The sequence below is a fragment of the Acinetobacter sp. AS5 genome (assembly GCF_048957595.1).
Lineage (GTDB): Bacteria > Pseudomonadota > Gammaproteobacteria > Pseudomonadales > Moraxellaceae > Acinetobacter.
Genome location: NZ_JARDAL010000014.1, coordinates 1 through 57,671 on the forward strand (window position 1 = coordinate 1; position 57,671 = coordinate 57,671).

Genomic DNA, 57,671 nt, shown 5'->3' on the forward strand with positions numbered 1-57,671 from the left:
GCGATCGCGCTTAAAGAAGGCGTGGAAATGGTTATGCCTGGTGACAACGTTGAGATGTCAGTAGAGCTAATCCACCCAATCGCAATGGACCCAGGTCTACGTTTTGCGATCCGTGAAGGCGGTCGTACAGTGGGTGCTGGTGTAGTTGCTAAAGTAACTGCATAATCATAGAATAAGACAAGCAGGTTGGAGCTTAGGCTCCAACTTGTTGTTTTGCAGGTCAGTAGTTCAATTGGTAGAGCGTCGGTCTCCAAAACCGAATGTTGGGGGTTCGAGTCCCTCCTGACCTGCCAAGTTTCTAAAAAGACGCTTGATGTCGGCAAAATTGGTCATATAATAAGTCGCGAAACCTACGACGAGTACAAAAATGTCGAATGAAAAATCACGCGACGCATTAGGCGAAGCGGCAATTCCTCAAAGAAATAATCCTGCAGTAGATGTAAGTTCTGGTTCTCCATTAGACATGGTTCTATGGGTTATCGCCTTGATTTTATTGGTTGGTGCAATGATGGTAAACCAATATTTACCAGCGTACTGGGCACCTGCGAATGATATTTGGGTGCGCGTTGGGGTGATTTTGGCTTGTATCGTTGCAGCATTCGGTTTATTATACGCCACCCATCAAGGCAAAGGCTTTATTCGTCTGCTGAAAGATGCACGAATTGAGTTGCGTCGAGTGACCTGGCCTACCAAGCAAGAGACGATGTCCACATCTTGGCAAGTTCTTGTTGTAGTCGTAATTGCATCCATCTTATTGTGGTGTTTTGACTATATTTTAGGCTGGTTAATGAAGTTTATTATCGGGTAAGAGAGCTATGAAACGTTGGTACATTATTCATGCCTATTCAGGTTATGAAAAACAAGTGATGCGTTCGCTTAATGATCGAATCCAGCGTAGCGCTGTTGCCGATAGCTTTGGTGAAGTCCTTGTTCCTACCGAAGAAGTGGTAGAAATGAAGGATGGCAAGAAGCGTAAATCAGAGCGTAAGTTCTTTCCTGGCTATGTCCTAGTCGAAATGGAAATGAACGATGATACTTGGCACATTGTTAAAGAATGTCCAAAAGTTTTAGGTTTTATTGGTGGTACGGCTGAAAAACCGGCACCGATTACGCAAAAAGAAGCAGATGCGATTCTTGCGCGTGTACGCAATACTGGCGAAGCACCTCGTCCTAAGACGATGTTTGAACCAGGCGAAGAATTACTCGTGGTTGACGGGCCATTCACCGACTTTAAAGGTGTGGTGGAAGAAGTTCAGTACGAAAAGTCGCGTTTAACGCTGACCATTAATGTATTTAACCGACCAACTCAAGTTGAATTGGAATTTCGTCAAGTCGAAAAATCAGTCTAATTTGTATGGGTTGAAAACGCCTGACTTATTTATAAGTCAGGCATTGTTGTTGTAACGGTATCGTTACTTGAAATCATTGGGGAGCCTTCACCGGCGTTTGCACCCAGAGGTAATTTGAAATGGCTAAGAAGATTGACGGCTATATCAAGCTGCAAGTTCCAGCTGGTAAAGCGAATCCATCTCCACCGATTGGTCCTGCACTAGGTCAACGTGGTGTGAACATCATGGCATTCTGTAAAGAATTCAATGCTGCTACACAAAAAGTTGAAGCTGGTCTGCCAATTCCAGTCGTGATCACTGTGTACAACGACAAGTCGTTCACATTCATCATGAAAACTCCACCTGCTGCTGTTCTTCTTAAGAAAGCTGCTGGTATCCAGAAGGGTTCAGCTGTACCTAACAAAACTAAAGTTGGTAAGTTGACTCGTGCTCAAATCGAAGAAATCGCGACTACTAAAGAACCAGATTTGACTGGTGCTGATTTAGACGCACGTGTACGTACCATTGCTGGTTCTGCGCGTTCTATGGGCTTGGAAGTGGAGCTTTAAGACATGGCTAAATTAACTAAACGTCAAAAAGCGATTGTAGCTGCTGTAGAAGCACACAAAGTTTACACGCTAGAAGAAGCTGTTGCAGTTTTAGAGAGCCTTCCAGCTCCTAAATTCAAAGAATCTCTAGATATCGCGGTAAACCTAGGTGTTGATCCTCGTAAATCTGACCAGGTTGTTCGTGGCGCGACTACACTTCCTGCAGGTACTGGTAAAACTGTACGTGTAGCTGTATTCGCTCAAGGCGCTGCTGCTGAAGCTGCTAAAGCTGAAGGTGCAGACGTTGTTGGTTTCGACGATCTTGCTGAAAGCATCCAAGCGGGTAACCTTGACTTTGACGTAGTAATTGCTGCTCCAGATGCAATGCGCGTTGTAGGTAAACTTGGTACGATCCTTGGTCCACGTGGCTTAATGCCAAACCCTAAAGTGGGTACTGTAACTCCTGACGTTGCTACTGCAGTTAAAAATGCAAAAGCTGGTCAAGCACGTTACCGCGTAGATAAAGCTGGTATTATCCATGCTGCGATCGGTCAAGTAGGTTTTGAAGCTGCTGCTGTTCGTCAAAACGTTGAAGCACTTGTTGCTGACTTGAAGCGTTTGAAACCTGCTACGTCTAAAGGCGTATACATTCAAAAGATCACTTTGAGCTCAACTATGGGCCCTGGTTTGATCGTTGATGTAGCAAACGTTTCTAAATAAGTCTCGACTTATTACAGAATTTTAAAGCCCTGAAGATGTCTCCTTCTCCCTCTGGGAGAAGGTCGGGAAGAGGGTTAAACCTCTCCCTAGCCATCTCCTAAAAGGAGAGGGGATAATTTAGGCAAACTTTGAATTGATAAATGAAAATTTATCAGCGTCAAAGACCGCGGGCGAGGGGAGTTTTGTGCTTCTCTCTTAATAGCCCAGCCTGCGTAGACGCGGTGGTGTGATTTGTTCATCCTCCGCGTGTGAGTCCAGTGATGGTCTTGCGAATTGGGAGTGTACTTCGCGTAAGTACATAAATCACCGTTAGGAGGTTTTACAATGGCTCTTCTTATCGAAGGCAAAAAACAGATCGTAGCTGAAGTTGCTGAAGTTGCTTCTACTGCATTTGCTGCTGTTGTTGCTGACTATCAAGGTTTGACTGTAGAGCAGTTAACTACTCTACGTGTTGAAGCGCGTAAACTTGGTGTTACTACACGTATCGTTCGTAACACTTTGGCTAAACGTGCTCTTCAAGATACTCAATTCAATATCTTGAACGACAACCTTGTTGGCCCAACAATCTTAGCTTTCTCGAATTCTGAAGACGACATGGGTGCTGCTGCACGTTTGTTCGAAGAATTCGCTAAAACTAATAAAGCATTTGAACTTAAAGCTGCTGCATTTGATGGCAAACTTTATCAAGGTGCAGAAGTTAGCGTAATCGCGAATCTTCCGAACCAAGAGAAAGCGCTTACTATGCTTGCAAACGTTCTTCAAGCTCCTATTTCGAAATTGGGCCGCTTACTTACAGCGCTTCAAGAGAAAAACGAGTCAGAAGCTGCTTAAGCTCAAACTTAAACACACATCATTCAATACCCATTTGGAGTTAATCTCATGGCTTTAACAAACGAAGAAATCCTAAACGCAGTTGCTGAAAAAACTGTTCTTGAACTTGTTGAACTTATCTCTGCTTTCGAAGAGAAATTCAATGTATCTGCTGCTGCTGTAGCTGTTGCTGCTGGCCCTGCTGCTGCTGCTGCTGAAGAACAAACTGAATTCAATGTTGAATTGACTTCTTTCGGCGCGAACAAAGTTGCTGTAATTAAAGCAGTTCGTGAAGCGACTGGCCTTGGCTTGAAAGAAGCTAAAGACATGGTTGAAGGCGCTCCTGCAGTTCTTAAAGAAGGCGTTTCTAAAGAAGAAGGCGAAGAGCTTAAGAAGAAACTTGAAGAAGCTGGTGCTACAGTTACTCTTAAGTAATTTCTTAAGGGAGCCGGTTTTTTTATAATCGGCTCCAAAAATTGGCTGATGGCTCTTGGGTCATCAGCCTTTTTGCGTTACAATAATCGGCTCGATTTTTGTTTGCATGATATAAAAATCATACAAATTGAAAATAAACATAATGAACAAACGTTTACCAATATTTTTCATTAAAAAATATTGATAAGCGTTTTAATACCACTAAAAATTGCAGCATTTGTAAAGAGTGGTGGCCATATCGGCCAGCGTAATTCCTTCTGAGCCCGTTCTGCAGGCGGGCTTGGTTTACACTTTCCGAGGACTCCAGATGGCATACTCATATACCGAAAAGAAACGGATCCGTAAGAATTTTGGTAAATTGCCTAGCGTCATGGATGCTCCGTACTTGCTCGCGATTCAAGTCGACTCGTACAGAACATTCTTACAAGATGGCAAATCACCAAAAAACCGCGAAGATATCGGTCTCCAAGCCGCATTTCGTTCAGTTTTTCCTATTGAAAGTTATTCTGGCAATGCTGCTTTAGAATTTGTTGAGTATAGTCTTGGTAAGCCTGAGTTTGATGTACGCGAATGTATCCTTCGTGGCTCAACTTATGCAGCACCAATGCGTGTAAAAATTCGTTTGATCTTGAAAGATCGTGAAACGAAGTCAATTAAAGACGTACGTGAACAAGAAGTCTATATGGGCGAAATGCCATTAATGACGGATAACGGTACCTTTGTAATTAACGGTACCGAGCGTGTGATCGTGTCACAATTACACCGTTCACCAGGCGTATTCTTTGACCACGATAAAGGCAAGACTCACTCAAGTGGTAAAGTCCTTTATTCAGCGCGTATCATTCCTTACCGTGGTTCATGGTTAGACTTTGAATTCGATGCCAAAGACCTCGTCTATGTACGTATTGACCGTCGTCGTAAATTGCTTGCGACTGTGGTGCTTCGTGCCTTGGGTTATAGCAACGAAAACATTCTCGACATGTTCTACGAGAAAGTACCTGTGTATCTTGACATGGGTAGCTACCAGATCGACCTGGTGCCTGAACGTCTGCGTGGCGAAATGGCACAGTTTGACATCCTGGACAAGGATGGCAAGGCAATTGTTGAGCAAGGTAAACGTATCAATGCGCGTCATGTACGTCAAATGGAAGCTTCAGGTCTTGAAAAACTTGCAGTGCCAGATGAGTACCTATATGAGCGTATCACTGCTGAAGACATCCCATTAAAAGATGGTGATGTGATTGCAGCCAATACTGTATTAAGCCATGAAATCATGGTGAAAATTGCAGAAGGCGGCGTGAAACAGTTCAATATTCTGTTCACTAATGATATCGACCGCGGTTCATTCGTTGCAGATTCTCTACGTGCAGATACAACGAGCAATCGTGAAGAAGCATTGGTAGAAATCTACAAAGTGATGCGTCCGGGCGAACCACCAACAAAAGAAGCTGCTGAAAACTTATTCAACAACTTGTTCTTCTCTTCTGAACGTTATGACTTGTCTCCAGTGGGTCGTATGAAGTTCAACCGTCGTTTGGGTCGTCCTTACGAAGTGGGTACAGACCAGAAATCACGTGAAGTTGAAGGCATTCTCTCGAACGAAGATATCACTGATGTATTAAAAACATTAGTTGAAATCCGTAACGGTAAAGGTGAAGTCGACGATATCGATCACTTGGGTAACCGTCGTGTTCGTTCTGTTGGTGAAATGACAGAAAACCAATTCCGTGTAGGTCTGGTTCGTGTAGAACGTGCTGTTAAAGAGCGTTTATCACAAGCTGAAACTGACAACCTGTCTCCACAAGATTTGATCAATGCGAAGCCTGTTGCTGCTGCAATCAAAGAATTCTTTGGTTCAAGCCAGTTGTCTCAGTTTATGGACCAAAACAACCCGTTATCTGAGATTACGCACAAACGTCGTGTTTCTGCGCTTGGTCCCGGCGGTTTGACGCGTGAACGTGCAGGCTTTGAAGTACGTGACGTACATCAAACTCACTACGGTCGTGTATGTCCAATTGAAACACCGGAAGGTCCAAACATTGGTTTGATCAACTCGCTTTCTGTTTATGCGAAATGTAATAACTTCGGTTTCCTGGAAACCCCATACCGTAAGGTTGTTGATGGTCGTGTAACAGATGAAGTTGAATACCTGTCTGCGATTGAAGAAGTAGGCACTGTCATTGCACAGGCCGATTCTGCAATGGATAAAGACGGTAACTTAACAGAAGAGTTTGTATCTGTTCGTCATCAAGGTGACTTCGTACGTATTCCTCCTGAAAAAGTAACGCATATGGATGTATCTGCTCAGCAGGTCGTATCTGTAGCAGCGTCACTGATTCCATTCCTAGAACACGATGATGCCAACCGTGCATTAATGGGTTCGAACATGCAACGTCAGGCAGTTCCGACGTTGATCGCTGACAAGCCGCTTGTTGGTACCGGTATGGAAGCGAACGTAGCACATGACTCAGGTGTATGTGTGATCGCTCAGCGTGGTGGTCGTATCGAGTTTGTTGATGCGTCTCGTGTGGTTATTCGTGTGAATGAAGACGAAATGATCGCAGGTGAAGCAGGTGTAGATATCTACAACCTGATCAAATACACCCGTTCGAACCAGAACACTTGTATCAACCAGAAAGTTCTTGTGAACCTGGGCGATAAAGTAGGTCGTGGTGATGTACTGGCTGATGGTCCATCAACAGATGGCGGTGAGCTGGCATTGGGTCAAAACATGCGCGTTGCGTTTATGACCTGGAATGGTTACAACTACGAAGACTCGATCTTACTTTCTGAACGTGTACTTCAAGAAGACCGTTTAACGTCTATTCATATCCAGGAATTGTCATGTGTTGCACGTGATACCAAACTGGGTGCGGAAGAAATCACTGCTGATATTCCGAACGTAGGTGAAGCTGCTCTGTCTAAACTGGACGAGTCAGGTATCGTTTACATCGGTGCTGAAGTAACTGCTGGCGATATCCTTGTTGGTAAAGTAACCCCTAAAGGTGAAACACAGCTTACTCCGGAAGAAAAATTGCTACGTGCAATCTTCGGTGAAAAAGCGGCTGACGTAAAAGACTCATCTTTACGTGTTCCATCAGGTACTAAAGGTACTGTGATTGACGTTCAAGTGTTTACACGTGACGGTCTTGAAAAAGACGAACGTGCTCAAGCAATTGAAAAAGCGCAATTGGATGCATACCGTAAAGACTTGAAAGAAGAATTCAAAATCTTCGAAGAAGCTGCACGTGAACGTGTAATCCGCCTACTGAATGGCCAAGAGTCGAATGGTGGCGGTACAACTAAACGTGGCGACAAACTGTCTGAAGACGTGTTGTCTGGTTTAGAGCTTGTTGATCTTCTTGAAATTCAACCAGTTGACGAAGCAATTGCTGAACGTTTAACTCAAATTCAAGTGTTCTTGAAAGAGAAGAGCTTCGAAATTGATGAGAAATTTGCTGAGAAAAAACGCAAACTTTCTACAGGCGATGAACTGACGACTGGCGTATTGAAAGTAGTTAAAGTTTATCTTGCTGTGAAACGTCGCATCCAGCCTGGTGATAAGATGGCGGGTCGTCACGGTAACAAAGGTGTTGTATCAAACATCTTGCCAGTAGAAGACATGCCACATGATGCCAACGGTGTACCTGTTGATATCGTATTGAACCCGCTGGGCGTACCATCGCGTATGAACGTGGGTCAGATTCTTGAAACTCACTTGGGTATGGCGGCGAAAGGTCTTGGCGATCAAATCGACAAGATGATGAAAGAGCAACGTACTGTACTTGAGCTTCGTGATTTCCTAGACAAGATTTACAACAAAGTTGGTGGCGAGCAAGAAGATCTTGATAGCTTGACTGATGAAGAAATCTTGAAACTTTCTGGCAACTTGCGTGCTGGTGTACCTTTGGCTACTCCTGTATTCGATGGTGCTGAAGAAGGTCAGATCAAAGAGTTGTTACAACTTGCAGGCCTGTCTAGTACTGGTCAGACCGTATTATATGATGGTCGTACTGGTGAGCGTTTCGACCGTCCGGTAACTGTTGGTTACATGTACATGCTGAAACTGAACCACTTGGTGGATGACAAGATGCATGCGCGTTCAACTGGTTCTTACTCTCTAGTTACGCAACAGCCGCTTGGTGGTAAAGCACAATTCGGTGGTCAGCGTTTCGGTGAGATGGAAGTCTGGGCACTAGAAGCTTACGGTGCAGCATATACGCTACAAGAAATGCTGACTGTGAAATCGGATGACGTTGAAGGCCGTACCCGTATCTACAAGAACATTGTAGATGGCAACCATTATATGGACCCGGGCATGCCTGAATCGTTCAACGTATTGACCAAAGAGATCCGTTCTTTAGGTATCAACATTGAACTGAAAAATGGTGACTAAGAATCTCCATTAAATCTCCCCAAACCCCTCTTTGATAAAGAGGGGCTTCCCCCCTTAACAAAGGGGGATTGAGGGGGATTCTTGGGATTCCCAATTCAGTTAAAAAACAATATTTGTGACCCAGTTGTTGAGTGAAAATCTCCACAACACACGGAGAAAAAAATTGAAAGACTTGCTCGATATCATGCGCAAAAAGACGGATTCAGACGGTCATGCTCCAGTAGAGTTTGACCGCATCCGTATTGGTCTTGCGTCACCAGAAATGATTAAGTCATGGTCTCACGGTGAAGTTAAAAAGCCAGAAACCATTAACTATCGTACGTTCAAGCCTGAACGTGATGGTTTGTTCTGTGCCAAAATCTTTGGTCCAGTGAAAGATTACGAATGCTTGTGTGGTAAATACAAGCGTATGAAATACAAAGGCGTCATTTGTGAAAAATGTGGCGTTGAAGTAACAACTGCGAAAGTTCGTCGTGAACGTATGGGTCACATCGAGCTAGCATCTCCAGTTGCACACATCTGGTTCTTGAAATCATTGCCTAGCCGTATCGGTCTATTATTAGACATGACGCTACGTGATATTGAACGTGTATTGTATTTCGAATCTTATGTAGTGACCGATCCGGGTATGACTCCATTTGAGAAATACCAGCTTCTAAACGATGAAGAATACTTCAATGCATTAGAAGAACACGGTGATGAATTCACAGCGAAAATGGGTGCTGAAGCGGTTCAAGACTTGTTGAAAGACATCGATCTTGAAGCTGAAATTGCGCGTCTTCGTGAAGAAATTCCTGTTACAACTTCAGAAACCAAGCTGAAAAAAGCGTCTAAGCGTTTGAAGTTGATGGAAGCATTCAACGATTCGAACAACAAGCCAGAATGGATGGTGTTAACTGTACTTCCAGTTCTTCCACCAGATCTACGTCCGCTTGTACCACTTGAAGGTGGTCGTTTCGCGACTTCTGACCTGAACGATCTTTATCGTCGTGTGATCAACCGTAACAACCGTTTGAAGCGTCTTCTTGACCTTGCAGCGCCAGACATCATCGTACGTAACGAAAAACGTATGTTACAAGAGTCTGTAGATGCATTGCTGGATAACGGTCGTCGTGGTCGTGCAATTACCGGTTCGAACAAGCGTCCGCTTAAATCTTTGGCAGACATGATCAAAGGTAAGCAAGGTCGTTTCCGTCAAAACTTACTTGGTAAGCGTGTTGACTACTCTGGTCGTTCGGTAATTACTGTTGGTCCAAACCTGCGTTTGCATCAATGTGGTCTTCCGAAGAAAATGGCACTTGAACTGTTCAAGCCATTCATTTTCGCGAAACTACAAGCTTCTGGTCAAGCAACTACCATTAAAGCTGCGAAGAAAATGGTTGAGCGTGAAACCCCAGAAGTTTGGGACGTTCTTGCTCACGTGATTCGTCAACATCCAGTAATGTTGAACCGTGCGCCAACACTTCACCGTCTGGGTCTTCAAGCATTTGAACCGATCCTGATCGAAGGTAAAGCGATCCGTCTACACCCACTCGTATGTGCTGCGTTTAACGCCGACTTCGATGGTGACCAAATGGCGGTACACGTACCATTAACACTTGAAGCTCAGCTTGAAGCTCGTGCGTTAATGATGTCGACGAATAACATCTTGTCTCCAGCGAATGGTGAGCCAATCATCGTACCGTCTCAGGACGTTGTCTTGGGCTTGTATTACATCACGCGTGATGCAATCAATGCCAAAGGTGAAGGCATGGTGTTCGCGGATACTCACGAAGTAAACCGTGCACTGGCAACAGGTCAGGTTGATCTACACGCTCGCGTTAAAGCACGTGTACACCAGACTGTCATCGACGAAGACGGTAACCGTGAACAGCAAACCATTATTGTAGATACGACGCCTGGTCGCTGCCTGCTTTGGGAAGTTGTACCTGAAGGGATGGATTTCCAGCAAATTAACGTTGAGATGACCAAGAAAAACATCTCGAAGTTAATTAACTCTTGCTACCGTAAATTGGGTCTGAAAGATACTGTTATCTTCGCTGACCAATTGATGTACTTGGGCTTCCGTCAGGCGACGCGTTCAGGTGTATCTGTCGGTATGGAAGACATGGTTATTCCACCGCAAAAACAAGCAATTATTGGTAAAGCGGAAGCTGAAGTTCGTGAAATCGAACAACAGTTCGAACAAGGTTTCGTAACTGCCGGCGAACGTTATAACAAAGTGGTCGATATTTGGGCACGTACCAATGACCAGGTTGCTAAAGCGATGATGGACAACTTGTCTTTCACTACTGTGAAGAACAAACAGGGTGAAGACGAGAAGCAAAAATCATTCAACTCGATCTACATGATGTCTGACTCGGGTGCCCGTGGTTCGGCAGCTCAGATTCGTCAGTTGGCGGGTATGCGTGGTTTGATGGCGAAGCCGGATGGCTCGATCATTGAAACCCCAATTAAAGCGAACTTCCGTGAAGGTTTGACCGTACTTCAGTACTTCATCTCGACACACGGTGCGCGTAAAGGTTTGGCCGATACAGCACTGAAAACTGCGAACTCGGGTTACTTGACTCGTCGTTTGGTAGACGTTGCGCAGGACTTGGTTATTACCGAGCCAGATTGTGGTACTTATGACGGTCTGGTAATGACTCCGTTCATTCAAGGTGGCGATGTCATCGAAAACCTGGGTGCACGAGTATTGGGTCGTGTGGTTGCTGAAGATGTGAAACGTGTAGGTACAGACGAAGTTCTGCTTCCACGTAATACGTTAATTGACGAGAAACTGGCAACGTTTATCGAAAGCCAAGGTGTCGACGAAATTAAAGTACGTTCAGTCGTGAACTGTGCGTCTACCTTCGGTGTATGTGCGAAATGTTACGGTCGTGACCTAGCACGCGGTCACCAGGTGAACCCGGGTGAGTCTGTTGGTGTAATGGCAGCTCAATCGATTGGTGAGCCAGGTACACAGTTAACAATGCGTACCTTCCACGTCGGTGGTGCTGCGAGCCGAACTTCTGCTGCAAACAGTGTACAAGTTCGTAACCAAGGTACAGTACGTTTCCACAACGTGAAAACAGTACAACATGCCAAAGGTCATTTGGTGTCGACTTCACGTTCAGGTGAAATCGGTATTGCGGATGATTTAGGTCGTGAGCGCGAGCGCTATAAACTGCCTTACGGTGCGTCTATCTTGCTGAAAGATGGCGAAGCTGTAGAAGCAGGCGGTATTGTGGCGACTTGGGATCCGCATACACATCCATTGGTAACAGAAGTTGCTGGTAAAGTACGTTTCAGCCAGATTGCTGATGGCGTGACGGTTACTTCTAAAACTGATGATGCAACAGGTATGTCAACCATCGAAATCTTGCCAGTGACTTCACGTCCTGCGTCAGGTAAAGATTTGCGTCCTGCTGTTGTGTTAGACACAGTAGATGGTGGTGAACAGTTCTACTTCCTGCCACAGAATACGATTCTTTCTGTTCGCGATGGCGAAACGATTGGTGTCGGTGATGTCATCGGTCGTGTACCACAAGAAACTTCACGTACCCGTGATATTACCGGTGGTCTGCCGCGTGTAGCTGACTTGTTCGAAGCACGTAAGCCGAAAGAGCATGCAATCCTTGCAGAAGTGTCGGGTGTTGTAAGCTTTGGTAAAGAGACCAAAGGTAAGAACCGTCTGGTGATTACGCCGGATGATGGCTCTGAGATTTATGAAGAGCTGATTCCGAAATGGCGTACCATTAACGTGTTCGAAGGCGAACATGTGAACCGTGGTGAAACTATTTCTGATGGTCCACAGAACCCGCACGATATCTTACGTTTGAAAGGCGAAGTTGCGCTTACAAACTACATCGTGAACGAAGTTCAGGACGTATACCGTCTGCAAGGTGTAAAAATCAACGACAAGCATATTGAAGTCATCGTACGTCAAATGCTGCGTAAAGTTGATATCACTGATGGTGGCGATACCAGCTTCATCAAAGGCGAACAAGTGGATTACATCCGCGTTGTTCAAGAAAACCAAGCAGTTCTTGCACAAAACAAGTTCCCTGCGAAGTTTGAACGTCAATTGATGGGTATTACCAAAGCATCGCTTTCTACTGACTCGTTCATCTCTGCTGCATCGTTCCAGGAAACCACGCGTGTGTTAACTGAAGCGGCTGTAACAGGTAAAGAAGATGATTTACGCGGTTTGAAAGAGAATGTGGTTGTAGGTCGTCTGATCCCAGCGGGTACAGGTTTGGCTTACCACCTGGAGCGTCGTCGTCAAGAAGCAGAAGCTGCAGAATTTGAACTGCACAATGACTTCTCTGATGTAGACCAAGCTCTAAGCCAAGCATTTAACGAAGAATTCTAATTCGAGTTAAAGTTGAGAAAAGAGACGCCTTCGGGCGTCTTTTTTTTTATCTGAAATTTATAAATAGGACATCTTGAACAGAAGAATAATCCATTGATATTTACAAAACTCAGCAGGAATACCGAGAGAAGTAACACGCTACAGATTTTAGTTTCATAAAATGAAGATAAGCTTAATTAAAGCAAGACAGGAAGGCCAAGGTCATGAAAAAATTAATGGGTGTTATGGCAGTTGCCACTCTTTCCACCTTTATGTTGGCGGGTTGTGAAAGTATGTCTGCCAATGAGCAACGGATCGGTGCTGCGGCCCTTGGTGGTGCAGTCGGTGGTGGTGTTGGTAATAAAGTCGGCGGTGGCGTTGGTGCAGCTGTAGGTGGTGGTGCCGGTGCTGCAGTGGGTAGTAAATCCCAAGGCGGTTCAAACCGTAATGCGACCTATAGTGGTGTAGGTGGTGCTGTTGGTTCCGCAGTGGGTAAAAGCATCTTCGGTGGTAATGCGGGTGCTGCAATCGGTGGCGCAATCGGTGGTGGTGCCGGTGCTGCGATTGAACAGGATAACCGTCGTCGTTAAGTCGAAAGTCACTTCAGATTCATCTAGATTTAAAAGCGCCAATGTGGCGCTTTTATCTTATTTAGGAGAGTTAATTTTCCCTTTGCTCTGTTTACGCCGGATATATACTGTTTTTTCTACTTCGGCAATTCTGACCCCGGCTTCATCATAAATATTCAGCTGATAATGTCGATACACTGGCGCATTATCGGCTGCCAGATTGATAATCGTGGCAATTTCTTCAGCAGAAATCCGAATGTCCGCCACCACTGTGCCGCGACCCGGTGCCAAAAACTGAATGCTGGCGCCTTTATCCCAGACCAGGTATTTCGGTCCCAAATGATGCATCAGCAATAACATATAAAAGGGATCGACCATTGAATACAGGCTGCCACCAAAATGCACACCGACAATATTCTGGTTCTTACGGGTCAGCGGCATTTTGACCCGAACGTGATAATTATTAAAATCAATCTTATCAATTTCAATGCCTGCACCACGATAAGGGGCATAGCGGTTCAGAATAAATTTTGAAACCAGAGGCAGTTTTTGAATTTTCTGGAATAGGCTCATACTGACATTCTTTTTGCGGCTGTGATTATGCATACTAGAGCAACAAAAATGCGCTGGCATTGATCAATCATGCCGATTTATAAACTAAGTGGTCAATAACAAAAACAGGATCAAAAGATGGAAATGCACATGCAATGGGTCGATACCACGGATCAGCAGCGTCTTTGTGTCAAAACTTATGGACAATCCGAACAACCGGCATTGGTGCTGGTTCACGGCTATCCCGATCATCAGGCAGTTTGGGAGCCAGCCATTGCTCATTTGAGTCAGGATTACTTTGTTGTGACTTATGATGTCCGTGGTGCAGGTGAGTCCAGTATTCCCAAAAAAATCTCCGATTACCGCTTGGCCCGTTTAAGTCAGGATCTGGAAGAGGTGGTGAACGAAATATTGCCGAATCGTGCTTTTCATCTGGCCGCGCATGACTGGGGTTCAATTCAGTCCTGGGAATCCGTCACCGGTCCACGCTTTAAAGGACGAATTCTGTCTTATAGCACCTTGTCTGGGCCATGTCTGGATCATGCCGCTTTCTGGATGCGTGAACAGTTCCAGCAAAACAAAGCAAAATTCTTAAAGCAAATGAGTAAGTCTTGGTATATCGCGATGTTTCAGTTGCCTTTAGTGGCGCCATTGGCCTGGAATTTTTTTAATCCGCAGCGTTGGGCCAAGATCGTGCAGCAAATAGAAAGACGGGATGATCTGCCACTCAACCCGCATATTGTCAAAGATGGAAAATATGGTGTGAACCTGTATCGGGCCAATTTTTTGCCACGTTTGACTCAACCACGGCAGCGTTTCGCCATCTGTCCGGTACAGGCGATTGTGCTGAAATATGACCAGTTTGTCGGGCCAGATCTGGTTGATGAAATGTCAAAATGGGTGGATGATTTCTCGAAAGTAGAACTGGCTGCCAATCACTGGGCGATCCTGAGTCAACCGGAGCAAGTGGCTCAATTGATTGATGAGTTTATTCAGCGTAAATCTGCTGACATTCATTGACAGGCCACTCCGCGAAACATGACCCGACCAGAAAAAAGTGGCGGAATTTTTATCCGTATTTTCTGATAAAATAGCCGCTTTCTCTCTATTCCGATTCATTATGTTCGCAATTCTTGCTGCTATTGGAGTCATGTTCGGACTCTCGTTGGCACGTGTACCTGTGGTTTTTGCCCTGGTCATTGGTGCTGTTACAGGTGGTTTATTGGCAGGTCTAGGCCTGCAGGGAACCTTGGACGCGTTTAACAATGGCTTGGGTGGTGGTGCTAAAATTGCCTTGGCTTATGGTATTTTAGGTGCATTTGCTTTGGCTCTGGCACGTTCGGGTTTACCGGATTTGCTAGCCTATAAAATGATCAGTACCTTAAAAGGTGAGGCCGATTTTAAAGCGCAAAACCGGGTGAAATATCTGATCTTTTTCACAGTCGCCATTGCTGCCGTGTTCTCGCAGAACGTTATTCCCGTGCATATTGCCTTTATTCCGGTACTGATTCCGCCACTATTGGCTGTATTTAACCACTTAAAGCTCGACCGTCGTTTGATTGCCTGTTTGCTGACCTTTGGTCTGGTAGGCACCTATATGCTGATTCCGGTCGGTTTTGGTGCCATCTTCCTGAATGACATTCTGGGTCATAACATCAATACCTTTGGTAAACCATACGGATTTGAAATTAGCTATGACCAGATTCCATCTGCGATGGCAATTCCAGTATTCGGGATGTTTGTAGGCTTATTGGTGGCGATCTTTATTAGCTATCGCAAACCACGTCAATATCAAGATATTCATGTCCAGGAACAGCAAAGTATTTCTGCTGAATTGGGTGTGGCTGAGCAGGTTAAACCGCAGATTGCCAAATTTACCATCTGGATGGCAGGTCTTGCAGTTATTGCCACATTGGCGGTACAGCTTTATTCAGATTCGATGATTCTGGCCGGTCTGGTCGGTGTCGCGATCCTGAGTTGTGCCGGCATTTTCAAATGGAAAGAAGCCGATGATGTGATCATTACTGGTATGCGCATGATGGCGCTGGTTGGCTTTATCATGATTGCAGCACAAGGCTTTGCCGCGGTGATTGAAGCGACTAATCAGGTACCAACCTTGGTTGAAGCATCAGTGAACTGGATTGGTGATAGTCAGGCACTGGCCGCATTTCTGATGCTGTTGATTGGTTTGCTAATTACCCTAGGCATTGGTTCGTCTTTCTCAACCATTCCCATTCTAGCGATTATTTATGTACCGCTGTGTATCCAGTTCGGTTTTAGCCCTGCGGCGACCATTGCGATTATCGGAACTGCAGCAGCTTTGGGTGATGCCGGTTCTCCAGCTTCGGATTCAACTTTAGGCCCAACTTCTGGTCTGAATATGGATGGTCAGCATGATCATATGAAGGATAGTGTGATTCCAACCTTCATTCACTTTAATATTCCGTTAATGATTTTTGGCTGGATTGCAGCCATGGTTCTGTAAGTCAATTTCAATCTGCTCTGATATCTATTGGAGCAGATTCATCTGGATTTAAAATAAATAATAAGATGTATTTAAAATATATGTTTAAATAAAAATTAATATAAACCTGATTATTTTACTCTGAATAAAGCCATATTTATCTGATTAATATACTTGGTATTTAAAACCAACCAATTCAGTAAATTTAAAATAAATAACTTTTTAAATCAATATTTTAAATAATAATTTAAAATTAGTTTTATAATCCTTATTGCATATTATTTTCCCTCGTGTTTATTATTAATTAAGATTTATTTTCTTAATAATTATTCTTCCTGTGGGGTATTTTAAAATGTTAAAGCAAGCTGCTCTAATTGCATTAATGGGTCTTTCTGCATCTGCGATGGCAGGTCAATGGCAGGTGAAAGTTGGTGCCAGTTCTTTAGCACCATCAAGTGACACTGAAATTGCACCAGGTTTAGTCGTAGAAGCGGATCAAGAATATGGTTTTACGCCATCGGTTGAATACTTTTTTAATGACAATATCTCTGCAGAACTTTTATTAGCTACGCCATTTAATCACGACATTTCTGCTCAGGGTCTAGGGAAAATTGCCAAGATTAAGCATCTTCCACCCACAATTACCGCTAAATATAACTTTAAAAATGCAACACGTTTTACGCCATATATTGGTGTAGGTGGCACAGCTTTTATTGCTTGGGATGAAGAAGGTCTGGCTAAAGATGTGAAAGAGGAATTTGGTTTGGCAGGTCAGGTTGGCTTTAATTATCAGCCAGCCGATGCCAAAAACTGGGGAGTATTTGCTGACGTGCGCTATGCAGATTTGAGTCCTGAAGTGACTTTAGATGATGCTGATAATACTAAATTCGACTTGAATATTGATCCTTGGGTTTACACGATCGGTTATAGCTACAAGTTCTAAATTCTAGTCTTGCTTAATAAAAAAGCCTCATCTTGAATGAGGCTTTTTTTTTCAAAATAACAACGATTTATAACTTATTGAAATTGAGCAGATCGGCAATGTTCAACTATATTAAAATGAATAAAGTAAATATTAATTGAATACGACTTAATAATTGAATAATAAGGAAGATCAGCATGAAGTTTTTAAGCCAAGGTATTGTGATCTTCTTCAGCCTGCTGGTAGGGTCTACCTATGCGGCAAGTTTTGATTGTCAGAAAGCTGAAACCGTGACAGAGAAAGCGATTTGTGAACATCGCCTGCTCAATGATGCCGATGTCAAGATGAGTACCAGCTATCATATTTTACGTCGTATGGTGCCTATGGGAACCCGCTCGGTGATCCAGCGCGATCAGGTGAAATGGCTACAGTTTCGTGACCGCTGTCAGGAATCTGTGTCCTGTCTGAGTCAAGTCTATAATATGCGCCAGCAGCAAATAGACCTGCAATTTCAACGTATTTATAAGCTTGGGCCTTATTAAGGCTTAAACTTAAGCCTTTACAAATGCAAGCCAGATCAGATCAAGCGATCCTTTATAAAATATCTTGAGAAAAAATATACAACTGGCTATTGAAAATTTAGTAACTCACTCCATTCATATAGGCAACAGTATTGACCTGTATTTAAAATAAAAGGAGTGATTAATGAGCGAGTCTAGCGCACAAAAACATAGTTTCCAGGCTGAAGTGGCTCAGTTACTACATCTCGTGACCCATTCGCTTTATTCAAACCCTGAAATTTTCCTGCGCGAATTGATCTCGAATGCCTCAGATGCATGTGACAAATTACGTTTTGAAGGGATTAACCATCCTGAATTTTATGAAAATGATCCTGATCTGCGCGTTCGTGTCAGTCTGGATGCAGACAATAAAACCATTACCATTTCAGACAACGGGATTGGCTTAAGCGAGCAGGAAGCTATTGATAATTTAGGGACTATTGCCAAATCAGGCACCAAAGACTTTATGTCCAAACTGACCGGCGATCAAAAAGCCGATGCTCAATTGATTGGCCAGTTTGGTGTCGGTTTCTATTCCGGCTTTATTGTGGCTGACAAGATTACGGTAGAATCGCGTCGTGCCGGCACAGATGTCTCTGAAGGCGTACGCTGGATTAGTGGAGGAACCGGTGAGTTCGAAGTTGAACAGATCACGAAACAAGGACGTGGTACTGATATTATTCTGCATCTGCGTGACGATGCGCTGGATTATCTGCAAAGCTATAAAGTGAAGCAGATTATCAATAAATATTCAGACCACATCAGCCTGCCAATCCAGATGCAAAAAGAAGTCTGGCAGGAAGAAGAAGCGGCTGAAGGCGAAACCTCTAAAGGCGGCCAGTATGTCAAAACTGATGAGTGGGAAGTCATTAACTCGGCCAGCGCATTATGGACTCGTAACAAGTCTGAAATCACTGAAGAGCAGTATGTCGAGTTCTACAAGAACTTGAGCCATGATTTCGCAGCGCCATTGGCTTGGGCGCATAACCGGGTTGAAGGCAGCACTGAATATACCCAGTTATTATATATTCCAAGTAAAGCGCCACATGATATTTTCACCCGTGAATCCAAAGCGGGTATCAAACTGTATGTGAAACGTGTGTTCATTATGGATGATGCGGATAACCTGATTCCAAACTACCTGCGCTTTGTGCAAGGTGTGGTGGACAGTGCCGATCTGCCATTGAACGTGAGCCGTGAATTACTGCAAGAAAGCCGTGATGTAAAAACCATCCGTGAAGGCAATACCCGCCGTATCCTGACCATTTTGGATAATCTGGCTAAATCTGAAGATGAAAAAGATCAGGCAAATTTCAAGACCTTCTATCAGGAATTTGCTTCAGTATTGAAAGAAGGTCTGGGCGAAGATTTCAGTAACCGTGAACGTATCTTAAAACTGCTGCGTTATGCGACGTCGACCAATGATGAAGTCAGCACATCATTGGCAGACTATAAAGCACGTATGAAAGATGGGCAGAAAGCCATTTATTATGTGACTGCAGATAGTCTGAATGCTGCGAAAAATTCACCACAACTGGAACTGTTCAAGAAAAAAGGCATTGAAGTTCTGTTGATGACCGAACGCGTGGATGAATGGGCGATGAACTTCGTGAATGAGTTCGATGGTACGCCTTTGCAAAACGTGTCTAAGGGTGCGGTTGACTTAGGTGACCTTCAGGATGCAGAAGAGAAGAAAGCCCTTGAAGAAGCCGCAGCCCAGTTTAAACCGGTGGTGGATAAGTTGACGGATTCATTAAAAGACAAGACCAAAGAAGTGCGGGTGACGACGCGTCTGGTCGATTCTCCGGCTTGTCTGGTGACTGGCGAAGGTGAATTGTCTCCACAGCTGATTCGTATGCTGAAAGATGCGGGTCAACCTGTGCCAGATATCAAGCCGATTCTGGAAATTAACCCGGGACATCCGTTGGTGAAAAAACTGGATGGCTCAGCGCAGTTTGATGATCTGGCCAATGTGATCTTCGACCAAGCGGTGATTGCAGAAGGTGGATTACCAGAAAATCCTGCTGAATATGTCAAGCGCATTAATAGTTTGCTGCTTGCTTAAGTGCTGATATATTGAATGAGAAAATCCCTCTTCGGAGGGATTTTTTATGCCTGCTTCATTTTTCATTTCTAGAAATGATCTGGAAAAACGATAGTGAAGATAAAAAAATCCCTGCGGATTTTAAATCTGAATTTTAAATTAATACTGGTTTTTTGATTTATAATTACGATCATTAAGTAAGGAGAGAGAATGTTATGAAATCTAAGCTGATGATCAGTATGGGCGCTGTAATCCTGATGTCGATGAGCCAAGTTAGTCTAGCGGCACCTGCTGCAGAAAAAATGGTACGCACAGATCGAATCAGTTTTTATAAAGTTGCGAAAGTAGAGGCAGCAAAACTACAACGTGTGCAACATAGCGATCGTATTCGCTTCAATATGCCAGTGATGGAGCAACCTTCATTACAGCAAAAACGAGTGCTACGCAGTGATCGTATTATCTTGAATAAAACCAGCTAATACTTACCGCGCTGATTGCCTCAGTAATATTGAAAAAAGCCCATGAATGATGGGCTTTTATATTTTCTACCATCATTCAGTTTAAAATAACGCTTCTAAACGTACCAAAGCCCCAACATAGTGATCACGATCCTCGCGATGATCATTCAAATAGTTCAGGTCAGTCTGGACAAAAAACCATTCACGTAAAAAAGGTTGTCTCCAGGACACATAAGGGCCCCAGCGATTAAGACGCAGATCCTTGTCATTCAGATAACCACCGGTATAAATGCCGTAACTAAAACGGTTGTCTTGAAAAAACTGATGTTGCCTAAAGGTGTAGTTGTCCCAAGTGAGATCATCGTCTTGATCATCGGCATAAGTCAGACTGAGCTGATTAGAGAAAAAGGCCTGATTGGGACGGGCATGAATCAGTTCCAGGTTGGTCCGTAAATAGTTTTCGCTTTGAATACCATAGCGATAAATCTGTTCGGCATGAAAAGAGTAGTCATTTTCTAGTGTCCAATCTTTACTGGCTTTGACGCGTAGGTAAATATCATCTCCAGAACGTAAGCCCAGATCCAGATCGGTTTCAAAAGGAATACGATCTGACCATTCAGACCAACGTAAGGCAAAAGAGCTGTTATCTTCACGGGCACGTTTAGTATCCAGACGCTTATTTCCGGAAGTGGCAGGATTTTCATTGGTAATCGCGACATTGCTGTCTAATTCATTGTCCAGACTGTCATCACCAAACACCACACTCAGCTTTTGTTCCAAGGTCGGAAGCTTGATCTTGCCGCGGATTCGGGGCTTAATCTCATAGCCTTCATATTCATCCCAGCGATTATCTAGAATGATCCGTAATGTAGCTGCAGCTGGCTGATCCGGATCGCTTTCACCAAACCAGTTATCAATTTTATGCGCAGTACGATCGGCCCATTCGCGGATGCCTTTCTGCTTTTGATCCGCCCATGAATAATTTTCTGTCTCTAGCGTGGATGGAACAATGGCGACATTTGATTGCTCCGGCAGAACCGTGGGTGTTGCATCGATCAAACGTGGAATCTGATCCAGCAAGCCTGATCGGCTTGGCTCTATATTCGTTGGACTGGCAGGAGCAGTTGTGACTGAATTGGCCCAAGACATGCTACCACTCATTCCTAAGCCCAGAGAGAGCAGTAAAATTTGAGTAACCCTGTTTATTTGCATGAGATATTTGTTGCTCTTGTATTCTTATATTCAGCTGTAGTTTTCTAAAAAACGGCCTTAAAAAGCAAGTTAAAGCTACAAAATAACAGCAATTATTCAATCATTTGAGCCTGAATTTCCCGATAAAGCTCTAATACCCGAATGGGTTGTGGCATTGTTAAAATAATATTGTGAATATTCTGCCAATTTAGCTGTTTGTCGCGTTGCAGCAAGATGTATGGATAGGCCAGCTCATCCTCTGCGAGAGAGATGCGTTTTTCACCATGAATCACTCGGATTTTTTGATGTTCCTGTAGCAAAAGCACTGGGGTAGAAAAATCCGCAGCAGCTTCTTTAAACGAGATAAATTTCTGCTTTTGAATGGACTGTGCGGGTATAAATGGATGGTAATCTGGCTGTGTCCAGACTGTTTCAGCCTGCTGCAAGTAAGCCGTTGAAAAAAACTCGAGTTGCATGAACCTGGTGCTTATAACAGACCACGCCAGTGATTTAATCGCAGCAGCCTGATGTTGATGATGGCTCAGCCAATGTTGAATACAATAGTGAGCCTGCAACTGACTCGGTACCCCTAAGAGCATCAGATATTTAACAAACTGACCTTGCAGATTCAATTGCTCAACCAAATAAACCTGACGTGCCTGCCAGTTATCTTCTGCCGCATAATATAAGACAATATCCAGATAAACAGGGTGTTGTTCGACATCGGATTCTAGTTCTAAAGCACAGAGCCGCTGGATATTAGTTTCTTCTAAACCTAAAGGGTGTACATGAGCGTTTAGTTTGCCCAGTTGGATCTGTACAGGGAATTGAATCAATTCGGAGGTTGTGATTTGTTCTTGCTGAATTGTTGTTTCAGCTTTGAGCCGAGGACCTAGTTCCTTGGGTTCAGTCAGTATCTGATTGGTTGACTCATCTGAGCGATTTAATTCTAGTGCATGTATTCTCGCGCGCGGCCGTCCCCGATGATACTTGGTTGTTTCCACAGCTTTTAAGCTGGTTTCAGCTTCGGTTAAGGATAAGGCAGGAACGATCAAGGGGGGACCCTGTTTCAGACAAGAAAACCGCTGCTGTTGTTGCAACAGCCAGAGATAACAGTGTTGCAGTTCAGCCCATTGGCTGTGCAGGGCAGGAGATTGGGGAGCTGGAATCAGCCAAATTTGCCAGCCACGTTCAGGATGATGTAAAACTGCCCAGCCTGAATCCGGATGGGCATACAATGCTTGTTCCAGCGCCAAGATTTCGGTGAAATAGCCACGAAAGCTTAGATGATAAGACGTGTTAGCAGAAAATTGGTAGGCGACAAGTTCAGGCTGAGTGCGAACTTTAAATGCTGAAATCTGGGTTTTGAAAATAGGCTCATCACACAGATTAAAAATATCGCGTATTCTTTTTTTAGAACGGGCAATTTCGTACAAAGGCAGGACTTTATGCTCCAGTTGCTGCGCCAGTCCATGTAATTCTTTAATTAAGTGTGCTTTTTCTAAAGCATTCATTGTTTGATCTCTAGAGATGTTTCAGTGCTTTATCTAGGGTTTGTGCCAGTACGATGTTGACCGCTAGCTCGACCAGTCTGTATTCAGCAGAATTTGAGTCTGTATAGCTTTCTGCCATTTCAATTAAATAATCAATAGAAACCGACTGAGGCGGAATTTTGCCTTGTACCAATGCCTGAAGTTCATGCATAAAAAATTTTCTTATCATTGATCTATTTATATTGCTGCAATTATAAGCAGAGATCACATAAAATAGTGATCTATTTTGAGTATTTTATAAACGAATTTTTTTAATTAAAAGTGATAAAAATCAATAGAAAAAATTAGAGTAGGAAATAGTCGATATTTTTTAGAGTCGTGCATCTTTCACACTGAATGTGGTCAAAAAAACAGGCTGAATCAATCAGCCTGTTTTAATGAAAAACAGCTTTGCATTAAGCTGTTTTTTCAGTTGCTACAGTCGCAGCATCTGCATTTACTGTTTCAGCAGGTGCTTTAGTCGCTGGAAAGTCTGGCAGATGAACCACTTGCGCCATTTGTGCAGACGCTTGAACAGAAAAAGCCATAACGGTTGCTGCGAAAGCAAATTTAAGAGCATTCATAGGATGACCTTTAATATCAGAGTGTTCAATGACTTGAACAGAGGAGAATATTTAAACTTAATTCGAGTGAAATAATAGCAAATAAGACTTAATAGAAAATGATAGATTCGGCAAATTTAGATAGTAAATTTTAGATAAATTACTCTACAAAACAATAAATTAGTATATTTACTCTAGTTTGATTTTTATGGTTTTACAGGGCTTTATACTTTATTTTAGCGATGAAAATCTGGACTTAATCGAGTGTTAAAATAAAAGGTTATGTGTTTTTGATCTGCCAATTTAAAACTAAATTTCGAGCTTTGTTCAATCCATGTAAGTTTTTGCTATCGCTTGTTTACGGGCTGCTGCAATCTTCTAAGAATGGACTAAGATGGAATTCCATTTATTTTCATCCTGAGAGTTTTATTATGGCAATTGCAAAAGTGGTAGAAGTCAATTCAAGCAGCAATAAAAGCTTTGAAGATGCGATTCAAACGGGCATTCAAAAAGTCACAGAAACGATCAAAAATGTACAAGGTGCTTGGATCAATGAACAGAAGGTCGTCATTAAAGAAAATAAAATCACGGAATATCGTGTCAATTTAAAAATTAGTTTCCTAGTTGATTAAGCGAATGCCATTCAATAACAAATAAAAAACCCCATTTTAAATGGGGTTTTTTATTGAACGTTGTTTTATTTAGCTTGGTCTGGGGTGTCACACGTTTCTGTTGAGCACTGTGCTGCCTGACTATTGGTTGATGTATCGAGCGCTTTTTCAAATACTTGCAAGAAAACTTCTTTAGGCTGCGCGCCTGCCAATGCCACACGTTGATCAAAAACAAAGAAAGGCACACCGGTTACTTTGAGTTGTTCGTGTGCCACTTCCTGATCGAATTTGACGAAATCAGCATATTCTTCCGAATCCAACAGATCATCGACTTCGACCGGATTCAGGCCGATACGCGCTGCGACATCTTCCAGCGTTTCACGTTCTCCAATCGCCAGACCTTGGGTCATATAGCTATAGAAGAATGCTTCCTGTGCTTCATTGCCCAGACCTTTGCTTTGCGCCAGGTGAATCAGGCGATGCGCATTAAAGGTATTGCCTGAATTGGCACCTTCCCAGTTAAATTCAATGCCTTCAGCTTTAGCCATCTCAGCAATATTGCGCTGCATCTCTTCGACTTCTGCCACGGTGCGGCCATATTTTTGCGCCAGACGCTCAGAGTTAGACGCTTCCTGACGAACCGGTGCTTCAGGATCGAGCTGGAAACTGTGCCAATGCACTTCTAGCTCAATACCTGCTTCTTGTGCAGCAGCTTCTAAACGTTTTTTACCAATATAGCAGAAGGGGCAAACCACATCTGACCAGATATCTACGCGCATGTCATGTCTCTAATTTTGCTCTTGTATTCAAGTATGAGGGTGAAGAATCAGAATTTAAAGCCCTGGAGCATCAGAAGTGCATTTCTACAGCATATCGGCAGGATGAAGATAAGAATAAAACGTAGATAATAGGTAAATGGTTTCCTTAAAAGAATCCGGTTCTGACTATTCAAAAAAATATAAAAATGCCATAAAAAAAACGCCCCGTAGGGCGTTTTTTTTGAATGCAGTTAATTAGGCAGTTTTTACTGCAGCTTCAACAGCAAGCATGTGACCATTTTCTTCGAAGTTTGAGTGCCAAGACAGCGCTTCACGAAGAAGATGAGGGGTATGGCCGCCTTTTGCACATGCACGGTCAAAGTAATCATTCAACGCATCGCGGTACATTGGGTGTGCACAGTTATCAATCACTGCACGTGCACGCTCACGCGGTGCCAAACCACGAAGATCCGCAAGACCTTGTTCAGTTACCAGGATATCTACATCGTGTTCTGCATGGTCGATATGTGAAGCAAACGGTACCACAGAAGAGATGTCGCCACCTTTCGCGATTGATTTGGTTACGAAGATCGCCAAGTGGGCATTACGTGCGAAGTCACCTGAACCACCAATACCGTTCATCATTTTGGTACCGCAGACGTGAGTTGAGTTCACATTACCGTAAATATCAAACTCAAGTGCAGTATTGATGCCGATAATACCTAAACGGCGTACCAGTTCAGGATGGTTTGAAATTTCCTGTGGACGTAATACCAGTTTGTCTTTGTATTGTTCAAGGTTGTTAAATACTTTCTCGCCGTACTTCGCAGAAAGCGTAATAGATGAACCTGAAGCGAACTTCATTTTACCGGCATCGATCAATTCAAACGTACAGTCTTGCAGAACTTCTGAGTACATGATCAAATCTTCGAAGTTTGAATCTTTCAGACCCGTCAATACGGCGTTTGCAATTGAACCGATCCCTGCTTGAAGAGGTCCCAAGTTTTTCGGTAGACGCTCTTCAGCCACTTCTTTTTCAAAGAAAGCGATTAAATGGTTGGCAATGCTTTGAGTCTCATCATCTGGCGCAGTTACAGTAGATGGAGAGTCATGCAATTCGCTGTTAAATACGATACCAACAATTTTAGATGGATCGATATTGATCGCATGCGTACCAATACGCTCATCAACTTGAGTCAATGGAATCGCTTGACGCGTTGGACGATACGTCGGGATGTAGATATCGTGCAAGCCTTCAAATGCCGGGCTTAAATTCGTATTGATTTCTACAATCACTTTTTCAGCAAAAATCGCAAAGCTTGCAGAGTTACCAACAGATGTTGTTGGAATGATGCCGCCATCTTCAGTAATTGCTACGGCTTCGATGATCGCAACGTCTGGTTTTTTCAACTGCAGGTTACGCATTTGCTCAACAGTTTCAGACAAGTGCTGGTCAATGAACATCACTTCGCCGTTGTTGATCGCTTTACGTAAAGTATTGTCTACCTGGAACGGTAAACGACGTGCCAATACACCAGCTTCAGTCAGTTGTTTGTCTAGATCGTTCCCTAGTGATGCACCAGTAATTAACGTGATCTTTAATGGGTTTGCTTTTGCCTGTTGAACTAAAGCTAAAGGAACCGCCTTCGCTTCACCAGCGCGAGTAAAGCCACTCATGCCCACAGTCATGCCATCTTGGATGAATTCAGCCGCTTGTTCAGGGCTGATGACTTTGTTGTGTAGGGAGGCTAAACGGATACGATCTAAAGACATTTTAACTCTCATTAATTCTTAAACTATGATACGGATTGTACCGCTCAAAAAATGTATTGTGCATAGGTGTTAGGCTAAGGTCTAATTTTTTAGCTAAATGTAGGTATAATAAAAAATGATGATTTTTAAATGATTGAATTCGTGAACTATAAAATGAATTGTATAGAAAAACTAAAAAGTCATTTGTTGAATTACTGATCACTTATTAAAAGTGCTCAGTCAAAGTTTGGCGAATTTTATCGAGTGTAGTGGCTGGGGGAAGTGTCTCAGGATTCGCCTGATTCACGGGTAGTGAAATGATAGCTTCCAGCCCACCTTCAGGACGATTATGAATACGCAATTGGCCATGGTGAATATCGACAATCCGTTTCACAATGGCCAACCCCAAGCCACTGCCTTGTACTGTTCGTGCCGAATTGCCCCGAACAAAAGGCTGCATCAAGGCTTCAATCTGATCTTCCGGGATGCCTTCGCCATGGTCTGCGACACAAATCAACAGTTGATCTTCTTCAACATGCGCAGAAAGCTCAATTGGTTCTGAACCATAACGTTTTGAGTTGTTGATCAGATTGCCGATCAGTCTTTTTAGTGACATGCTGCGCGCCTGAATGGTCGGTATATCTTGTGGTGTAAATCGGATATCTAGCGGTTTAAACTGCTTGACCAGTTCCTGTAGCAGTACATTGACATTGGTGTCCTGCGGTTCTTCATCGGAACCATCGCGCATATAGGAAATGAACTGATCCAGAATCGCGTCCATATCTTCGACATCATAAATCAGGCCTTCTTTGAGAAAGTCTTCATCTGGCATCATTTCGGCACTGAGGCGGATTCGGGTTAAGGGCGTGCGCAAGTCATGTGAAATGCCGGCCAGCATGATTCGGCGTTCCCGCTCGGTCTGGTCCAGCGTATAAATCATCTGATTAAAGGCATGATTGACCTGACGGATTTCCAGTGGACCATGATTGGTATCTAGATAGGGTGCTGAGCCGATTCGGCTATAACTGTTGGCGGCATTCTGCAAACGGCGTAAAGGACGGTTGAGCTGACGCACCAAGGTCAAAATAATGATGCCGACAATAATCGGCGTGCCAAGCAACCAGCCCAAAATCAGTTCATTGCTATAATTGGCATAAGTCTTTAAAGGTTCCTGTACCCAGTGACCATTCATTTCAGGAGTCTGGATCCAGATACGTGGACTCGGCTTAAACTGGAAATAGACTGTGGCTTGTTCGATGCGTAACTCTTTGGCGAGTTTGGTTTCGATCTGTCGGGTAAAAAATTCGGCAATCAGCTTTTCACGGACAGTGGGATATTCTGCCGGATTAGTAACGTATTCAATGCCGACCCGGTTTTTCAGCCAGTCATCGATATCGACTTCCTGCTGTTTATGATACAGGCGCAGATCGGGATTATTAAGAATTTCCAGTTCCATGGCCAGATAACGCGCATGTTGCTGGATTTCAGGTAAAAACAGGGTACGCCAAAAGAACCACAAGGACATGAACAGGCTAAAACAGACCACAAAAACCACCAGTACCGTGGTACGCATGGCAGCAGAACGCGGCTTGATCTTGTCGAGAAAGCGTTCCCCGCGGGTACGCTTTTTTTCCGAGTAGCTGACAAAATCGGTAAATTTTTGTGGATCGATGGGGTCGAGTTTCACACCAGCTCCCTGTTGGCATTTTCCAAATTGAGCAGTAATAATAATTTGTAATGGAATCTTACTGCTTGAACCTTCGATGGAAGGAGCTTGTTGTGTTACTTTTTTTGAAAAAATGAGTAACACTGTTACGCAAGTAAAAACTTTGCCATTCGCTGAACTCGCGCATTTGTATACGAGCCTTTAAAGAAGGGGAGGCTCAAACAGCAGCGAATGGCTTTTAGGGACAATAAATTGGGGTAATCTTTTATCGTAATAAGTTTTTCTTTATTCAGCACCATCTGGAACAAAGACATAACCCACACCCCATACAGTCTGGATATAACGTGCACGCGCTGGGTTTTCTTCCACTAAACGGCGTAAACGTGACACCTGAACATCAATTGAACGTTCCATGGCACCCCATTCACGGCCACGCGCCAGATTCATCAGCTTGTCGCGGGTTAATGGTTCGCGTGGATGTTGAACCAGTGCTTTCAGTACCGCAAACTCACCAGTAGTGAGCGTTACCACTTGGCCTTCACGGGTCAGAGTGCGGGTAGAGAGATCTAGCGACCATGGGCCAAAAGAAACCACTTCCATCTGTTGGCTTGGTGCACCCGGCACTTCACGTACCTGACGGCGCAATACCGCACGAATACGTGCCAGCAGCTCATTCGGGTTAAACGGTTTAGGCAAGTAATCATCGGCACCTGCTTCTAAACCGGCAATACGATCCGAGTCGCTACCACGAGCGGTGAGCATAATGATAGGCGTATCGATATTGGATTGGCGTAAACGACGACAGATACTCAAGCCATCTTCGACCGGAAGCATAAAGTCGAGCACGATCAGAGAAAACAGTTCCCGCTGTAAAAGTCGATCCATCTGCGTGGCATCATGTGCAGTTTTAACCACAAAGCCTTTATCTTCGAGAAAACGCTGTAATAAGGTACGCAGACGAACATCATCATCAACCACCAGGATCCGTTCGACCCGGTCCGTTTCGGTATGTACGGCATCGGCTTTTTCAGCAGGTACAACTAAACTCATGAGATGCTCCTTTATTCTTTATTGTCGTCATAAACAAAAATCAAATAGGCTTTGAGTATACGATTCATTGATATTAATTGACTATGCTCTAAAGCACCAAATATTGCAGTTAAAATCAAGACATAGATACCAAATATATACATCTAAATGAGCAAAAAATACGATTTTAAGCTGGATAAAAAGCAAAGTTCATACAAACTTTATCGGGAAAAGCTGAAAACTGTGGCACTTCATAATATAAAGATGAGGTAAATTAATAAAAACAATGGTGGATTTTATAGACCCGGTCTTTATAATCATGCCATTTAGTACTTATCCTTGTGGGATCAAACACGATGACTGACTTAGTTCAGCAGTTGGCAAAAGAACTTGCCGTACGTCCAAATCAAGTTGAGGCTGCCATCAAGCTTATTGATGAAGGTGCCAGTGTTCCTTTTATTGCACGTTACCGTAAAGAAGTAACGCAAGGCTTAGACGATACGCAACTACGTCAACTCGATACGCGTTTATCATACTTGCGTGATTTGTATGAGCGCCGTGAAAAGGTGATTGAATCACTCAAAGAACAAGATAAATTATCTGATGATTTATTGGCGCGTGTGAATGCCGCTGAAACCAAAAATGCATTAGAAGAAATTTACGCGCCGTACCGTCCAAAACGTACCAGTAAATCATTCAAGGCCAAAGAAGCCGGTCTAGGCCCGATTTCCGAAAAAATCTTTAATGAAGCCGTTGATCCAGCTGAAGCTTTGGTGGGTTTTAGCCATGAAGATTACCCAGATACTGAAAGCCAGCTTGATGCGATCCAGCACATCCTGATTGATGACTGGGCGCAAAATATCGCGCTGACCACTGAACTTAAAGCGACATTTGCAAAAACTGCCGTGCTGAAAAGTTTGGTTGCCAGTGATGAGAAAAAAGAAGTCGGTAAAAAATTCCGTGATTATTTCGATTTCTCTGAAAACTTGAATAAAGTGCCTTCACACCGTTTATTGGCGATGCTGCGTGGCCGTCAAGAAAACGTTTTAGGCCTGAAAGTGGATGGCGAAGATGATGCCCCGTTGGCGCGTATTGAAACTGAATACAATCTTGAAACTGTTCAGCCACAAGCGCGTCAGGATTTCTTGAAGCAAACTGCAAAACTATTTTGGCTCGGTAAAGTTCGTCCAACGATCGAACATTCATTGCTGACTGAAAAACGTCTGGCTGCTGAAACAGAAGCGATGAACGTCTTTGCTGAAAACCTGCGTCATTTACTGCTTTCTGCACCTGCAGGCGCACGTACCACTTTGGGCGTGGACCCGGGTATCCGTACCGGTGTGAAACTGGCGGTAGTGAACGAGTCTGGTGATGTTCTTGCACACAGCACGATTTATCCATTTGCACCAAAAGACGATAAAGAAGGTTCACTGGCCGAGCTGGCGCGTTTATGCCGCGAGTTCAATGTTGACCTGATCGCGATTGGTAATGGTACTGCAAGCCGTGAAACTGAAGCTTTAGTTGCTGAAATGATGGCTGCGAACAGTGATCTGAAAATGACGCGTGTTTCTGTATCTGAAGCAGGTGCATCGGTGTATTCAGCATCTGAACTAGCTTCACAGGAACTGCCTGAACTAGATGTATCTATTCGTGGTGCGGTATCGATTGCACGCCGTTTACAAGATCCACTAGCAGAACTGGTGAAAATCGATCCGAAATCAATCGGTGTAGGCCAGTATCAACATGACGTGAACCAGACCGGTCTGGCGAAAACCTTGGAAGCGGTCGTTGAAGACTGTGTGAACTCAGTGGGTGTGGATGTAAATACTGCATCAGCAGCGATTTTGGGTTATATCGCGGGTCTAAATAAATCAATTGCACAGCAAATTGTGGAATTCCGTAAGGAAAATGGTCGTTTTGACAATCGTCAGTCTTTGAAGAAAGTGCCACGTTTAGGCGAGCGTACTTTTGAGCAGGCTGCGGGCTTCTTGCGTATTCAAGATGGTACAGAACCACTAGATGCTTCTGCGGTTCACCCTGAGTCATATGCTTTGGTGAGCAAAATTGTTGAAGCGAAAGCAACGACTGTAAAAGACATCATTGGCAATACTGAAATCATTCGCCAAGTGAATGCTGAAGAATTTACAGACGAGAAATTCGGTCTGCCGACAATTCAAGACGTATTGGCTGAACTGGAAAAACCGGGCCGTGACCCGCGTCCAGAGTTCCGCACTGCTAAATTCCGTGATGACATTACGGAAGTTGCGCAATTGTCGGAAGGCATGCAGCTAGAAGGTGTAGTCACCAACGTGACTAACTTCGGTGCATTTGTCGATGTGGGTGTGCATCAAGACGGTTTGGTACATATTTCTGAACTTGCCAATGAATTTGTCGCTGACCCACATAAAGTGGTGAAACCGGGTCAAATCGTACAAGTCCGTGTTTTGAATGTGGATGCTGAACGTAACCGTGTGAATTTATCGATGCGTCCAGAAGCTTCTGAAGCTCCGGCGAAAGCACCACGTCAGCCACGTCGCGAGAATAATGAGCCACGTGGTGAACGTAAGTCTCAAGGTAAACGTCCACAGCAAGCACGTCCGCAAGGTGAGCGTCCTCAGGGCAAGAAACCTCAAGCGGCTAAACCACAAGAGCAAAAAATTGGTGGTTTGGGTGCATTGCTATTGCAAGCAGGGATTAAAGGTTCGAAATAATCTTTAATTAGCGAATAAAAAACCTCCCAATTGGGAGGTTTTTTATTGGATCATTATGAGTTAATCATCGGCACAATCCAGCTGGTGATAATCAGTAAAATACCGAGATGCCCCAATTTTCGTGTCACATAGACCAGTTTAGATGGTGGCTGTTCCAGTCTTTTTGCATATTCTTCCATGCTAATGCCGGGCTTGCCTTTACTGGTAAATAAAAACACCGCCAGGTCGATACAGATCAGAATCGTACCGATATCAGCGACCAGTTCCATCAGGACAAAATCCTGGCGATACAGCGACATGCTGACGCTATAAATCAGATAAATGGCAAAGGCCAGACACAGGTATTGCAGGACAACTAAAAACTTCTGCATAAATCTCAACAGTTCACAAAATTAAAGCAATTATACAAATAATCGGGCAGCTGCGGCCAATTACAAGGCTTGCATCACCTCAGCAAAATTCTGCTTCTCGACCAGTTCAAGAAATTCATCACCCAGACGCTGACTTTCCGCAATACATTGCTTCCACAGCTGGATCCGTTGGGTTTGATCCAAACCTTTTAAGTTAAAGTCTTTACGATCAGGCAAACGACCCAAAGGCAAACTTTGCAGATATTGCTGCGATGGAGAAAGCAGCAAAGTTCGTGCCTGATTTTCTGGATTTGAGGTACGTTTAAATAACTTGTCGAACCAGCCGGGGGTAATGCTATCGGTAAAATGTGGATACAGCACAATGCCTTTGCTCTGGAAGGGCAGGTCAATATGATAGTCAATCAGACCACCATCACGATAATAACCCTGTGGTGCATCTGGAATATTGTTCACCGCTGCCATCACCCCGGGAATAGACGCTGAAGCCATCAACCAGGACAACACACTCTGTTCGGTTAGTGCATGATAATGCGTGGTAAATCCATCTTCAGCGATTTTAAACTGCTCACCCGTATTCGGCTGGCTGATTACACGTTGCATGAAATGACGGCTGTGCCGGCGCGCGACTGCGGTCGTTCCAAGAATTCCAGCCACAGAAGCCAACAACGGCAATGCCTTGTCACTCTGGAAAATGTGTTGGGCTTTAATTGAAATGACTGCGAGATGATAATCTGGATGATTGACCAGATCGTTTTCTTTGCCTTGTACCAGATCCAGCAGCATGCCACGGCAAACTTCGCTGACATCCTGACGGGTCATTTTTTTATGAAAATAGAGGTTGGTATACAGCTCACCCAAACGTTCGGTTCCCTGTTGAACTCCATGTGCAGCCATACTGGCAAAACGCCAGCTGCCAATCGAAGAACCCACCAAAGTTCTACGCTGAGGTGCACGTGGAAAAAACTCACCAAAAATCGCCTGATCCAGTCCTTGGATCCCGATGCCTTTGGGGCCGCCTGCCGCACCGGGCACGATATCGACCTGTTCGGGTTGCAAACCTTGTTCCAGAATCAGCTCACGTGCCAGATGGCCAGCACGAATCGTGAGCGCAGGCGCACGTTTTTGTAAAATCTGTACCATGGTTGAACCTATACCAGTCAAATGTGTGCTTATTTTAAGCGATAGGTTTAAAGACCCAATGGCAAGATATGTCCTAAGGTGACTTGAGAGTCATGGCATCGGGTTGATGTAAGTGTGCATGAGTTCTTTATTGCGTAAATTTAAAAAAGGTAGATTAAATGAAATAATCAAAAGCGTGGTTATAGGATAGCTTGGCCAGTAAAAAGCATGAATTAGAAAGAAACTACCTGCAAGACCTATCCATATTTTTAAAGCTAGTATTAGCTGTGTTTGTCGTAGACAGAATAGAAATAACAACGGAAGCAGGTTAAAGCTGACAATGAGCCAGAAATAGTCACTATGAATCAGGCGGTAGAATGTGGTATTGGCAGCAGGGGACCATGCAAGCCAATGGGCTGTTTGGTTGATATAGAAAAAATATCTATCCATGTTGGGAAGCTGTAAAGTAGTGCAGTGAGAAAGGTTTTTTGTCTATTCTGGCGATACAGTGCCCATAAAAAACTATATTTCATTTGGATATTCTTGCTTTATTTTTTCAATAATTTAAGCATAAAAAAGCCTGACGAATCAGGCTATTTAAAAAATTATTTCGCAATTCGCCAGACTGCCAGAACGCTCACCAGCACAATCAGAAGCACCGACACAAACCACGGTGAAATAATGGCAATCGCCAGCAGAATCGCCATGATACTGCCAAACATCCAGCTACGTTTTTGCTGATGTTCCATTTGCAGGCGCATACTTTGTAATTCATTGAGCTGTTTGGCATGCCAGGCCGACTGGTTTTTTAAACCGTTTAAGCTGTCGATCATCAGGGTCGGTAAATCCTGCGCCCCTAACAGCAGATCCGGGATTTTCTGTCCCAGTTCTTTAAGGTTCTTTTGCGGATTCATCTGGGCCTTGATCCAGTCCGTCAGGATCGGTTTGGCCAGACTCCAGATATCCAGTTCAGGATACAGGTCGGTTCCTAAACCCTCGACATGCACCAAAGTTTTTAGTAGCAACATCAATTGAGGTGGAATTTCCAGATGGAAACGACGCGCGATGTCCATGACTTCAATCAGAATGCCGGCAAAGTCCAGTTCATGCATCGGTTTAGAGACCATTGGCCCCACACTACGGCGCATTTCACGAGCCAAAGCATCCTGATCAGTTCCCGGTGGAATCCAGCCGGCCTGATGCACCACCTGAATCAGCTGCATAAAGTCACTGTTCATGACCGCCAGTAGCATGCGTGCTACGGTCATCTGGTCATGCTTGGACAGCTCGCCCATAATCGCGCAGTCCAGCGCAATAAAACGTGGATTGGCCGGATTGATGGTCTCTACAAAGACGTTGCCTGGATGCATGTCGGCATGGAAGAAGTTATCGCGGAACACCTGAGTAAAGAAGATGGTCAGGCCTTTACGCGCCAGATCGGCACGATCCATACCCAACCGGTCAAAGGTCGCGATATCTGAAATCGGCACCCCGGTAATGCGCTCGGCTACCAGCACGTCTTTGCTGTCCATATAAATTTCCGGCACATACATCATGCTCGAGCCGGTAAAGTGATGGCGCATACGGCGGGTATTGTCTGCTTCCAGCGTCAGATCCAGCTCATTCAGAATGATCTGGCGATAGTCCTGAATGATTTCCGACAGGTGCAATGCGCGGGCAGCTTCCAGACGTTTTTCCAGAAATTGACCGAGCCATTCCAGAATTTCAAAATCCTGCAAAATCTGCTGGCGAATATTCGGGCGGGTGACTTTAACCACCACTTCACGGCCATCATGCAGGGCAGCCGTATGCACCTGAGCAATCGAAGCTGCAGCCAGTGGCTGGGTATCGAAACGCGCGAATAGGGTATTTACATCAGCTTTCAGGGATTCCTGAATGCGCATCTTGGCCACGTCATTATCAAACGGCTTGACCCGGTCTTGTAGCAAGACCAGTTGCTGTAAAACTTCAGGTGGAATCAGGTCACGGCGGGTCGAGAGCAGTTGACCGAGCTTGATCGCCAACGGCCCCATTTCTTCTAAAGCCAGTTTCAGCTTGAGCGGATTTTTACGTTCACGACTGGACCAGGCAGCCGGATGCATCCGGATGAGGGACAGCACATGCCGGGATTTTTCTGGTAATTCTTCCGCAGGAAACAACGTGTCGAGTCGATAGTGCGCGGCGATGCGCCAAAGTTCGAGTAAACGTGAAACATGCGGAATCATAAAGCTGTGTACCTAGTCTTGAGTAGAATTGTTTGAGGCATCAATTTGAGCCTGAAGCTGATGGATTTTTGCTTCAACCCGATCTAAATTTTGATTCAGGATACGGGTGTCCTGATTCAGGTCATCCATTTGCCAGCGTGGGGCAAACAGACCACTGTCTTCTTTTAAGGCATCTTCAGCAAAGAATAATTGACTTTGCAGGGTGCGTTTTAGCTGCTTGGGCAGCAGTTGCAATTTGCCAATTTCATGCGCCAGCGTCGGGCCAATCCAGGGACTTAAGTGCGCTGCCAGATCCAGTTCCGCCTGTTGCATGATGCGCTGGATTTCCTGCAATAACTTGTAGTCGCCTTGCAATGGAATATTGCCGACTTCATCGGAAAGCAGCAGCTTGAGTAATTCCACCACATTGCTGACCTGCAAGGTTGCTGTCGCTTCGGTGACTGTCGCGGAACTTGCGTCAAATGGACGTTGTTCAAAGACCGAAGGTGTTTCGGTATGACCGGTTGCCGTTGGTTCCAGACGAACTTTGCCTTCATCAAAAAACACATCAACCGAAAGCTGCGGCGAGGCGATCACCACCCGCAGCATTTTGCCGGACAGGGCATTCAGCTGGATGCGGGTAATGGCATCCAGATCAATCACATGATGAATCACGCGTTCAACAGCACCGAGTGCCAGAATTGACCACATAGGCAAGGAACCTTAAAGTTTGAAACCGCGGTGAACCGCAACAATCCCACCAGTCAGGTTGTGATAGTCACAATTCTGGAAGCCGGCATTTTCCATCATACCTTTCAGGGTGCGCTGGTCCGGATGCATACGGATCGATTCAGCCAGGTATTTATAGCTTTCTGCATCATTGGCAATGATTTTACCCATGATTGGCAATGCCGTGAACGAATAAAGGTCATACAGCTTAGAGAATGGCTCAAACACTGGTTTAGAAAATTCTAGCACCAGTAAACGGCCACCTGGCTTAAGGACGCGGTACATCGCAGCCAGTGCCGCATCTTTATCGGTCACGTTACGTAGACCGAAAGAAATGGTCAAAAGATCAAAGCTGTTGTCTGCAAATGGTTCTAAGGTTTCGGCATTGGCCAAAACGAAATCGACATTGGTACAGCCCGCATCAATCAGACGGTCACGACCGACATTCAGCATGGATTCGTTAATATCAGACAGTACCACATGACCTGTCGGACCAACTTCACGGCTAAAGACTTTAGCCAAGTCGCCAGTACCACCCGCGATATCCAGCACATGCTGGCCACGGCGTACACCTGACATATTGATTGCAAAACGCTTCCACAGGCGATGAATACCAAAAGACATCAGGTCATTCATAATGTCGTATTTGCTCGCCACCGAGTGGAACACTTCTGCGACTTTCTGGGCTTTTTCTTCGCTGTTAACAGTTTGATAGCCGAAGTGTGTGGTTGAGCCGACGTTACCGGTATTGGCACCACGCGGCAGATTATATTTAGGCACAGTACCCGTCACAGGCGTGTCAGTCAGACGTTGTTCTAAGGATTGTTGCTGACCTTGCGGGGTGCCTTGTGGAAGGGGTTCAGTTAAGAATGGGCTCACTTTGTCTGTCTGTTGTGCCGACTCGGGGGTAGGGGTAGGCGTTGTATTTTCATTCGACATTGGAGTCACTCCTAACATATCAATCGGGTTAATCTTGCATTGTCTGCATCATGACAGATTCTAAAGGCTTATTCAGCAATCATGATGCAATTGTTATGAATAATATACAGAAAAATTCACGCTTGGCAGAAATACTCATCGGGTATTTACTGAAACGGTAGCGGATCGCCAGAATGTACTTTATCGATAATCTGGCGTTCGGTTGCCGTGAACGTGCGTACAAATTTTTCTGCCGATTTGAGTGGCTTCATGGCCAGAAAACCATCCTGCATAAATTCATACATCACCTGAAAGTTATATTTATTCGCCGCGCCTTTACACATTTTAAAGGCCGTATAGACCACAAATGAACGCATGTATTTATCCAGACTCATGCCGAGCTGATCCAGCAGAGCCAACTGTTTCAAGCGTGCTTCACCCTGATCCAGCTTCAAATAGGTCAGGCGCATCATCTCGTCAGTCAGCGGTTCATGCGGATGATAATCCTGTAATAACTGAATCGCGACCTGTTCATCCAGCTGTACCGCCAGAATAGCCAGCTCTACACCTGAGGTGCCGGTTTTAATGGCATTTTCCGGAATAACTTTTTCTGCTTTATGCGCATATTTCATCAGCCGGGCAATCTGTTCTGCCAGCGCATCAAATTCAGCACCGCCGTAGAGACGGTTCAGGAAATATTCGGACATCAACAGGTTTTGTTTTTCAGCAAAATGGGCGCGATGAGTGCGCTGCATGCGGACTTTCTGCCAGGCCTGCACATCCTGTAAACGGCTTAAAATGTCAGGCCGGGTGTGATAAGCCAGTTGATAATAATGCGCTAACAGATCATCGAGTACGGCAAGTTTGGACATGAGGCTTCAATTATGATTGGAGGATGCAAGAATCTTAGAGGCTGCCGGACAATCCTGCTATGACAAATTGAACAGAGATCGGGCATTTGTATGTCAATCTGTTGTTTAAATAGCCAATTTAATCGTGTGAAAAACGTTGCCAGAGCTATTTTTGCGCTGAAACTCCTCGCTATACTGCAAATAGAATAAAAGATCAGGGTTGAAGATACGTATGGAACAACCACAATTTCAGTTAATGGATGAAGATCAGCTGTCTGTCGAGCTGATTGATGCCCAATATAATTTAAAAAAGACCCGAGGCCAGAAAAATGCCAAAAGTCTGGTGATTCTGGTGAATGGCATTGAGCTAGCCGGCAAAGGTGAAGCGGTTAAACAGCTACGTGAATGGGTCGATCCGCGCTATTTGCGCGTGAAAGCCGATAAGCCTCAGCTAGCCGGCCCAAAGCAAACCTTGTGGCAACCTTATGCGCGTTTTATTCCAGCTGAGGGCCAGATCATGGTGCTGTTTGGTAACTGGTATAGCGATCTGCTCGGCAGTGCCATGCAAGCTGAAAGCCCGCTGAGTGATGCACAGTTTGATGAATATCTGCAAGAGATGCAGGCCTTTGAACAGGACCTGAAAAATAACCATGTGGATGTGATCAAGGTCTGGTTTGACCTGTCCTGGAAAGTCTTGCAAAAACGCCTGGATGCCATGGATCCGAGTGAAACTCACTGGCATCAACTGCATGGTCTGGACTGGCGCAATCGCAAAGAATATGACACCTTGCAGCGCCTGCGTCAGCGCTTTACCGAGGACTGGTTCATTATTGATGGCGAAGATGAGCAGCAGCGCGACCAGCAATTTGCCCAGTATATCCTGAGTGCCTTGAAACATTGTCCGGATCATCCTGCCAGAGCCAAGGGAAGATGGAAACAGGCCAAGATTCCCGAGCAGTTAAAACATCCTTCCAAGACTCAAGCCCAGCCAGAAGATTACAAACCGGAACTAAAAAAATTAACCGCGAAGGTCGCCAAAGCCATGCGTTCCGATTCGCGTAATGTGGTGATTCTGTTTGAAGGTATGGATGCTGCCGGCAAGGGCGGCGCAATCAAGCGAATTGTCAAAAAACTCGATCCACGTGAATATGAAATTCATACCATTGCTGCACCAGAAAGATTTGAGCTGAGCCGTCCCTATTTATGGCGCTTCTGGACCAAGCTGCAAACTGATGATGATATCTGTATTTTTGACCGTTCCTGGTATGGGCGGGTATTGGTAGAACGGGTAGAAGGATTGGTCAGTGCGGTGGAATGGCAGCGTGCTTATGATGAAATTAACCGTTTTGAACAGAGTCTGGTCAAGCATCAAACAGTGATTGTGAAAATCTGGCTGGCAATCTCCAAGGACGAACAGGCAGCACGTTTCAAGGCGCGTGAAGATACACCGCATAAGCGTTTTAAAATTACCGAAGAAGACTGGCGTAACCGGGAGCGCTGGGACGACTATCTGAAAGCGGCAGCCGATATGTTTGAACATACTTCGACCGAGGAAGCGCCCTGGCATATTATTGCGACCGATGATAAGAATACCGCGCGGGTCGAGGTGTTAAAGGCTATTTTAAAACAGCTTCAGGCAGAATAATCTGCCTGAAGTAAGAGTGTCTAGAGGGCTGCAAAAATTCAGCTCACCCGGATTTTAACCTTGCGCCACCTGTTTTTGCTGGATATTTTTAGCTGCACGGTAGCATTCCTCTACATGTGCTTCAGCAATCTTTTTCATGACAAAATAGCCCAGACTTGCCGCCACCAGTTGGCCGCCCAGCGGAATGAATTTTGTGACTTGCTTTGTGATCACTTTCGCTGCAACATTGTTCAAAGATTTTTTAACTGCCGTACGTGCGACCACCAGACCAGAAAATTCTACGCCGCGTTTACGCAACTCATTCCAGTGCACCTGACGGGTTTTTGGATCATAGACACTGATCTGGTCAGGCGCCAGGCCGAAGCGGGCATTGATCTCGGGAATCAATTGCGACAAGATACCGATATCAATGACCACGTCCATAAACGGCACTGGAATAACCGCAGCACCGGCAGAATAATAGGCGCGTTTTTTGGTGAGTTCCAGGCACTCGGCGCGGATTTGTTCTAAATCTAGGCTCGGATCGAGACGTTCAGGAATTTTATCTAATTTCATGGGCACTACCTAAGCTCTATGTTGTTTTTTTCTATTCAAGCATCTTTAAGATGCTTTTTTCAAAGAAATTTTTCGACTGAAGTGTGGTTTTAAAGTGTCATAGAGCGCTCGGGATGTATAGTAAATAATCTTTATCGTTTTGTAGTAAAAACCACATTCAGCAGTTCAGGGGAACCAATGGCCATTCATGTTATTCAGAGTCAACGTATTGATGTGCTTTTGGATAGTATGCTGCGTATTGTCAACCAGACTGCCCGGAATCCATTTGAGGTGTTACAAACCCGGCACTTTATTGTGCCATCTCCGGCAGTAGAAACTTGGCTGACCCAGAAAATTGCCGAGAAAAAAGGCATTAGCGCCAATACCCAGTTTCATCACCGGATTCGCGCCTTTCAATGGACTTCCTATCAGTGGGTATTGAATGCGCCTAAAGAAGTGGAGCAGGTCCGTGAAGCCAATATTCCGCGCATTATCATCAAATGGCGCGTGTTTCAGGCGCTACGAAAATGCATTCTGCCTGAACAGATTCCTTTAGACGTCGATCATCCGCTGTATTCTATTGTGAAGCGGATTTATGACAGTGCTGACCGGCTGGAGCAGGGTACAGAGAAGCAGCTGAAAAAACAGAGCATGCTGTACTGGGTAGCCGAGCAGGTGTCGCGTTTGTTTAGCCATTATATGGATTATCGCGGTTATTGCGCGCGTAACTGTCCTCCAAACAACTGTGGTTGTCCGAGTAACTGGTTAGAGTCCTGGGGGCAGGATATTGCGCTCGATATCGAGCAAATGATCTATAGCCCCAAAGATGAAAATGGTCATGAGATGCAGGTGGCGGATTTTGTCAAGATTCAGGCGCGTGAACTGGAAGCTTGGCAACGCTGGTTGTGGCAGCATGTATTTCAGGATGATTATGCCAAAATCCTGGAGATTGAACGCCTGTATTGGGAGCGGCTGGAGAATGCAGAGACCCGGGCCCAAGCTCTGAAACGACTGCCGGCACAGATTGTGGTGTTTAGCCTGTTAGAATTGCCACCCAGCCAGCTGGATTTTTTACGCCGTCTGGGCCAGTACATTGATATCTATATTTTTCACTTCAACCCCTCGCAGGAATACTGGGCCGACAGTGTCGATCCGGACTGGAAAGCCAGATTTGATTTGCAGCGGGAAGAGCGCTTTATTCAGCGTTTTGAAAAAACCCGTCAACGTAAACCGAATGATGCGGAAATAAAAGATTTCAGGATCAAGCAGCTGAACTTTAATGCCGAAGACCGGGAATCGCGGCATCCGCTCCTGACCCGATTCGGCAAGCAGGCACGGGATCATTTTTCTCTACTCTCTAAACTGTCTTCGGGGGAAGAGGGTCTCTGGGCCGATGTCTTTGTCGATGAATATCAGGACAGGCTGCTGGCCAAAATCCAGTCGGATATCCTGTATTTGCTCGAGCCCGAGCAGCATCAATATGCTTTAAGCCCTGATGATGATTCGGTACAGATTCATGTCTGTCATTCTTCATTACGTCAGCTGGAAGTTCTCAAAGAACAACTGATTCACTGGCTGGCTCAAGGCAATGAAGAAGCGCCGCGTCAGCCCAGTGATATTCTAGTGTTGACGCCAAGTCTGAAAGAACTGGAACCGGCAATTCGCAGTGTCTTTGCGCCACCACCGCGTGAGCGCGAAACCGGCAGCAAACGCCTGCAAAAAGATAACCTGTATTTACCGATCCAGATTGCCGGGGTGTCGCGTCTGGATGTCAGCAATGCCTGGCGCGCGGTACTGGGCCGGATTCAGTGGGTACGGCGCCGTTTCAGTATTGAGGACTTTGCCGACTGGCTCAGCCTGAATGCCACCCAGCAGTATTATGGTCTGGACTATAGTCAGGTAGAACGGATGTTGCAGTTGCTGACAGATGCTGGCTTCAAGCGTGGACTGGACCAGCAGCATTTACAGCAAAGCCTGAGCGCAGGCGATGAGGATTACCGGTTTAGCTTTAAATTCGCGCTGGACCGTCTGGCGTTGGGTCTGGCGATTCCTGAACATACCCTGTTTCAGGACACCTTGAGTTATGCCAAGGTTCTGACCAGTGATTTTCCGCTGATATCCACCCTGATCCGAATTTATCAGGATCTGGTGCAGCGCCGTGACTGGCTGACTTTGCATGAAACTGGACAACGCACGCCGGTAAAAACCTGGCTGGAATATCTGCGTGCTGATCTGAATGAATTTCGTGATGCCGGGGTAGAATCACTCAAAACTGTTGCCGAGATTATCGACAAGCAAATGCGGATGCTGACCTTGGCCGATTATCATGATCAGGATGATCCACATGCCAGTCAGGAGCTGGTGGCACTCAGTCTGCCTCTGCCTTATGTGCTGGAAGAAATTCAGAATACCCTGGAGATGCAGCTGGATCAGGCCGAACCGACTGGACAGATTACTTTTAGCCAGATTGGGCAGATCCGGCCATTGCCTTATAAACTGGTGGTGATGCTGAATCTGGATAGCGGTAAATTTCCGAGCCGCAATCAACAGGTTCCGTTTGACCTGATGCGCAGCCTGAAGCCGCAACTTGGTGACCGTTCCCGTCTGGATGACGAGCAGGGCGCTTTTCTGGATGCCTTGCTGCTGGCACAGGAAAATCTATGGCTGTTCTATAATGGCTTTGATCTGGAGGATGGTGAGGCTCGCGATCCATCCACTGCCTTGCAGGAACTGGTTCAGCATATCGCGCTGATCTGCCAGTCTGAACAGCCGGATGCCGAAATCGATCCGATGGTGGATATTCATGGTCTGTCAGTCGCTCAACATATTCGGCAGCTTTATCATGTGCATCCCTTGCAGCCTTTTGATCCGGCCGGATTTGCAGATATGCAGACACCACGGTTTCAGGATCAGTGGTTTGCGGTAGCAGAGTATATCCGCAGTGCCGAAGGCAAACGCAGCAGCTGGATCAATGCACATTATCCGGCACTAGAACAAAAAGAAATCCGGGTACTCAAAGGCGATGAATGGATCCGCGATATGATTTTCCCGGCACGTCTATTCCTGAAAAGTGTCGGGGTTTCCACGATTCGCTATGCCGATTTGCCGAGTTCCCGGGAACCCCTATTACTGAACAAGCTGGAACAGTATCAGGTACGGGATTTCCTGTTGCAACAAGAGCAGGAGATTGAGCCGAACCTGATGCTGGACCTTTTGCCGGTGGGCAAAACCCAGCAAGCCACTTGGCTGGGCAGCCAGCAGGAACAGCAGCTGTTACAAGAGCGTTTGGTGCAGTTGGGTAAAGAACTGACGCCAGTTACCCAGCAATCCTTGCAGTTCAGTCCTGAACTGATCATTCATATTAACGTGCCTCAGGTTCCACACAGCAGCTACTGGCTGAGTATGCAATCCTCTTCAGCCTCGGAAAAACGCCGCGCCCAGATCTGGCTGGAGTATCTGCTGTGGCTGGCTTACTTGAATGACGATGCACGCTCACCAGAACTGGAGCGCATTGTCATTTTCAGTAATAAAACCCTGAAGTTTTCCGGATTAAGTTCGAGCAAGGCACATGAGTATTTGCAGCTCTGGTTAAAGGCCTGGGAAATTGGTCAACAGCAGCCGCTGGTCTTGCCGGCAGAATTACTGATGAAAAAAGAATGGCAGTGGGCCGAGAATGAACAGGGTAAAATGACCATTGTGGAAATGCCGGAATTGCTAAAGGCCTGGAACAACAGCTATGAGAGTGCCAAACCTTTGGCTTCGGATGAATCCAGTCTGCTGCATCAAGACTGGCAATTTATTTTGCAGGATCAGGATCCGGATCTGGCCTTGCAAAATTGCTGCCATGATTTTGCTCATGGCCTGTATGCGCCGATTCATCAACATCTGGAGTGGGTGAAATAGCCGTATGACTTTATTAAAGCAGCAGATGCAAACAGCCATTTCCACCAATCCGATTCAAGACATGAAATTCCGTGGCCTGCACTGGATTGAAGCCTCGGCAGGAACCGGCAAGACCTATACACTCTCCAGCCTGATGGTGCGGATTTTTCTGGACCAGTATTATCCGCATCAGGTGATTGCGACGACATTTACCCGTAAAGCCACGGCTGAACTGAAAAACCGGGTACGGCTTCGCGTCGAGGAAACGCTGGCTTATATCCAGCGTCATCAGCAGCTCAATTCAGTTGAAATCACAGCAAAAATCCAGAATGAAACCGATCCTTTATTTCAGCAGGTGCTGAAAGATTATGGTTCACGGCTGGATTATGCCCGTCGCCGTTTACGTCTGGTGCTGAACCAGCTGGATGAACTGTTTGTCGGCACCCTGGACAGCTTTAGCCAGAAACTGTTACGTGAATTTGCCTTTGAAAGTGGCAAGATTGAACGTGCAGAACTGACCGAAGATCAGGATCTGTATATTCAGCAGCTGATTCATGATGTGCTGCGTGACTGGATTCAGCAGCAGCCGCAATATATGGTCAATCATCTGTATGTTCAAAATCTGCTGAAACCGGTGGAGCATTATACCGGGCTGGTGCGTGATGCCCTGAATTTCAGCAAGCAGCATTTCCGCAAGATCGAACTGGCTGAATGTGACCTGAACAAATTGGAAGCCTGCATCAGTCAATTAGTGAGTATTCAGGAGCATGATCTTGCCGTCATGCGGCGTTATTGTCAGGAAAGTCCGAAGTATTTTCACAAGAGTTTTTTGACCAAGTTAACCGAAATTTGTGAAAACTTTATGACCTGGAGCGCAGCCCTGAAAAATCAGGGTGGCATGAGTTTCTTTGATGCTGAATTGCAGCCGATTTTACTGAATCTGTGCCATTTGCGCCGCAAGAAAACCGATTTCCAGCCGACCACTCAGGTCTTTAACAAAAGCTGTCCGGATGCAGAGCAGCAGCTGATTTTGCAACATAGTCTGATCGTGGCAATTGATGCGCTGTGTGAGGTCAAACAGTATCTGGATGAGCAGCTGCAACAGCTTACGACCTATCTGGAATTTCATATTATTCAAAGTGTGCAGACCCGTTTGCCACAAACCTTGCAGCAGCAGGGTGAAACCACTTTTTCCCAGCAAATTCGTACATTGGCGGAAGCATTGCAAGGCCAGCAGGGACAGCGTTTTGCCCAGTTTGTACAGGCACGTTATCCGCTGATTCTGGTCGATGAATTTCAGGACACCAATCAGGATCAGGATGATTTGCTGGCCAAGATCTGGCGTGATGCCAACCGGGTGCAGTCCGGCTGCATGATTATGGTCGGTGATCCGAAACAGGCAATTTACGGTTTCCGTGGCGGCGATATGCTCACCTATAACAAGGCACATGCCGATGTGTTGCATAAACAGGGCCGCGAATATACCCTGATGCAGAACCATCGGTCAGTCAAACCACTCGTAGAAGTGGTTGATGCGCTGTTCCAGCGGCAAATGGATTTTGGCGAACAGGTGCAGTACACCTTGATTCAGGCCGGTAGTCGCCCGCATCCAGATCTGGTCGATATGGGCAGGATCAACCCGCAGCCTTTACGATGGATTCAGCTAGGTGAATCGGACCTGGAGGCAGACCAGGTGGCCTGGAAAATCCGTGCATTGCTGAATCAGTCTGCCCAGCAGCAACTGTACTTTCAGCAGCAAGAGCATCAGCAAAGCCTGAGCGCAGATGATATTGCCGTGTTGGGATTTGGGCATTTTGCTCTGGAACAGGTGAAGCAGCGTCTGCAGCGTATGGGCATTCCCTCCTATAAAGAATCCAAACAGAGCGTGTTTGCCAGTACCATCGCTCAGGATGTCGCGGCCGTATTGACGGCGATTATGGATCCTTTCAATGAGGCCAAGGTCAAGCGGGCTTTACTAACCCGTCTGCTGGGCTTCAATCTGAAAAAACTGATTGATTTGCAAAGCCAGAGTGAAGGCCTCAGTCGCTATATTGCGGATCTGGATATAATTCGGGAAATGTGGTTTGAGAAAGGCTTTTTGACCGCCTGGAATTATGCACTGAACCTGTTTCAGGTCTGGACCAATCTGGTGGCCAGTCAAAGTCTGGACAATGAGCGGGTGGTGGTCAATCTGCGCCATCTGACCGAGATGCTGAGCCAGCAGAGTGAATATTATCAGGGGGCGCAAAAACTCTATCACTGGTATTTGCGCCAGCTTCAGTCACCTTCAGGCAAGGACAGCGAAAAAGAACGCAAGCTGTCTGGGGATCATGGGGTGCAGCTGATGACCATTCATGCCTCCAAAGGGCTGGAATTTAAAGTGGTGTTTTTATTGGGAGCAGATGCTGCTTTTGATGTGAATAAAGGCAATCTGAATTTTTCCCTGTCTGCGCCTGAACAGGACAACATCCTGGAACAATCCCGGGTGATTGCAGTGAATCACAAGAATTTACATGAGCAGGCGATTCTGCAGAATGCAGCGCGTAATGCTGCCGAAAACCACCGACTCTGGTATGTGGCGCTGACCCGTGCCAGTCACCGGGTATATGCCATGCTGCAGGACCAGAACGCACAGTCTGATTCCGGGCTGGCCTTCTGGCGTGGTCAGGGAGATCAACTGTTTCAACATGCTTTAAGTCTGGTCGAGCCGCCTCTGTCTCAGGAGCCACCGCGCCTGGTCGAGCAGTCGAACCATCATCAGGTCGACATGCGGGCGCAACCTTTGCCAGAGCGGCAGTTTTATCCGCGAACCAAAACCAGTTTTACGGCTTTGTCACAGCATCAGCTACATGGACATATCTTGCAGGACGATCTGGTCACGGCTTATGAACAGCCCGACAGTGCTGCCGATGAAATTCATTTTACCGGTCTGGAAGAACAGCCAGCAGCTGTGCCTTTAGACTGGATTAGGCTGAATTTTCCTAAAGGCACCGTAGCCGGAACATTCTTGCACAGCATTTTTGAACATATTGATTTTCAGGACAGCAGTTACTGGAATCTGGAAATCCGGCGCCGTTTTAAAAATACCGCACCGCAAATCTGGCAGGAAATGAAAGAAAAATTTGAACAGGCTTTTCATATACGTAGTGTACTGGAACAGGCTTTTTCCCTGCATTATCAGGCCGCTGTGGTGAATCTGCGAACCTTGTTTCAGGCCACAGCTCAGGCAGATTTCAAAGCCGAGGAATTGCGTCATAGTATGCAGCGCGTATTGTCCAGCCTGAACTATAAGTTATTGACCGGAATTCGCCTGCATGACCAAAGTGAAGTTTATCGCCAGCAATGGCAGCAGCTGTTTCACTCGGCACAACAGCTCGAGCGTTCAGCTCTGCTGGAATTTTTAGGTCAGTTTCGAGTGTATTTCGATGGGCTGGAGGATGACTCCTTTATCCAGTTTTTTGAACAGGAAGTGGCTCAGCTCACACGCCCTGCAAGTACTGAATCACTGAATGTGGACAATATTTTCCAGACTGCATTTGATGGCTTGCTGGACGAGATCACAGAAGATATTTTGCTGAACCTGATGCATGACTGGGTACATGACATTCTGGCCACTCCGATTCAGGCAGATTTTGCCTTGGCACAGCTGGAGGCTAAACAGTATCTTTCAGAATTCCCTTTTTATCTGTCCTTGACCGATGCCCCTTTGCAGATTCGGCAAATCCATCAGCTTTTTCTCGAACATGACATGATCATGAGCGATTTTAATGAGGCCAAGTCGGCACGTTATCTGACCGGTTCCATCGATCTGGTGTATTTCGATGGCCAGCGCTACCATATTGCCGATTATAAAAGTAACTTCCTCGGACCTGATCAGCAGCACTATAGTGCTGAAGCCATTCAGCAGAATATGAGCCAGTCCAGTTACTGGTTGCAGGCCGCTTTGTATCTGGTGGCGCTGCATCGGTACCTGAGTGCCAATATGCAGACTTATTCGATTCAGCAGCACTTGGGCGGCGCGACCTATCTGTATTTACGTGGGATGAAGGGACAGGTCCAGCAAGGAGCCTATCATTGGCAACCGGACTCCGAATTTATAGAAAAACTGGATCAAATACTGGGCTATTTTGAGCAGAAAAAATCAGCATGATTTTGCGATTTTATAAGATATATAGAGATTAAACATGAAATTATCCTGTGGATAACTTTGAGGATAACTGTGTGGAAAATGAGCAGAATCACGTGTCGCAGCAAGACTCCAATTTAATGGCCTGGATTGACTATTTGTGTCAGCCGCCGTTTAGTACGGCTACATTTGATCCGGCAGCAAAATTCTTGATTCAGCAACTGCTTGAGGCGATACAGGCAGGGGATAGCTGTATCGAAGTTGATCCTCAGCAGGTTGCCTTATTGCATAATCTGGTTCTAGACCGCCGTCAGCAGGGTGCAGGAATTGCACCATTTATTTTTGTAGATCAGCATTTATATCTGTACCGCTATTGGCAACTGGAACAGGCAGTAGCCTCACATATTGCTCGGATTAAAGCCCAACCGGTTGCCGCTATTGATTTATCCGAACGTGATCGCAATTTATTGTCAGATCCACAGCAAAAATTGGCACTGGAAATGGTTGCGCGGCAGGCGCTGAATATTATTAGCGGCGGTCCGGGTACCGGTAAAACCTATACCTTGGCGCATATGATTGCGGTCCTGCATGAAGCCTTGCCAAATATCCGGATTGCCATGGCAGCACCTACCGGAAAGGCCGCACAGCGCATGAAAGAAGCACTGCAAAAAGCCTTGCACAGTGAAGCGTTACAACAGTTTGAGCTAGAACAATTAAAACAGTTACAACCGGTCACCCTGCATCGCTTATTGGGTCTGGGCACTCGCGGACAGCCACGCTTTCATGCCAAGCAGCCTCTGCCTTATGATGTGATCGTGGTCGACGAAGCCTCGATGCTGGATTTAAACCTGTCACAGATGTTACTGGCCTCCGTACCGTCTCATGCACGGCTGATTTTACTCGGTGATGCAGATCAGCTGGCCTCTGTGGATGTGGGAACGGTATTGGCAGATTTACAGCAAGTAGCGACTCTGGAAGATAACCGGGTCAATTTAATCACCACGCGGCGTTTTGCGCCTGGAGCCAGGATTGGCGCAATGGCGGAGTTTATCCAGCAGAATCATCAGCCTTCTCACGTCTTGCAGAAATTTGAGCAGCAGATTGTGGCAGCCAGTGAGTTACAGGCGATCGATTTGGATCAGGTGAAGATCGACCAGTTGCAGTTACAATACCTGCTCGCTGGTGCCGAACAGACCGCGCATAATTTGAATCAGTATTATGACCAGCTGATGTATGGTTATCAGGCTTATGTACAGGCCATAAAAACAGAACGAAACTCAGCTGATTTTGAACACTATGTGCAACAGGTGGTCAAAACTTTTGATGATTACCGTATTTTAACGGCAATCCGTTCTGGTGATCTGGGGCTGCTCAAGATCAATCTACAGATTGAGCAACGTTTTCTAGCAGCCCAAGGTCAGTTGAAACAGGGCGACTGGTATGTCGGACGACCCGTCATGATGAGCTATAACGACTATCAGTTGGGCCTGGCCAATGGTGATATTGGTATCTGTTTTTTACGTGAGCAGTCTGGTCAACGTCAGTTTGAAGTGTATTTCCCGAGTCTGGAAAAATGGGTATTAGCCACCCGTTTACCTAAAAGTATTGAAACCGCTTTTGCGCTGACCATTCACAAATCTCAAGGTTCAGAATTTTCCCATACGGCCGTGGTGCTGGATCAATATGCAAAAAATTTATTGAGCAAAGAGTTGATTTATACTGCAATTACTCGAGCCAAAAAAGTGGTCAGTTTACTGGTGGATTGTGATGCTTTTACACAGGCACTTTGTGTCAGAACTACCCGGAAAAGTGGTTTGGGCCAAAAAATCATTGAACAATCTAGTAATTTAATTGGCAAAAATAATCAAATCTTGTAGGTAAAAGCTTACAAGGATTCAGGAAATTGACGCATAGAGCTTTTGCTCAGTTTTTGAGAAGATTGGTTCTACAAAATAACTCAACACGGAAAGTTGAGCATAATCGCATAATGATAATAATAATGTCGGTAGACAGCGAACTTACAGTGAAGTAAGTGAAAGAGGAAACTTACAGCCGCTAAGCCTTGTAGTTTTGGGAGAGACTACAAGGCTTTTTTATATCCTGATTTTTTTATAGGAAGCTTGCTGGATTTTTATCCTAATTTCTTAGCAAAAATTTTCAGCGCTAGCCAGTAAACTTAAGTAAATAGCGTTAAATAAAACGAGAGCTGTGTAACATTATGCAAATTTTTACTCTGTGATGTACGAAATGGCTTACAGCAAAATGAGGCAAATACCTCTAGTTGTCTGGTGGGAATATGGCAAAATCTACCACACAAGGAAGATGATTTTTCAACAGGATGTTTGAAAATAATAATAAGCGTAAAACGCCATAATAATACAATAAATAATAATGATAAGAGAAAGAACTACAGCGCCAAAAAGCCCGAGTTTACTCGGGCTTTTTTTTATCCATTTTTTATGGAGAGCAGCGGAAGATTCAAGCGAGCTAAAGGGTTTGTTGGCTTTTCAAATGAATTTCTATATTTAATTCATCCTGGATTTATTTCATGAAAATAATGCAAAACCTGAATCTTTGAGGGACAAGAGTCATCGAATCTGAACTGCATCAATGAGCGACCAAAACCATGCAAAAATTTGGATCTATTTTTGCAATTTGATGCGTTTTCCCTTAAAATATGCAACTTGCTGTAGTGATGCACGGCAGTCAAGGTTTTGAATTCTCATCACTTTGATTTTTATCAAAATATATAAGCATCTCGGAGAAATCGAATGGCTTTAACTAACGCAGATCGCGCAGAGATCATGGCTAAATTCGCTCGCGCTGAAAACGACACTGGTTCACCAGAAGTTCAAGTAGCTCTTTTAACTGCTCAAATCAATGATTTACAAGGTCACTTCAAAGAGCACAAACACGACCATCATAGCCGTCGCGGTCTTATCCGTATGGTTAACCAACGTCGTAAACTACTTGACTACCTTAACGGTAAAGACCACGGTCGTTATGTAGCATTGATCGGTGCTTTAGGTTTACGTCGTTAATTCGATTTAAACTTTATTTTCGGGTGTATTGCATGCTTTGTGCTGTATTACTGAAAACTAAAGTCGGCTTAGCTTTGCGCTAAGCCAGTGGAAGGGGCGAATGTTTCGCTCCTTCTTTGTGTTTAAAAATAGTATTTAATCTGGTGAGGTCGGCTTCTAAGCTTTGTCATTTACTCGTCCATATGGTCATGAATGCCAAACCTTAGGGGTCTCCACTAGAATAATTGTTCACAAGAACTAGGAAAAAATAAAACATGTCAATGTTTAATATTATTCGTAAAGAATTCCAATTCGGTCAGCACAACGTTATCTTGGAAACAGGTCGTGTTGCCCGTCAGGCAAACACTGTTGTGATCACCATGGGCGGCGTACAAGTACTTGTCGCTGTTGTGGCACAGCCTAAAGCAAAAGCAGGTCAAGATTTCTTCCCATTAACTGTTAACTACCAAGAAAAGCAATATGCTGCTGGTCGTATCCCGGGTGGTTATGGCAAGCGTGAAGGCCGTCAGTCTGAAGCTGAAACTTTGATTTCACGTCTGATTGACCGTCCAATTCGTCCGTTGTTCCCGGAAGGTTACTTCAACGAAATTCAAGTAACAGCCACAGTTATTTCTTCTGATAAAACAATGGATGCTGACATTGCTGCAATGTTAGGTACATCTGCTGCATTGTCTATCGCTGGTACTCCTTTCCGTGGTCCAATCGGTGGTGCGCGCGTTGGTTTAATCAACGGTGAATACATCCTGAACCCGAACCTTGAACAACTTAAAGAGTCTGATCTTGATCTTGTTGTTGCGGGTACGGAAACTGCAGTATTGATGGTTGAATCTGAAGCGAAAGAGCTTTCAGAAGATCAAATGCTGGGCGCTGTATTGTTCGGTCATGACGAAATGCAAATTGCGATCCAAGCGATCAAAGAATTTGCTGCAGCTGCAGGCGCGGTTGAATCAACTTGGGTTGCTCCAGTTAAAAACGAAGAACTTCTTGGTAAATTGAAAGAAGCATTCGAAGCGAAAATTTCTGAAGCTTACACGATTGCAGTTAAGCAAGACCGTTATGCGGCACTTGACGCGCTTTATGCAGAAGCAGTTGCACAGTTCGTTCCTGAAAATGACGAAACTGGCATTGCAGAAGAAGTAAATGAGCTGTTCGAAGACCTTAAATATCGTACTGTACGTGACAACATCCTGTCTGGTAAGCCACGTATCGATGGTCGTGATACCAAAACTGTTCGTGCAATCGACGTACAAGTAGGCGTATTGGATCGTGCTCACGGTTCTGCATTGTTCACACGTGGTGAAACTCAAGCCTTGGTCACAACGACTTTGGGTAATACTCGTGATGCGTTGATGGTTGATACTCTTGCAGGTACAAAAACTGACAACTTCATGTTGCACTACAACTTCCCTGCATATTCTGTAGGTGAAACTGGCCGTGAATCTGGTCCTAAGCGTCGTGAGATTGGTCACGGTCGTCTGGCACGTCGTGGTGTTCAAGCTGTACTTCCTGCTGCTGATCGCTTCCCGTACGTGATCCGTATCGTATCTGACATCACTGAATCTAACGGTTCGTCTTCAATGGCGTCTGTATGTGGTGCATCACTTTCTCTTATGGATGCTGGTGTTCCACTTAAAGCACCAGTTGCAGGTATTGCGATGGGTCTAGTGAAAGAAGGCGAGCGTTTCGCAGTTCTTTCTGACATCTTGGGTGATGAAGATCACTTGGGCGACATGGACTTTAAAGTAGCTGGTTCTGCAAACGGTATTACTGCGCTACAAATGGACATCAAGATCGAAGGTATCACTGAAGAGATCATGGAATCTGCATTGAACCAGGCTTATGCGGGTCGTATGCACATCTTGAATGAGATGAACCAGGTGATTTCACGTGCGCGTCCTGAAATTTCGATGCACGCACCAACATTCCAGGTGATCAATATCAACCCGGATAAAATCCGTGATGTGATCGGTAAAGGTGGCGCGACCATTCGTGCGATTACTGAAGAAACTAAAGCGGCGATCGATATCGAAGATAACGGTACAGTTCGCGTATTTGGTGAAACTAAAGCGGCAGCGCAAGCTGCAGTGGCCAAGATCCAGGCACTTACTGCTGAAATCGAGCCAGGTACAATCTACGTAGGTAAAGTGATCCGTATCGTTGAATTCGGTGCGTTCGTGAATATCCTGCCAGGTACTGATGGCTTGCTTCACATCTCTCAAATCTCAAACGAACGCATTGCGAACGTGGCAGATGTATTGAAAGAAGGTCAAGAAGTGAAAGTACAGGTTGCGGATGTTGATAACCGTGGCCGTATCAAATTAACGATGAAAGACATCGAACAAGTTTAATCGTTAAAATATTCACATGGGAAAACTCATGTGAATAACAATAAAAAAGCCCTGAGCTTGGTCAAAATGTTTACTTTGGCTGGCTCAGGGCTTTTTTATGCCTTCAATAAGATTCTGCTACGCAAATAAAGACTGATTGGATTGCTTAAGTCTGCGGCTCGGCTCATAATTTTAAGACGGATAGATGGGGAAGGCCTACTAGCTCTATCCTGCAACAACAAAAAGCAGAATTGTGAATAGAGAATTGTCTTAATGCAGGTTTATTATTTTTACCAACATCCGACCGAACATCATATTTTTGTACAAAAAGAGCCTATTGCTCAAGCCGAACCTGAATTTATCTGGATCGACTATACCCGGGCAGATGTGGTTAATCGGGCTGAGACTTGGCAAAAAGAAATAGAACAGCAGACCCATTTATACCTAAACGAATTGCATGTAAACGATATTCTTAATTTAGAACATCCTTGTGTATTTGATAGCATGGATGACTATGAGCTGCTTATTTTTCGCAAGCTGATTACCCCGGATGATGACATCGAGAGCGGTGAGCAGGCGCTGGAACAGCATGAAAAAGTGTTTGGTCTGGCGACTACTCCGATTAGTTTTATCATGACTCCTCAAGTGCTGATTACAGTACGTGAGCAAGGCAATAAAGCAATAAAAAATTATATTTCCCGTATTGAAACCCATGTGATCCGTTCCACTCAGGAACAAAATAAGTCACGAAAACTCCCGATGACCCCGCTGGATTTATCGTTACGTTTACTGAATAGCATGGTGGATGGTTATTTGGATTTACGTGTGCCTTTAACCCGACGGGTTGAATTCTGGCAACAGGAGTTATTACAGGGGCATCGCCGCTTTACCAAATGGAACCAGTTATTGCAAGAAAGCATGTCTTTTCAACAAGTGGAAAATCTCTGTGAAGAGCAAATTGATACCTTGCAAGAACTGCGAGATGAAATTATCGATAATTATCCGCACTTGAAAGGCAAGAAGAAGTCGGAACGACAGGATATTATGCTGGTCCGAATGAATGACCTGGTCAGCCATGTAGAGCGCATCCAAAAACACACTGTTCGTTTGCGTGCCTCGATTCAGGCGGCGATCGACCTGCATTTTCAGCCATTGCCAATCAGACCAATGAAAATATGCGCATCTTGGCGATAATTACCGCTATTTTTGCACCGCTGACCTTATTGACCGGGATTTACGGGATGAACTTTGAATTTATTCCGGGGGCGAAATCTCCTGTCGGGTTCTGGAGTATGTTGATGATCATGTTCATTAGCACGGTATTGCTGGTGTATTATTTCTATCGCAGACATCTGGTCGGTCGAGGGGAGCGCAGTGTGATTGATCTACTGGCACAACAGCATAAGAATCAACACGTGAATCTGTTCTGGTTCCTTGACTATGAGCCGATTAAGCAATCAGTGAAAGAGACCATGAAAGAAGTTGAAAAGCTGACCAAATTAAAATAGAGCTACCTTTATCAATCGATATTTATAAAAGTTGTCCTATTTTTCAAGCACACGTAGATCAGTGGACTTCAATTTTAGATTAGCTCTGTAGAAATCAACACTCTGTTCTGCTGATCACTCAACTTGAGCTGTTCGAGTCAGTATTTTATAGATTTCATCTTTTAATTTCAGTTTTTTACGCTTGATCGCCTCAATATCATTGTTGATATGATTGACTGGATCAAGTTCAAGCTGGCTGATTTCTTTGTCCAGCTCATTATGTTCCTCGAATAACTTGGCAAAATAGGGATTTTCCTCGCGAAGTTGCACAATCAAGTCGCGGTATTCGGGAAACATGTATTTGATTTTCTTATTGCAATCTTTGGTTTTCATAGGGATTCTTATACTCTAATCATAAAATTAAATATAAATATGTTCTGATCTGCACTTGAAAATGCAGATCGACAGAACATGAAAAGGATTTACTTGAAGTGCAAGTGTTTGACCTCGCGGCGTAACTCCTGCACCTCATCAATGAGGTCGAGCATCATAGCAACGGCGCTAAATGAGGCATCAAAATCACGTTGCAGGCGATAGGCGCGTTGTGCACGCGAGATATCTTCGCCGAGGAAAGTGCTGGTCGGGGTTGTGGAACGATTGGGTAAAATTCCATGTTCAATTAACTGCATGACCCATTCGGGGCTTTGTCCACATGCTTCTGCAAAGTGGATCAAGTCAAATGAACGATCGTCCATAATTTCTGAGGGGGTATAACCGTGGGAAAAACTTTCTTGGTACTGAATCGTAGTCATGGGTCTACTCCTTAAACAGCCAAGTGTGCAAAATCCGGAGAGTGGGAAGGTGCTAAAATAGAACGCTTTCCAACCCTTGGACCTGCAGACTCAGAGTGATGACTCAAATGATCATGAGTGAAGAGTCGGGATGTGCTGGTAGTTGATGAATCAGTCGGTCTGACCGGATCTTTATCAGCAGGATGCGAGGCAAAGAAGGTTAAAGCTGAAGTGGTTTTTATAATTTTATGTGTTATCGACAAAGCGTATTCAATCACTTTCCTGTGTTGAATAGAGGGTGCCATATCAGGGCTGCAAAGCAGACCAAAGGGCAAAATTGAACGAGGCTGAAGATTGATCATCATAAATGGATAAAAAATAACCGTCTTCGATCCATTATTATGACTTTACTTGCCCCAAAACAGTTTTTATTTGTACCTTATTGTTTCAAATCATGACAAAGAAAAAAGCCCCTGATATAGGGGCTTTGAAAATCTTTCTGAAATTAATATTTTACCCAGGTTACACTGCGGCCAATTACCGATACCCCCACATAACCACGCAAGGTCAGACGTTTACCATTAGCACTTAAGCGTGCTTTACCTTTGTAAACTTTGCCACTGATCGGATCAAGCACTTTGCCATCATGGTATTCACGTGGCTTTTTCGGATCTGCCTTAAAATCCCAGATAAACGGCAGGCCTAGAAAAGGCTTGTTCTTAAGCTGACCTGGACATTTATGACAAATTCCCATTTTTTCTGCGCCAGGCAAGCTGCGTGTTTCGACAATCACTCCTTCATAACTGCCATCTGCTTTCTTGCGAATTTCCACATCCGCACGAGAATAACCCGATTGATCATCGATGGTTTTCCATTTACCCAATAACGGATCTTCATAGGCAAAGGCCAGGCTAGAGACTGCGGCCAAACTTATCCCCATTAGTAGAGTATTCAATAATTTTCTCATAACATACCTGTTAAATTGATGATGTATTCATTTTAGAATTATTGCTCTAATTTATTTTAAAAGCATAATTAAATCAAGAGTATGAACTGTGCGGTCTTTCTCATAATTTTTTGAAAATGATGAATATTCAGGTTTTGTTAGTGTGAATAATCTTATAATTTAAAAGGGATTCTTAGATTGGATTTACAGGAGAGTTTGATTCAGGAGGTAGACAGGTTTTCTACTGTAGGGGAATACGCTTTGTTGAGCTCAGTCACCTAGATTTTAAAACATAAAAAAAGCATTCCTGGGAATGCTTTTAAACTTAAGGATTCGAACTGCTTAGCTCAGGTGTTTACCAAATAGGCCCAAGGCTTCTTCAGCAGTAAAAGTATATTGGCTATTACAGAACTGACAGTCCATCTCGATCGGATTCTGGAATTCCAGCGTTTCACGGATCGACTCTATTCCGATTTGCTGTAAAGCGACTGCACAACGCTCTTTAGAGCAGGTACAACCAAACTTCAACACTTCCGTATCTGGCAGACGCACTTCTTCTTCGTTATATAAACGGTACAGAATATCAGTGGCTTGCAAACCGACTAACTCTTCAGTTTTTAGAGTCTCTGTGAGCATGGTCAGACGTGGCCATAGATCTTCATCTACCCGGCGTTGTTCTTCTTCACTATTACGTGGTAACAGCTGAATCAATAAACCACCTGCACGCTGATGGTCGCTCGCCAGCACA

The 57,671-nt window shown here is 44.9% G+C and carries 43 protein-coding genes, 1 tRNA gene and 2 pseudogenes (1 of these 46 running past the window's edge); 26 read left to right on the plus strand and 20 right to left on the minus strand.

Annotated features, from left to right (window positions below):
* The 11 genes and pseudogenes from PV763_RS05795 to PV763_RS05845 all read left to right on the plus strand — a co-directional run.
* Positions 1-165: pseudogene (locus PV763_RS05795) on the plus strand (elongation factor Tu); the annotation flags it as partial.
* 52 nt (positions 166-217) lie between these two features.
* Positions 218-293, plus strand: a tRNA-Trp gene (locus tag PV763_RS05800).
* Positions 294-367: 74 nt separating this feature from the next.
* Positions 368-808 (plus strand): preprotein translocase subunit SecE, encoded by a 441-nt coding sequence (secE, locus tag PV763_RS05805; RefSeq protein ID WP_004278617.1) that lies wholly within the window; start codon positions 368-370, stop codon positions 806-808.
* Between the two features lie 7 nt (positions 809-815).
* Positions 816-1,349 (plus strand): transcription termination/antitermination protein NusG, encoded by a 534-nt coding sequence (nusG, locus tag PV763_RS05810; RefSeq protein ID WP_004278615.1) that lies wholly within the window; start codon positions 816-818, stop codon positions 1,347-1,349.
* 119 nt (positions 1,350-1,468) lie between these two features.
* Positions 1,469-1,897 (plus strand): 50S ribosomal protein L11, encoded by a 429-nt coding sequence (rplK, locus tag PV763_RS05815; protein WP_004278614.1) that lies wholly within the window; start codon positions 1,469-1,471, stop codon positions 1,895-1,897.
* Between the two features lie 3 nt (positions 1,898-1,900).
* The gene (gene rplA, locus PV763_RS05820) at positions 1,901-2,596 is read left to right on the plus strand and encodes a 50S ribosomal protein L1 (protein ID WP_004278613.1); all 696 of its coding nucleotides are present in this window, start codon (positions 1,901-1,903) and stop codon (positions 2,594-2,596) included.
* A gap of 324 nt (positions 2,597-2,920) precedes the next feature.
* Positions 2,921-3,427 carry a 50S ribosomal protein L10 gene (rplJ, locus tag PV763_RS05825; RefSeq protein ID WP_004278612.1) on the plus strand — a complete coding sequence of 169 codons (507 nt, stop codon included), beginning with the start codon at positions 2,921-2,923 and terminating at the stop codon, positions 3,425-3,427.
* Positions 3,428-3,475: 48 nt separating this feature from the next.
* On the plus strand, positions 3,476-3,841 hold the full coding sequence (rplL, locus tag PV763_RS05830; RefSeq protein ID WP_004278611.1) for a 50S ribosomal protein L7/L12: 366 nt from the start codon (positions 3,476-3,478) through the stop codon (positions 3,839-3,841).
* Between the two features lie 307 nt (positions 3,842-4,148).
* Entirely contained in the window at positions 4,149-8,237 is a 4,089-nt protein-coding gene (gene rpoB / locus PV763_RS05835) for a DNA-directed RNA polymerase subunit beta (RefSeq protein WP_005102827.1), read from the plus strand.
* Between the two features lie 163 nt (positions 8,238-8,400).
* Positions 8,401-12,591, plus strand: a complete 4,191-nt coding sequence (rpoC, locus tag PV763_RS05840) for a DNA-directed RNA polymerase subunit beta' (protein ID WP_004278609.1) — start codon at positions 8,401-8,403, stop codon at positions 12,589-12,591.
* 203 nt (positions 12,592-12,794) lie between these two features.
* Positions 12,795-13,160: a hypothetical protein gene (locus PV763_RS05845; RefSeq protein WP_005108070.1), complete on the plus strand. Its 366-nt coding sequence runs from the start codon at positions 12,795-12,797 to the stop codon at positions 13,158-13,160.
* Positions 13,161-13,217: 57 nt separating this feature from the next.
* Here the strand turns inward: PV763_RS05845 and PV763_RS05850 are convergent, their stop codons facing one another.
* Complete coding sequence (locus tag PV763_RS05850) at positions 13,218-13,712, minus strand: DUF4442 domain-containing protein (protein WP_201771462.1); 495 nt, start codon at positions 13,710-13,712, stop codon at positions 13,218-13,220.
* Positions 13,713-13,829: 117 nt separating this feature from the next.
* On the opposite strand from PV763_RS05850, the gene PV763_RS05855 reads away from it, so the two are divergent.
* From PV763_RS05855 to PV763_RS05880, 6 genes are all read left to right on the plus strand, one after another.
* Complete coding sequence (locus PV763_RS05855; RefSeq protein WP_005250467.1) at positions 13,830-14,711, plus strand: alpha/beta fold hydrolase; 882 nt, start codon at positions 13,830-13,832, stop codon at positions 14,709-14,711.
* 100 nt (positions 14,712-14,811) lie between these two features.
* Positions 14,812-16,176: a Na+/H+ antiporter family protein gene (locus PV763_RS05860; protein WP_004278603.1), complete on the plus strand. Its 1,365-nt coding sequence runs from the start codon at positions 14,812-14,814 to the stop codon at positions 16,174-16,176.
* Between the two features lie 331 nt (positions 16,177-16,507).
* Positions 16,508-17,098, plus strand: coding sequence for an OmpW/AlkL family protein (locus tag PV763_RS05865; RefSeq protein WP_005108067.1), 591 nt, complete (start codon positions 16,508-16,510; stop codon positions 17,096-17,098).
* Positions 17,099-17,274: 176 nt separating this feature from the next.
* Positions 17,275-17,619 (plus strand): lysozyme inhibitor LprI family protein, encoded by a 345-nt coding sequence (locus PV763_RS05870; protein WP_004278601.1) that lies wholly within the window; start codon positions 17,275-17,277, stop codon positions 17,617-17,619.
* Between the two features lie 163 nt (positions 17,620-17,782).
* Positions 17,783-19,702: a molecular chaperone HtpG gene (gene htpG, locus PV763_RS05875; protein ID WP_005102849.1), complete on the plus strand. Its 1,920-nt coding sequence runs from the start codon at positions 17,783-17,785 to the stop codon at positions 19,700-19,702.
* Between the two features lie 194 nt (positions 19,703-19,896).
* Positions 19,897-20,160, plus strand: coding sequence for a hypothetical protein (locus PV763_RS05880; protein ID WP_005102851.1), 264 nt, complete (start codon positions 19,897-19,899; stop codon positions 20,158-20,160).
* Between the two features lie 81 nt (positions 20,161-20,241).
* Here the strand turns inward: PV763_RS05880 and PV763_RS05885 are convergent, their stop codons facing one another.
* The 4 genes from PV763_RS05885 to PV763_RS05900 form a co-directional block, all read right to left on the minus strand.
* Positions 20,242-21,351, minus strand: a complete 1,110-nt coding sequence (locus tag PV763_RS05885; protein WP_005102854.1) for a hypothetical protein — start codon at positions 21,349-21,351, stop codon at positions 20,242-20,244.
* 92 nt (positions 21,352-21,443) lie between these two features.
* Positions 21,444-22,844, minus strand: a complete 1,401-nt coding sequence (locus PV763_RS05890; protein WP_420937483.1) for a hypothetical protein — start codon at positions 22,842-22,844, stop codon at positions 21,444-21,446.
* A 10-nt stretch (positions 22,845-22,854) separates the two neighbouring features.
* On the minus strand, positions 22,855-23,034 hold the full coding sequence (locus PV763_RS05895; protein WP_004647321.1) for a hypothetical protein: 180 nt from the start codon (positions 23,032-23,034) through the stop codon (positions 22,855-22,857).
* 244 nt (positions 23,035-23,278) lie between these two features.
* Positions 23,279-23,446 (minus strand): hypothetical protein, encoded by a 168-nt coding sequence (locus tag PV763_RS05900; RefSeq protein WP_005245837.1) that lies wholly within the window; start codon positions 23,444-23,446, stop codon positions 23,279-23,281.
* Positions 23,447-23,856: 410 nt separating this feature from the next.
* On the opposite strand from PV763_RS05900, the gene PV763_RS05905 reads away from it, so the two are divergent.
* The gene (locus PV763_RS05905) at positions 23,857-24,057 is read left to right on the plus strand and encodes a dodecin family protein (RefSeq protein ID WP_420937484.1); all 201 of its coding nucleotides are present in this window, start codon (positions 23,857-23,859) and stop codon (positions 24,055-24,057) included.
* 65 nt (positions 24,058-24,122) lie between these two features.
* Here PV763_RS05905 and PV763_RS05910 read toward each other — a convergent pair whose 3' ends face one another.
* From PV763_RS05910 to ompR, 4 genes are all read right to left on the minus strand, one after another.
* Entirely contained in the window at positions 24,123-24,815 is a 693-nt protein-coding gene (locus PV763_RS05910; RefSeq protein WP_420937485.1) for a DsbA family oxidoreductase, read from the minus strand.
* Positions 24,816-25,049: 234 nt separating this feature from the next.
* The gene (locus PV763_RS05915) at positions 25,050-26,567 is read right to left on the minus strand and encodes an acetyl-CoA hydrolase/transferase family protein (RefSeq protein ID WP_219308196.1); all 1,518 of its coding nucleotides are present in this window, start codon (positions 26,565-26,567) and stop codon (positions 25,050-25,052) included.
* A 205-nt stretch (positions 26,568-26,772) separates the two neighbouring features.
* The gene (locus tag PV763_RS05920; RefSeq protein ID WP_034435905.1) at positions 26,773-28,233 is read right to left on the minus strand and encodes an ATP-binding protein; all 1,461 of its coding nucleotides are present in this window, start codon (positions 28,231-28,233) and stop codon (positions 26,773-26,775) included.
* A 264-nt stretch (positions 28,234-28,497) separates the two neighbouring features.
* Complete coding sequence (gene ompR / locus PV763_RS05925) at positions 28,498-29,262, minus strand: two-component system response regulator OmpR (RefSeq protein WP_004278590.1); 765 nt, start codon at positions 29,260-29,262, stop codon at positions 28,498-28,500.
* Between the two features lie 335 nt (positions 29,263-29,597).
* Between ompR and PV763_RS05930 the strand changes: the two genes are divergently transcribed.
* Positions 29,598-31,952 (plus strand): Tex family protein, encoded by a 2,355-nt coding sequence (locus PV763_RS05930; RefSeq protein ID WP_121979796.1) that lies wholly within the window; start codon positions 29,598-29,600, stop codon positions 31,950-31,952.
* 53 nt (positions 31,953-32,005) lie between these two features.
* Here PV763_RS05930 and PV763_RS05935 read toward each other — a convergent pair whose 3' ends face one another.
* From PV763_RS05935 to PV763_RS05960, 6 genes are all read right to left on the minus strand, one after another.
* Positions 32,006-32,323 carry a hypothetical protein gene (locus PV763_RS05935; RefSeq protein WP_004729331.1) on the minus strand — a complete coding sequence of 106 codons (318 nt, stop codon included), beginning with the start codon at positions 32,321-32,323 and terminating at the stop codon, positions 32,006-32,008.
* Positions 32,324-32,383: 60 nt separating this feature from the next.
* Positions 32,384-33,463 carry a patatin-like phospholipase family protein gene (locus tag PV763_RS05940; protein ID WP_071850488.1) on the minus strand — a complete coding sequence of 360 codons (1,080 nt, stop codon included), beginning with the start codon at positions 33,461-33,463 and terminating at the stop codon, positions 32,384-32,386.
* A 584-nt stretch (positions 33,464-34,047) separates the two neighbouring features.
* On the minus strand, positions 34,048-35,667 hold the full coding sequence (locus PV763_RS05945; protein ID WP_420937486.1) for an ABC1 kinase family protein: 1,620 nt from the start codon (positions 35,665-35,667) through the stop codon (positions 34,048-34,050).
* A 12-nt stretch (positions 35,668-35,679) separates the two neighbouring features.
* Positions 35,680-36,357: a ubiquinone biosynthesis accessory factor UbiJ gene (locus tag PV763_RS05950; RefSeq protein WP_121979799.1), complete on the minus strand. Its 678-nt coding sequence runs from the start codon at positions 36,355-36,357 to the stop codon at positions 35,680-35,682.
* A 12-nt stretch (positions 36,358-36,369) separates the two neighbouring features.
* Complete coding sequence (ubiE, locus tag PV763_RS05955; RefSeq protein ID WP_004647333.1) at positions 36,370-37,314, minus strand: bifunctional demethylmenaquinone methyltransferase/2-methoxy-6-polyprenyl-1,4-benzoquinol methylase UbiE; 945 nt, start codon at positions 37,312-37,314, stop codon at positions 36,370-36,372.
* A 146-nt stretch (positions 37,315-37,460) separates the two neighbouring features.
* On the minus strand, positions 37,461-38,165 hold the full coding sequence (locus tag PV763_RS05960) for an FFLEELY motif protein (protein WP_044111768.1): 705 nt from the start codon (positions 38,163-38,165) through the stop codon (positions 37,461-37,463).
* A 205-nt stretch (positions 38,166-38,370) separates the two neighbouring features.
* Between PV763_RS05960 and PV763_RS05965 the strand changes: the two genes are divergently transcribed.
* Positions 38,371-39,789, plus strand: coding sequence for a polyphosphate--AMP phosphotransferase (locus PV763_RS05965; protein WP_004278582.1), 1,419 nt, complete (start codon positions 38,371-38,373; stop codon positions 39,787-39,789).
* Positions 39,790-39,843: 54 nt separating this feature from the next.
* On the opposite strand, the gene PV763_RS05970 is transcribed toward PV763_RS05965, so the two are convergent.
* On the minus strand, positions 39,844-40,344 hold the full coding sequence (locus PV763_RS05970) for a hypothetical protein (RefSeq protein ID WP_004278581.1): 501 nt from the start codon (positions 40,342-40,344) through the stop codon (positions 39,844-39,846).
* A 177-nt stretch (positions 40,345-40,521) separates the two neighbouring features.
* Between PV763_RS05970 and PV763_RS05975 the strand changes: the two genes are divergently transcribed.
* From PV763_RS05975 to PV763_RS06000, 6 genes and pseudogenes are all read left to right on the plus strand, one after another.
* Complete coding sequence (locus tag PV763_RS05975; RefSeq protein WP_420937487.1) at positions 40,522-44,226, plus strand: exodeoxyribonuclease V subunit gamma; 3,705 nt, start codon at positions 40,522-40,524, stop codon at positions 44,224-44,226.
* A 4-nt stretch (positions 44,227-44,230) separates the two neighbouring features.
* A complete protein-coding gene (locus PV763_RS05980; protein WP_420937488.1) occupies positions 44,231-48,355 on the plus strand; it encodes a UvrD-helicase domain-containing protein in 4,125 nt (1,374 codons plus the stop codon).
* A gap of 71 nt (positions 48,356-48,426) precedes the next feature.
* Positions 48,427-50,208 carry an exodeoxyribonuclease V subunit alpha gene (recD, locus tag PV763_RS05985; protein ID WP_005102875.1) on the plus strand — a complete coding sequence of 594 codons (1,782 nt, stop codon included), beginning with the start codon at positions 48,427-48,429 and terminating at the stop codon, positions 50,206-50,208.
* An 894-nt stretch (positions 50,209-51,102) separates the two neighbouring features.
* Complete coding sequence (gene rpsO / locus PV763_RS05990) at positions 51,103-51,372, plus strand: 30S ribosomal protein S15 (RefSeq protein ID WP_004278577.1); 270 nt, start codon at positions 51,103-51,105, stop codon at positions 51,370-51,372.
* Positions 51,373-51,632: 260 nt separating this feature from the next.
* Positions 51,633-53,720, plus strand: a complete 2,088-nt coding sequence (gene pnp, locus PV763_RS05995) for a polyribonucleotide nucleotidyltransferase (RefSeq protein WP_171058372.1) — start codon at positions 51,633-51,635, stop codon at positions 53,718-53,720.
* Positions 53,721-53,972: 252 nt separating this feature from the next.
* Positions 53,973-55,207: pseudogene (locus tag PV763_RS06000) on the plus strand (magnesium transporter CorA family protein).
* Positions 55,208-55,321: 114 nt separating this feature from the next.
* Here the strand turns inward: PV763_RS06000 and PV763_RS06005 are convergent.
* From PV763_RS06005 to PV763_RS06020, 4 genes are all read right to left on the minus strand, one after another.
* Positions 55,322-55,579 (minus strand): YdcH family protein, encoded by a 258-nt coding sequence (locus tag PV763_RS06005; protein ID WP_004278574.1) that lies wholly within the window; start codon positions 55,577-55,579, stop codon positions 55,322-55,324.
* An 89-nt stretch (positions 55,580-55,668) separates the two neighbouring features.
* Positions 55,669-55,998: a chaperone modulator CbpM gene (locus PV763_RS06010; RefSeq protein WP_004278573.1), complete on the minus strand. Its 330-nt coding sequence runs from the start codon at positions 55,996-55,998 to the stop codon at positions 55,669-55,671.
* A 484-nt stretch (positions 55,999-56,482) separates the two neighbouring features.
* On the minus strand, positions 56,483-56,944 hold the full coding sequence (locus PV763_RS06015; protein ID WP_005102907.1) for a DUF2147 domain-containing protein: 462 nt from the start codon (positions 56,942-56,944) through the stop codon (positions 56,483-56,485).
* Between the two features lie 321 nt (positions 56,945-57,265).
* Positions 57,266-57,671, minus strand: partial view of an Hsp33 family molecular chaperone HslO gene (locus tag PV763_RS06020; protein WP_004278571.1) — the end only. It continues 470 nt past the right edge of the window; the window shows 406 of its 876 coding nt (coding positions 471-876); the start codon falls outside the window, past its right edge; the stop codon is at positions 57,266-57,268.

Excerpts from the sequence above, each read along its gene's own strand:
- secE (WP_004278617.1), top strand. The coding sequence starts at position 368 with ATGTCGAATGAAAAATCACGCGACGCATTAGGCGAAGCGGCAATTCCT.
- nusG (WP_004278615.1), top strand. The coding sequence starts at position 816 with ATGAAACGTTGGTACATTATTCATGCCTATTCAGGTTATGAAAAACAA.
- rplK (WP_004278614.1), top strand. The coding sequence starts at position 1,469 with ATGGCTAAGAAGATTGACGGCTATATCAAGCTGCAAGTTCCAGCTGGT.
- rplA (WP_004278613.1), top strand. The coding sequence starts at position 1,901 with ATGGCTAAATTAACTAAACGTCAAAAAGCGATTGTAGCTGCTGTAGAA.
- rplJ (WP_004278612.1), top strand. The coding sequence starts at position 2,921 with ATGGCTCTTCTTATCGAAGGCAAAAAACAGATCGTAGCTGAAGTTGCT.
- rplL (WP_004278611.1), top strand. The coding sequence starts at position 3,476 with ATGGCTTTAACAAACGAAGAAATCCTAAACGCAGTTGCTGAAAAAACT.
- rpoB (WP_005102827.1), top strand. The coding sequence starts at position 4,149 with ATGGCATACTCATATACCGAAAAGAAACGGATCCGTAAGAATTTTGGT.
- PV763_RS05845 (WP_005108070.1), top strand. The coding sequence starts at position 12,795 with ATGAAAAAATTAATGGGTGTTATGGCAGTTGCCACTCTTTCCACCTTT.
- PV763_RS05850 (WP_201771462.1), bottom strand. The coding sequence starts at position 13,712 with ATGAGCCTATTCCAGAAAATTCAAAAACTGCCTCTGGTTTCAAAATTT.
- PV763_RS05855 (WP_005250467.1), top strand. The coding sequence starts at position 13,830 with ATGGAAATGCACATGCAATGGGTCGATACCACGGATCAGCAGCGTCTT.
- PV763_RS05860 (WP_004278603.1), top strand. The coding sequence starts at position 14,812 with ATGTTCGCAATTCTTGCTGCTATTGGAGTCATGTTCGGACTCTCGTTG.
- PV763_RS05865 (WP_005108067.1), top strand. The coding sequence starts at position 16,508 with ATGTTAAAGCAAGCTGCTCTAATTGCATTAATGGGTCTTTCTGCATCT.
- PV763_RS05870 (WP_004278601.1), top strand. The coding sequence starts at position 17,275 with ATGAAGTTTTTAAGCCAAGGTATTGTGATCTTCTTCAGCCTGCTGGTA.
- htpG (WP_005102849.1), top strand. The coding sequence starts at position 17,783 with ATGAGCGAGTCTAGCGCACAAAAACATAGTTTCCAGGCTGAAGTGGCT.
- PV763_RS05880 (WP_005102851.1), top strand. The coding sequence starts at position 19,897 with ATGAAATCTAAGCTGATGATCAGTATGGGCGCTGTAATCCTGATGTCG.
- PV763_RS05885 (WP_005102854.1), bottom strand. The coding sequence starts at position 21,351 with ATGCAAATAAACAGGGTTACTCAAATTTTACTGCTCTCTCTGGGCTTA.
- PV763_RS05890 (WP_420937483.1), bottom strand. The coding sequence starts at position 22,844 with ATGAATGCTTTAGAAAAAGCACACTTAATTAAAGAATTACATGGACTG.
- PV763_RS05895 (WP_004647321.1), bottom strand. The coding sequence starts at position 23,034 with ATGCATGAACTTCAGGCATTGGTACAAGGCAAAATTCCGCCTCAGTCG.
- PV763_RS05900 (WP_005245837.1), bottom strand. The coding sequence starts at position 23,446 with ATGAATGCTCTTAAATTTGCTTTCGCAGCAACCGTTATGGCTTTTTCT.
- PV763_RS05905 (WP_420937484.1), top strand. The coding sequence starts at position 23,857 with ATGGCAATTGCAAAAGTGGTAGAAGTCAATTCAAGCAGCAATAAAAGC.
- PV763_RS05910 (WP_420937485.1), bottom strand. The coding sequence starts at position 24,815 with ATGCGCGTAGATATCTGGTCAGATGTGGTTTGCCCCTTCTGCTATATT.
- PV763_RS05915 (WP_219308196.1), bottom strand. The coding sequence starts at position 26,567 with ATGTCTTTAGATCGTATCCGTTTAGCCTCCCTACACAACAAAGTCATC.
- ompR (WP_004278590.1), bottom strand. The coding sequence starts at position 29,262 with ATGAGTTTAGTTGTACCTGCTGAAAAAGCCGATGCCGTACATACCGAA.
- PV763_RS05930 (WP_121979796.1), top strand. The coding sequence starts at position 29,598 with ATGACTGACTTAGTTCAGCAGTTGGCAAAAGAACTTGCCGTACGTCCA.
- PV763_RS05935 (WP_004729331.1), bottom strand. The coding sequence starts at position 32,323 with ATGCAGAAGTTTTTAGTTGTCCTGCAATACCTGTGTCTGGCCTTTGCC.
- PV763_RS05940 (WP_071850488.1), bottom strand. The coding sequence starts at position 33,463 with ATGGTACAGATTTTACAAAAACGTGCGCCTGCGCTCACGATTCGTGCT.
- PV763_RS05945 (WP_420937486.1), bottom strand. The coding sequence starts at position 35,667 with ATGATTCCGCATGTTTCACGTTTACTCGAACTTTGGCGCATCGCCGCG.
- PV763_RS05950 (WP_121979799.1), bottom strand. The coding sequence starts at position 36,357 with ATGTGGTCAATTCTGGCACTCGGTGCTGTTGAACGCGTGATTCATCAT.
- ubiE (WP_004647333.1), bottom strand. The coding sequence starts at position 37,314 with ATGTCGAATGAAAATACAACGCCTACCCCTACCCCCGAGTCGGCACAA.
- PV763_RS05960 (WP_044111768.1), bottom strand. The coding sequence starts at position 38,165 with ATGTCCAAACTTGCCGTACTCGATGATCTGTTAGCGCATTATTATCAA.
- PV763_RS05970 (WP_004278581.1), bottom strand. The coding sequence starts at position 40,344 with ATGAAATTAGATAAAATTCCTGAACGTCTCGATCCGAGCCTAGATTTA.
- PV763_RS05975 (WP_420937487.1), top strand. The coding sequence starts at position 40,522 with ATGGCCATTCATGTTATTCAGAGTCAACGTATTGATGTGCTTTTGGAT.
- PV763_RS05980 (WP_420937488.1), top strand. The coding sequence starts at position 44,231 with ATGACTTTATTAAAGCAGCAGATGCAAACAGCCATTTCCACCAATCCG.
- rpsO (WP_004278577.1), top strand. The coding sequence starts at position 51,103 with ATGGCTTTAACTAACGCAGATCGCGCAGAGATCATGGCTAAATTCGCT.
- pnp (WP_171058372.1), top strand. The coding sequence starts at position 51,633 with ATGTTTAATATTATTCGTAAAGAATTCCAATTCGGTCAGCACAACGTT.
- PV763_RS06005 (WP_004278574.1), bottom strand. The coding sequence starts at position 55,579 with ATGAAAACCAAAGATTGCAATAAGAAAATCAAATACATGTTTCCCGAA.
- PV763_RS06010 (WP_004278573.1), bottom strand. The coding sequence starts at position 55,998 with ATGACTACGATTCAGTACCAAGAAAGTTTTTCCCACGGTTATACCCCC.
- PV763_RS06015 (WP_005102907.1), bottom strand. The coding sequence starts at position 56,944 with ATGAGAAAATTATTGAATACTCTACTAATGGGGATAAGTTTGGCCGCA.